The organism is Allobosea sp. ASV33 (assembly GCF_016428755.1).
Classification (GTDB): Bacteria; Pseudomonadota; Alphaproteobacteria; order Rhizobiales; family Beijerinckiaceae; genus Allobosea.
The window spans coordinates 1-57,029 of sequence record NZ_JAELTI010000002.1 but is presented as its reverse complement, the minus strand read 5'-3'; the positions used below and the strand labels follow the sequence as shown (position 1 = coordinate 57,029).

Annotated in this window: 48 protein-coding genes, 1 pseudogene and 1 riboswitch (1 of these 50 running past the window's edge); of the genes and pseudogenes, 19 read left to right on the top strand and 30 right to left on the bottom strand. The window is 65.6% G+C overall.

What is annotated here, in order from left to right:
• From JHD80_RS00955 to zigA, 6 genes are all read right to left on the bottom strand, one after another.
• On the bottom strand, positions 1-567 hold the 5' portion of the coding sequence (locus JHD80_RS00955) for an amino acid ABC transporter permease (RefSeq protein WP_199084493.1). It extends 93 nt beyond the left edge of the window; the window shows 567 of its 660 coding nt (coding positions 1-567); the start codon lies at positions 565-567; its stop codon lies off the left edge, out of view.
• A 17-nt stretch (positions 568-584) separates the two neighbouring features.
• On the bottom strand, positions 585-1,466 hold the full coding sequence (gene ehuB / locus JHD80_RS00950; RefSeq protein ID WP_199084492.1) for an ectoine/hydroxyectoine ABC transporter substrate-binding protein EhuB: 882 nt from the start codon (positions 1,464-1,466) through the stop codon (positions 585-587).
• A gap of 32 nt (positions 1,467-1,498) precedes the next feature.
• A complete protein-coding gene (locus tag JHD80_RS00945; RefSeq protein ID WP_199084576.1) occupies positions 1,499-2,215 on the bottom strand; it encodes an amino acid ABC transporter ATP-binding protein in 717 nt (238 codons plus the stop codon).
• A 207-nt stretch (positions 2,216-2,422) separates the two neighbouring features.
• Positions 2,423-3,301 carry a LysR substrate-binding domain-containing protein gene (locus JHD80_RS00940; protein ID WP_199084491.1) on the bottom strand — a complete coding sequence of 293 codons (879 nt, stop codon included), beginning with the start codon at positions 3,299-3,301 and terminating at the stop codon, positions 2,423-2,425.
• Positions 3,302-3,453: 152 nt separating this feature from the next.
• A complete protein-coding gene (locus JHD80_RS00935) occupies positions 3,454-4,134 on the bottom strand; it encodes a ZinT family metal-binding protein (RefSeq protein ID WP_199084490.1) in 681 nt (226 codons plus the stop codon).
• A 114-nt stretch (positions 4,135-4,248) separates the two neighbouring features.
• Positions 4,249-5,469, bottom strand: a complete 1,221-nt coding sequence (gene zigA, locus JHD80_RS00930) for a zinc metallochaperone GTPase ZigA (protein WP_199084489.1) — start codon at positions 5,467-5,469, stop codon at positions 4,249-4,251.
• 155 nt (positions 5,470-5,624) lie between these two features.
• Positions 5,625-5,821, top strand: a riboswitch (cobalamin riboswitch).
• A gap of 155 nt (positions 5,822-5,976) precedes the next feature.
• Here zigA and JHD80_RS00925 point away from each other — a divergent pair.
• From JHD80_RS00925 to JHD80_RS00910, 4 genes are all read left to right on the top strand, one after another.
• Entirely contained in the window at positions 5,977-6,975 is a 999-nt protein-coding gene (locus JHD80_RS00925; protein WP_199084488.1) for an ABC transporter substrate-binding protein, read from the top strand.
• Positions 6,976-6,998: 23 nt separating this feature from the next.
• Positions 6,999-7,970, top strand: a complete 972-nt coding sequence (locus JHD80_RS00920; protein WP_199084487.1) for an ABC transporter substrate-binding protein — start codon at positions 6,999-7,001, stop codon at positions 7,968-7,970.
• 17 nt (positions 7,971-7,987) lie between these two features.
• Entirely contained in the window at positions 7,988-9,001 is a 1,014-nt protein-coding gene (locus tag JHD80_RS00915; RefSeq protein WP_199084486.1) for an ABC transporter substrate-binding protein, read from the top strand.
• Between the two features lie 89 nt (positions 9,002-9,090).
• Entirely contained in the window at positions 9,091-9,600 is a 510-nt protein-coding gene (locus tag JHD80_RS00910) for a GNAT family N-acetyltransferase (RefSeq protein ID WP_199084485.1), read from the top strand.
• A gap of 124 nt (positions 9,601-9,724) precedes the next feature.
• On the opposite strand, the gene JHD80_RS00905 is transcribed toward JHD80_RS00910, so the two are convergent.
• On the bottom strand, positions 9,725-9,910 hold the full coding sequence (locus JHD80_RS00905; protein ID WP_199084484.1) for a PLP-dependent transferase: 186 nt from the start codon (positions 9,908-9,910) through the stop codon (positions 9,725-9,727).
• 69 nt (positions 9,911-9,979) lie between these two features.
• On the opposite strand from JHD80_RS00905, the gene JHD80_RS00900 reads away from it, so the two are divergent.
• From JHD80_RS00900 to JHD80_RS00880, 5 genes are all read left to right on the top strand, one after another.
• Positions 9,980-10,720, top strand: coding sequence for a hypothetical protein (locus JHD80_RS00900; protein ID WP_199084483.1), 741 nt, complete (start codon positions 9,980-9,982; stop codon positions 10,718-10,720).
• Positions 10,721-10,938: 218 nt separating this feature from the next.
• Positions 10,939-12,996: a TOPRIM nucleotidyl transferase/hydrolase domain-containing protein gene (locus tag JHD80_RS00895; RefSeq protein ID WP_199084482.1), complete on the top strand. Its 2,058-nt coding sequence runs from the start codon at positions 10,939-10,941 to the stop codon at positions 12,994-12,996.
• Entirely contained in the window at positions 12,993-14,921 is a 1,929-nt protein-coding gene (locus JHD80_RS00890) for a UvrD-helicase domain-containing protein (protein ID WP_199084481.1), read from the top strand. The genes JHD80_RS00895 and JHD80_RS00890 overlap by 4 nt, the downstream gene beginning before the upstream one ends.
• 349 nt (positions 14,922-15,270) lie before the next feature.
• Positions 15,271-16,344 carry a HamA C-terminal domain-containing protein gene (locus JHD80_RS00885; protein WP_199084480.1) on the top strand — a complete coding sequence of 358 codons (1,074 nt, stop codon included), beginning with the start codon at positions 15,271-15,273 and terminating at the stop codon, positions 16,342-16,344.
• Between the two features lie 2 nt (positions 16,345-16,346).
• Complete coding sequence (locus JHD80_RS00880) at positions 16,347-18,956, top strand: DEAD/DEAH box helicase (protein WP_199084479.1); 2,610 nt, start codon at positions 16,347-16,349, stop codon at positions 18,954-18,956.
• 88 nt (positions 18,957-19,044) lie between these two features.
• On the opposite strand, the pseudogene JHD80_RS28535 reads toward JHD80_RS00880, so the two are convergent.
• Both JHD80_RS28535 and JHD80_RS00875 read right to left on the bottom strand, forming a co-directional pair.
• Positions 19,045-19,119: pseudogene (locus JHD80_RS28535) on the bottom strand (cysteine hydrolase); the annotation flags it as partial.
• A gap of 205 nt (positions 19,120-19,324) precedes the next feature.
• Positions 19,325-23,059, bottom strand: coding sequence for a vitamin B12-dependent ribonucleotide reductase (locus JHD80_RS00875; RefSeq protein ID WP_199084478.1), 3,735 nt, complete (start codon positions 23,057-23,059; stop codon positions 19,325-19,327).
• Positions 23,060-23,952: 893 nt separating this feature from the next.
• On the opposite strand from JHD80_RS00875, the gene JHD80_RS00870 reads away from it, so the two are divergent.
• Positions 23,953-24,363, top strand: coding sequence for an NADH:ubiquinone oxidoreductase subunit NDUFA12 (locus JHD80_RS00870; RefSeq protein WP_199084477.1), 411 nt, complete (start codon positions 23,953-23,955; stop codon positions 24,361-24,363).
• A gap of 187 nt (positions 24,364-24,550) precedes the next feature.
• Positions 24,551-25,192, top strand: coding sequence for a DUF2155 domain-containing protein (locus JHD80_RS00865; RefSeq protein WP_199084476.1), 642 nt, complete (start codon positions 24,551-24,553; stop codon positions 25,190-25,192).
• 23 nt (positions 25,193-25,215) lie between these two features.
• Here the strand turns inward: JHD80_RS00865 and aat are convergent, their stop codons facing one another.
• On the bottom strand, positions 25,216-25,836 hold the full coding sequence (gene aat, locus JHD80_RS00860) for a leucyl/phenylalanyl-tRNA--protein transferase (RefSeq protein WP_248311324.1): 621 nt from the start codon (positions 25,834-25,836) through the stop codon (positions 25,216-25,218).
• 422 nt (positions 25,837-26,258) lie between these two features.
• Positions 26,259-29,066 (bottom strand): DNA gyrase subunit A, encoded by a 2,808-nt coding sequence (gyrA, locus tag JHD80_RS00855; protein ID WP_282568344.1) that lies wholly within the window; start codon positions 29,064-29,066, stop codon positions 26,259-26,261.
• 211 nt (positions 29,067-29,277) lie between these two features.
• Between gyrA and JHD80_RS00850 the strand changes: the two genes are divergently transcribed.
• The 6 genes from JHD80_RS00850 to JHD80_RS00825 all read left to right on the top strand — a co-directional run bounded on the left by JHD80_RS00850 (position 29,278) and on the right by JHD80_RS00825 (position 33,245).
• Complete coding sequence (locus JHD80_RS00850) at positions 29,278-29,910, top strand: MarC family protein (protein WP_199084474.1); 633 nt, start codon at positions 29,278-29,280, stop codon at positions 29,908-29,910.
• A gap of 377 nt (positions 29,911-30,287) precedes the next feature.
• A complete protein-coding gene (locus tag JHD80_RS00845) occupies positions 30,288-30,545 on the top strand; it encodes an acyl carrier protein (RefSeq protein WP_199084473.1) in 258 nt (85 codons plus the stop codon).
• A complete protein-coding gene (locus JHD80_RS00840; RefSeq protein ID WP_199084472.1) occupies positions 30,542-31,750 on the top strand; it encodes a beta-ketoacyl-ACP synthase II in 1,209 nt (402 codons plus the stop codon). The genes JHD80_RS00845 and JHD80_RS00840 overlap by 4 nt, the downstream gene beginning before the upstream one ends.
• A gap of 163 nt (positions 31,751-31,913) precedes the next feature.
• Entirely contained in the window at positions 31,914-32,228 is a 315-nt protein-coding gene (locus tag JHD80_RS00835) for an ArsR/SmtB family transcription factor (protein WP_199084471.1), read from the top strand.
• Positions 32,225-32,584 carry an SRPBCC family protein gene (locus JHD80_RS00830; protein ID WP_199084470.1) on the top strand — a complete coding sequence of 120 codons (360 nt, stop codon included), beginning with the start codon at positions 32,225-32,227 and terminating at the stop codon, positions 32,582-32,584. The genes JHD80_RS00835 and JHD80_RS00830 overlap by 4 nt, the downstream gene beginning before the upstream one ends.
• Positions 32,585-32,633: 49 nt before the next feature.
• Positions 32,634-33,245, top strand: coding sequence for an ATP-dependent Clp protease proteolytic subunit (locus JHD80_RS00825; RefSeq protein ID WP_199084469.1), 612 nt, complete (start codon positions 32,634-32,636; stop codon positions 33,243-33,245).
• A 107-nt stretch (positions 33,246-33,352) separates the two neighbouring features.
• On the opposite strand, the gene JHD80_RS00820 is transcribed toward JHD80_RS00825, so the two are convergent.
• The 8 genes from JHD80_RS00820 to JHD80_RS00785 form a co-directional block, all read right to left on the bottom strand.
• Positions 33,353-34,531: an E22 family MetX-like putative esterase gene (locus JHD80_RS00820; protein WP_199084468.1), complete on the bottom strand. Its 1,179-nt coding sequence runs from the start codon at positions 34,529-34,531 to the stop codon at positions 33,353-33,355.
• A 76-nt stretch (positions 34,532-34,607) separates the two neighbouring features.
• Positions 34,608-36,362: an AsmA family protein gene (locus JHD80_RS00815; protein ID WP_199084467.1), complete on the bottom strand. Its 1,755-nt coding sequence runs from the start codon at positions 36,360-36,362 to the stop codon at positions 34,608-34,610.
• A 96-nt stretch (positions 36,363-36,458) separates the two neighbouring features.
• Positions 36,459-38,144 (bottom strand): ABC transporter permease, encoded by a 1,686-nt coding sequence (locus JHD80_RS00810; RefSeq protein ID WP_199084466.1) that lies wholly within the window; start codon positions 38,142-38,144, stop codon positions 36,459-36,461.
• Positions 38,141-39,151: an extracellular solute-binding protein gene (locus tag JHD80_RS00805; protein WP_199084465.1), complete on the bottom strand. Its 1,011-nt coding sequence runs from the start codon at positions 39,149-39,151 to the stop codon at positions 38,141-38,143. Before JHD80_RS00805 ends, JHD80_RS00810 begins: the two co-directional genes overlap by 4 nt.
• 479 nt (positions 39,152-39,630) lie before the next feature.
• Positions 39,631-40,728 carry a DUF2865 domain-containing protein gene (locus JHD80_RS00800; protein WP_199084464.1) on the bottom strand — a complete coding sequence of 366 codons (1,098 nt, stop codon included), beginning with the start codon at positions 40,726-40,728 and terminating at the stop codon, positions 39,631-39,633.
• Between the two features lie 141 nt (positions 40,729-40,869).
• Positions 40,870-41,280, bottom strand: a complete 411-nt coding sequence (locus tag JHD80_RS00795) for an MAPEG family protein (protein ID WP_199084463.1) — start codon at positions 41,278-41,280, stop codon at positions 40,870-40,872.
• 69 nt (positions 41,281-41,349) lie between these two features.
• Positions 41,350-42,843 carry an IMP dehydrogenase gene (gene guaB / locus JHD80_RS00790; RefSeq protein WP_199084462.1) on the bottom strand — a complete coding sequence of 498 codons (1,494 nt, stop codon included), beginning with the start codon at positions 42,841-42,843 and terminating at the stop codon, positions 41,350-41,352.
• Between the two features lie 264 nt (positions 42,844-43,107).
• Complete coding sequence (locus JHD80_RS00785; protein ID WP_199084461.1) at positions 43,108-43,425, bottom strand: hypothetical protein; 318 nt, start codon at positions 43,423-43,425, stop codon at positions 43,108-43,110.
• A gap of 275 nt (positions 43,426-43,700) precedes the next feature.
• On the opposite strand from JHD80_RS00785, the gene JHD80_RS00780 reads away from it, so the two are divergent.
• The gene (locus JHD80_RS00780; RefSeq protein ID WP_199084460.1) at positions 43,701-45,140 is read left to right on the top strand and encodes a DHA2 family efflux MFS transporter permease subunit; all 1,440 of its coding nucleotides are present in this window, start codon (positions 43,701-43,703) and stop codon (positions 45,138-45,140) included.
• A 37-nt stretch (positions 45,141-45,177) separates the two neighbouring features.
• Here JHD80_RS00780 and JHD80_RS00775 read toward each other — a convergent pair whose 3' ends face one another.
• The 3 genes from JHD80_RS00775 to JHD80_RS00765 are packed head-to-tail and all read right to left on the bottom strand — an operon-like array spanning position 45,178 to position 48,003.
• A complete protein-coding gene (locus JHD80_RS00775) occupies positions 45,178-46,131 on the bottom strand; it encodes an aminoglycoside phosphotransferase family protein (RefSeq protein ID WP_199084459.1) in 954 nt (317 codons plus the stop codon).
• Positions 46,128-46,871, bottom strand: a complete 744-nt coding sequence (locus JHD80_RS00770; protein ID WP_199084458.1) for an RlmE family RNA methyltransferase — start codon at positions 46,869-46,871, stop codon at positions 46,128-46,130. Before JHD80_RS00770 ends, JHD80_RS00775 begins: the two co-directional genes overlap by 4 nt.
• A gap of 10 nt (positions 46,872-46,881) precedes the next feature.
• A complete protein-coding gene (locus JHD80_RS00765) occupies positions 46,882-48,003 on the bottom strand; it encodes a Ppx/GppA phosphatase family protein (RefSeq protein WP_199084457.1) in 1,122 nt (373 codons plus the stop codon).
• A 218-nt stretch (positions 48,004-48,221) separates the two neighbouring features.
• On the opposite strand from JHD80_RS00765, the gene glpK reads away from it, so the two are divergent.
• On the top strand, positions 48,222-49,724 hold the full coding sequence (gene glpK / locus JHD80_RS00760; RefSeq protein ID WP_199084456.1) for a glycerol kinase GlpK: 1,503 nt from the start codon (positions 48,222-48,224) through the stop codon (positions 49,722-49,724).
• Here the strand turns inward: glpK and JHD80_RS00755 are convergent.
• The 8 genes from JHD80_RS00755 to JHD80_RS00720 form a co-directional block, all read right to left on the bottom strand.
• A complete protein-coding gene (locus JHD80_RS00755) occupies positions 49,716-50,882 on the bottom strand; it encodes a Gfo/Idh/MocA family protein (protein WP_210339767.1) in 1,167 nt (388 codons plus the stop codon). The genes glpK and JHD80_RS00755 overlap by 9 nt on opposite strands.
• Positions 50,883-51,031: 149 nt before the next feature.
• Positions 51,032-51,994, bottom strand: coding sequence for a substrate-binding domain-containing protein (locus tag JHD80_RS00750; RefSeq protein ID WP_248311316.1), 963 nt, complete (start codon positions 51,992-51,994; stop codon positions 51,032-51,034).
• 25 nt (positions 51,995-52,019) lie between these two features.
• Positions 52,020-53,033 (bottom strand): ABC transporter permease, encoded by a 1,014-nt coding sequence (locus tag JHD80_RS00745; protein WP_199084455.1) that lies wholly within the window; start codon positions 53,031-53,033, stop codon positions 52,020-52,022.
• Positions 53,020-54,528: a sugar ABC transporter ATP-binding protein gene (locus JHD80_RS00740; protein WP_199084454.1), complete on the bottom strand. Its 1,509-nt coding sequence runs from the start codon at positions 54,526-54,528 to the stop codon at positions 53,020-53,022. The genes JHD80_RS00745 and JHD80_RS00740 overlap by 14 nt, the downstream gene beginning before the upstream one ends.
• On the bottom strand, positions 54,525-55,493 hold the full coding sequence (locus tag JHD80_RS00735; protein ID WP_199084453.1) for an ROK family protein: 969 nt from the start codon (positions 55,491-55,493) through the stop codon (positions 54,525-54,527). Before JHD80_RS00735 ends, JHD80_RS00740 begins: the two co-directional genes overlap by 4 nt.
• A gap of 603 nt (positions 55,494-56,096) precedes the next feature.
• A complete protein-coding gene (locus JHD80_RS00730; protein ID WP_199084452.1) occupies positions 56,097-56,381 on the bottom strand; it encodes a hypothetical protein in 285 nt (94 codons plus the stop codon).
• Positions 56,382-56,398: 17 nt separating this feature from the next.
• Positions 56,399-56,665 carry a hypothetical protein gene (locus JHD80_RS00725; protein WP_199084451.1) on the bottom strand — a complete coding sequence of 89 codons (267 nt, stop codon included), beginning with the start codon at positions 56,663-56,665 and terminating at the stop codon, positions 56,399-56,401.
• 60 nt (positions 56,666-56,725) lie between these two features.
• Positions 56,726-57,029, bottom strand: a 304-nt coding sequence (locus JHD80_RS00720) for an efflux RND transporter permease subunit (protein WP_199084450.1), incomplete at its 5' end; no start/stop codon positions are given.

Genomic DNA, 57,029 nt, shown 5'->3' with positions numbered 1-57,029 from the left:
GACGAGCAGCGCGAAATAGATCTTCGGCGGATCGTAGACGAGCTGGGAGATCTCCTTGGCCCGGAAGGTCATGTCCGTCAGCGTCACCAGCGAGACCAGCGCCGTGCCCTTCACGAGCTGGATGAACTGATTGATGAAGGTCGGGACCATCGCGAGCAGCGCCTGCGGCAATTCGATCAGCATCAGGATCTGCCAGCCGCGCAATCCGAGCGACCGCCCGGCCTCGCTCTGGCCCTTGTCAAGCGATTGCAAGGCGCCGCGCACCGCCTGGCTGCCATAGGCGCCGATATGCAGGCCGAGCACCATCGAGCCGACAGTGATGCCGGACAGTCGCAGGCCGAAGGACGGCAGGGTGTAATAGAAGCCGTAAAGCAGGATAACGACGGAGGTGCTCCGCCAGAACTCGATCAGCGTGGTGATCGCGCCATAGGCGAGGCCACGCCAGCAATGCTGGGCGATACCGGCGGCGAAGGCGAAGGGCACGGCATAGAGCATGCCGAGCGCCGTCACCGCCAGCGTGACGTTCAGCCCCTGGAAAATGCCTGAGAGGACGTCGAGAAAGCTCATGATGCTCGCCGCGCCGCTCAGCCGTTGCCGGCGCAGATCTGCGCAGTGGTGATGGCACCAGCATCCTCATCGGTCGTGAAGTTGTACTTCCCCATGATCGGCTTGAGGCCGCCGCTGGCCCGCAGCTTGGCTAGCTCGGCATTGTAGGCGTCGCGCAGCTTGGCACTGCTCTTGGGGAAGACCGTGCCAGTGTAGAGCTTGGCTGGCTGGCCATTCGCCTTGATCAGCCCCTTGAACGGCACGGCGCGCTCGATGCCTTCGACCTTCTGCTCGTCGATGACGCCAATGGCGCTGGGCACCGAGAGAGTCGTGACATCGGCCCGGTCGGCCAGGATGGCGCTGACGGCGGCCTCGTTGTTGGGGAAGAGCGCGATCTGCGATTCCGGCACGCCCGCAGCGATGGCGTTCTTGGTGTTCTCCGAGCCGCGGCCGCCGGCGAGGCGCACCTTCGGATTTTTCGCGATGTCCTCGTAGGAATGCAGGTTCAGCGGATTGCCGGTCTTGACGAGCAGGCTGTCGCCGACGGCCACGTCCGGCTCGCTGAACAGCACCTGCTCGCAGCGCGGCGGCGTGATCGCGACGCCGGACGCGATGATGTCGAAACGGCCGGCGAGCAGACCCGGGATCATCGCGCCGAAATCCGAGACGACAAACTCGAAATCCTTCACCCCGAGCGGAGCGAAGACGGCGCGGATCACGTCCGGATGGATGCCGACGACCTTGTTGTCCTTGTCGCGATAGGCCCAGGGCGTGCGGTTGTGGATGCCGACGACGAGCTTCTTTCCGGCCCATTCGGATTGAGCCTGGGCTTGGGACGAACCCGGGCCGCTGAAGGCCGCGAGCACCGTGACGGCGCCGGCGAGGAGGAGGGGAAGGCGGCGACGCGAGATGGCAGTCATGACGATCTCCGATCCGGAAAGGTTGGATCTGCTCAGTGCAGGATCTGGCTCAGGAAGAGCTTGGTGCGCTCGTGCTGCGGGTTCTTGAAGAACGCATCGGGGGTGTTCATCTCGACGATCTGGCCGGCATCCATGAAGATGACGCGGTCGGCGACCTGGCGGGCGAAGCCCATCTCGTGGGTGACGCAGAGCATGGTCATGCCCTCCTCGGCCAGCGAGACCATGGTGTCGAGCACCTCCTTGACCATTTCTGGATCGAGCGCCGAGGTCGGCTCGTCGAACAGCATGATTTTCGGGCTCATGCAGAGCGAGCGGGCGATCGCGACGCGCTGCTGCTGGCCGCCGGAGAGCTGGCCCGGATACTTCGCCGCCTGCTCCGGGATCTTGACGCGCTTGAGATAGTGCATCGCGATCTCCTCGGCGTCCTTCTTGGGCATCTTGCGCACCCAGATCGGCGCCAGCGTCAGGTTCTCGAGGATCGTCAGATGCGGGAACAGGTTGAAGTGCTGGAAGACCATGCCCACGTCGCGGCGGATCTCGTCGATCTTCTTGAGATCGTTGGTCAGCTCCGTCCCGTCGACGATGATCTGGCCCTTCTGGTGCTCCTCGAGCCGGTTGATGCAGCGGATCATCGTCGACTTGCCCGAGCCGGACGGGCCGCAGATGACCAGCTTCTCGCCGCGCTGAACCTTGAGGTTGATGTCCCGCAACACGTGGAACTCGCCGTACCACTTGTTCACGCCGATCATCTCGACCGCGGTGGCAGTGTTCAACGAGGTCTGCTTCAGCCCCGCAGGGCGTGCGTCATCGCTCGCGGGCCTTGCGGCCTGCTGCATGGTAGAACTCATCGATACCCCTCGAAATCGCGTCTCTGGCGCGTTTCCAGGGAGGATAACGGGGAAGAGGAGCCGTGCAATGCGAGCTAGGGCATAGCTCGATGCTCGGTTGTTATGATCTCAGCGCGCTTCCATGAGGCAGCCGATGAAGTCGCGCACGAGCTCGGATTTGGGCCTGTCCGGCGGCAGGATCAGAAAGCTGCGGCTCTGCACCGGCGGTTCGAACGGACGCAGCACGACCTGGCTCTGGTCATGACCGGCAATTGCATACGGACTGATCAACCCGGCGCCGACGCCTTGCGCGACCAGCGCACAGACGGTCGCGGCATAGATCGTTTCGACCACCACGCGGGGCGGCGCCGCCCCGGCTTCCGACATGATCATGTCGAAGCGCTGGCGGGCGCGATCCTCCGGTACGTAGGCGACGAAATCGACGCCCGACAGGTCATGCGGGCCGATCGTCTCGAGCTGGGCCAAGGGATGGCCGAGCGGGATGGCGCAGAGCGCGCGGGGCTGAACGAAGACCTGATGGACCACCCCGGTGACATCGATCTCGTCGGCGGCCAGGCCGACATCGTAGATGCCGGACGCGACACCGTCGCGCACGTCCCGGGAGGGCAGGACCATCAGAGTGACGGTCGCGTCGGGACGCAGATTCCGGAAGCGCAACACGGCGCTCGGGATGATCGAGGAGCTTAGTGCCGAGAGCGTCGCGACCCGGAGCTGACCGGCTCCGTAGTCGCGGATGCGGGCAGCGCTGGCGCGCAGCCGATCCATGCCGCGGAAATTGGCCTCGACCTCGGCGAAGAAGGTTCGTCCTTCGGGGGTTGGCACGATACGATTGCGCACCCGGTCGAACAGGGCGAAGCCCAGCGACCTTTCGAGCTCCGCAATCAGCCGGCTGACCCCGGGTTGGGTGACCCCGAGGATTTCGGCTGCCCGCGAAACGGTTCCCGCTTTCATGACGGCGGCAAAGACTTCGATCTGACGACTGTTCAAGTTCGGTCCGCTCGGTGAGTCCAATTCGTCTCAATGCTAATGCATGTTCCCACTGAGCGAACGCCCTCCGTTTCCTTCGATCGATCTCGGCGCACGGTTGCCGCACTCAGCATCAATAGGTTCGGACGAAGCGCGTATCGAGCCCTGGCTCGTCAATGAGTCAGCATTTCCTTGACGATCTGCTTTCCCGTCAGCTCCGATGGATAATAGGTCGGCCAGTTCGTGACCTCCTTCAACAGCGCCGCCCGGTCGTTCCCCCAGTAGAGATGATAATGGTCGGCGATTTCAGGCGCGATGTTGTGATCACTGAACTGGATGAATTTCGGAGCCGCTTCGTCGCCATCCGTCTTCCTGAAAATGAAGCGGACACCGCGGTTGCCCTTGGCGTAGGTGAGGATTTCGTGGCCGTCCGTGACGTAGTTGGCCTTCGCAGACTGCTTTCCGCGGAAGAACGTCACGCTGGGGCCCGCGATGACGATGCGGTCGACATCGGTTTTGTAGCCCACGTCGTAATAGGCACGATATTCGGCAGTGCTCTTGCCACCGTGCTTCGCCTTGTCGGCCATTACCGGATCCAGCGTGCCGTCAAGCAGATAGGGATAGACGGACTGCCACTCGCCGTCCCAATCGTCAAGCGTGCGCGGCTTGACCTGGTCGTCCTTGAAATAGCCGTTGTAGATCTCGCTGTTCGCGCCGTGGGAATGGCCGTGCGCATGGTCGTGTCCCTTGGTCGATTTCGACTGGGCAGGTCCCGTGGCGATGATGTTGCCTGCCAGAAAAAGAGCGCAGAACAAAGAGAGCGCCCGGGCGGATCTTGCGATTGTCGTGTGCATGCGTTGGTCCTTGCCGATGGCAGGTTGGGTGATGTGAAGGGTTGGCTCATCCGGGATGGCGACGACGTCCGTCAGTGGCTCGCCCGGTCTTTGGAATGCTGATATCGGCGGCCTTCAGGCCGCTTCGGCGCGATGCCAGGTGGGGAACGGATCGGGCAGGTCGCGGTAGCGTTCCGGCTTGAAGGCGATTGTTGGGGTCTCGCCAAGAAGGCAGGCATCGAGCCCGGCGCGGATCGTCGGTTCGTCCATTCCCGCGCCGATGAAGACGAGCTCCTGTCGCCGGTCGCCCCAGACCGAGTGCCAGTGGCGGTGTAGGAGCGCCTTCCATTCCGGATGCTCGGGCCAGCGGGCGCGCGGCACGGCCGCCCACCAGAAGCCCATCGCCTCGGTTCGGCAGATCGCTCCGGCGAGCGACATCTCGCCCACCCAGTCCGGCCGCGTCGCCAGCCAGAAATGGCCCTTGGCGCGGATCAGTCCCGGCCAGGTCTGCGTCAGGAAGTCGTTGAACTTCTGCGGATGGAAGGGGCGTCGTGCCCGGTAGACGAAGGAGGAGACGCCGTATTCCTCGGTCTCCGGGACATGGTCCTTGAAACCGTAGAGTTCCTTGTACCAGAGCGGGTGCTGCTTGGCCTTCTCATGGTCGAAGAGGCCGGTATCCAGCACGGCGTCGAGCGGAACCCGGCCGAAGTCTGCCTCGACAAGCTTCGCGTCGGGGTTCAGCGCGCGCACGATCTTGCGGACGGCGTCGTACTGCTCGGGCGTGGCGTCCGAGATCTTGTTGAGCACGACGACGTCGGCGAACTCGATCTGGCCAACGAGGAGATCGACTAGGGTGCGCTCGTCGCCTTCGCCCGCCGTCTCGCCGCGCTCGCGCAGGAAATCGCGCGAGCCATAATCTTTCAGCAGATGTACGGCGTCGACGACCGTGACCATGGTGTCGAGGCGCGCCACATCCGACAGCGAGAGCCCGTCCTCGTCTCGGAATTCGAAGGTCGCCGCAACTGGCAGCGGTTCGGCGATGCCGGTGCCCTCGATGAGCAGGTAATCGAAACGTCCGGCTTCGGCGAGGCGCCGAACTTCGGCCAGCAGATCGTCGCGCAGGGTGCAGCAGATGCAGCCATTGCTCATTTCGACGAGCTTCTCCTCGGTCCGTGAGAGATCGCTTCCGCCCTCGCGGATAAGGTCGGCGTCGATGTTTACCTCGCTCATGTCGTTGACGATGACGGCGACCTTCCGGCCCTCACGGTTGTTCAGGACATGATTCAGGAGGGTCGTCTTGCCGGCTCCAAGAAAGCCGGAGAGCACCGTGACAGGGAGACGGTCGGACTGGTTCATGCGCAAAGCCTTACTGGCTGACGGGTGGCTGACGCATGAAGTGCAATATTATAACATTACGAGTCAACTAGGTTTGGCGATGTTGCCGCGGGTGACTCAATCTAGCCGTCCAGGAGAATTCAGCCGTGAGCTTCCCAATCGTCACGCGCGCCGCTACAACGCTGCTCGGAACAGGTTCCGCCGCGAGGCGGATGAAAAGGGAACGCGGTTCGACACCGCGGCTGCCCCCGCAACTGTAACCGGCGAGCCGATCCCCGAAACGGCCACTGACGACGCGTTCAGCGAAGTCGGGAAGGTGGGGATTTAGCGATGACCCGGGAGCCAGGAGACCTGCCTGTTCCAGTCACCTGAGCTCGCGGCACGGGGTGTGCCAGGGCGCGGTCGTCTCCGTGACGGTGACATTCGATGAATGTTGCCGCGCGCCCGCGACCGACGGAGATCTCTCCCGAAGCTCACGGCACCGGCACCGGATGCGATGCATCCGGGTGTGAACCGTGGGAGCTTGCGATGTCGATTGGCATCAAGGGACAATATCATCCGTCGCGCCGGACCATCGCGGCGCTCCTGGCCGGGGCGGCGAGCCTCGCATCCGTGCGGCCGGCGTCGGCACAGACCCGCACCGTGACCGGCGAGGCGGGGCCAGTCCGGCTTCCGGCCGAACCGAAGCGGATCGTGGTGCTCGATGCGGGCCTCGCGGGATATCTCTTCGCGCTGGGCGCGCCGGTGGCGGTGGCGGATGTGCGCTTCCCCGACGGTCGGATCAACCGCCGCACCGGCTTCCCGCCTTTGTGGAATCGGCAGGCGACGGCGCAGAAGAGCACCGCACTGCCGCAGCGCCCCGATGCGGTCGATCTCGATGCGGTCAAGGCGGCTTCTCCCGACCTGATCATCGCCGGCGGGCGCAATCCCGGCGGCGTGCTGAGCCGGGCGGTGCTGAAGGAGCTTACGGCAATTGCGCCGGTGCTCGTCGTTCCCGCAACCTTGCCGGGCTGGCGCGAGGAGTTGGCGCTGATCGCTGAGGCGACCGGAAGGACCGACAAGGTGGGCGGACTGGTCGCGGCCTTCGAGACGCGCGCCAAGGAGGTCGCTGGCAAGGTCGCCTTGCCGGAAGGTGAGATCGCGCTTCTTCAGGCGAATGCTGCGGGCATTCATGAGGATCCCTTTGCCATCGCCGCCGATAGCGGGCTCGCCCGGACTCTGGCGGGCCTCGGCTTCAAAGTTTTCGACGCCGCAGCCAAGGTGCAGGGCGGCAAGCCAGATGCGGACGGACGGGTCATCGTGCCGATCGCCTCGGTGCTCGATGTTTTCACCGCGCCCAATCTCATCATGGTCTCGAACGGTCCGGTCAGCATGGGCCAGCTCTGCTGCGATCCGGGCTTCCGCCAGCTCGACGCCGTCATCAGCTACCGACGCTGGGAGCTCGACGAATCCGCCGTGCGGCCGGACTACCTCGCGGCGCTGCGCCTGCTCGACATGGTCGAGAGCAACTTTCCGAAGAAGGCCTGAGCGCCACGGACCGGAGGGGCATCATGATCCCGGCAACGATCTCGCGTAGGGCCGTTCTGATGGGAGTGGGCTGCGCGCTTCTCGGTGTCCGCACCGGTATCGCTCATGGCGATGACGGAGCGATCCGCGTCCGGCATAGCCATGGTGAACTCACCCTCCCGGGAGCGCCGAAACGCATCGTGGCGGCTGGCTATAGCGACCTCGCCATTGCGCGTGCCCTCGACGCACCTCTGGTTGGTGCGATGCGCTACGGCGCGGGCCTTGACGGCCACAACTTCCCCTGGGTCCAGCCGGCGCTTTCGCCCGAGATCGCGAGCGTTCCGGCGGGGCGTGTCGATCTCGATCTGCTGCGCGAGCTGGAGCCCGACCTGATCCTCGCCGCGACGGCCTATCACAGCTATGGCGATCACTATGATCGACTGGCCGAGATCGCACCGACGCTGGTCAGCGTTCGCCGGAACCTGCGCGATCCGTATGCCGACCTGACCCGGCTGATCGCCCGCCTCGTCGGTAGACCCGAGCCAGCGGATAGGCTTGTCGCGAACGCGGATGCGGCCATCGCCGCCTTCGCCGAGCGCCACGCCGCCCGGCGCGGCCGGACCATCGCCTATGCCCAGGTGACGGCGAACTCCTTCCATCCGATCGTCGACGAGACGGCGCTCGCGCTCGACCTCTTCCGCCGCATCGGCTTGAAGCCGCTCGTTGACAGGGCCGATGGCTTTGACTGCAACGGCTCCTTCATGCGCCCGCTCGCCGATCTGCGTTCCATCGGCAGCGCCGACATCGCCCTGCTGGCGCCGATCGGCAAGGCGGCTTCGGTGCGCGAATTGCTGGCACCTTTGCCGGGCGCCGGGACGCTTCCGGTCGTGGCGCGCGGCCGCGCCCATATCGTCGACACGCATCTCTACGACGCGCTGGTCGCGCCTAACCCGGTCAACATCCCCTTCATCCTCGCGCGGCTCGACACGATCCTCGCCGCGACGCCGCGCTCCTGAACGGAAAGGAATTCCCGATGAAATTCTCCTTCGCTTTCGCCATAAGCGTGCTTGCACTCGGCACTTCGGGGGCGGTCGCTGCTGGCAAGACGCAGTACCCGCTGACGCTGGAGAACTGCGGTCGCAAGATCACCTTCGACAAGGCGCCCGAGCGGGCGGTCTCGATCGGCCAGAACTCGACAGAGATCCTCCTGTCGCTGGGCGTCGCCGACAAGATGGTCGGGACTGCGGTCTGGGTCGGCCCGGTGCTGGAGAACCTCAAGGCGGCCAACGAGAAGGTGCCGCGTATTTCCAACAACCAGCCGAGCTTCGAGGGCGTCGTGAAGAACGATCCCGACCTCGTTGCCGCGCAGTTCGTCTTCGATGTCGGCCCCAACGGCGTGGTCGGCAAGCGCGAGCAGTTCGAGGAGCTCGGCGTCGCGACCTATGTCTCCCCGGGAGATTGCGCCGCCAAGGACAACTCGATGCGAGACGGCTCGCGCTCTAAGCTGTTCTCGATGGATTCGATCTATCAGGAGATCGGCGAGCTGGCCCGGATCTTCGATGTGCAGGATCGCGGAGAGGCCTTCGTCGCGGAACTGAAGCAGCGCGAAGCCAAGGCGATCGCGTCGGTTGCCGGTGGCAAAGCCGCGACTGTCTCGCTGGTGTTCTGGTTCTCATCGTCCAACGTCAATGGGGACGCCTGGATGGCCGGGAAGAACGGCGCGCCCGGCTACATCACGCAGGTGCTTGGTGCGAAGAACCCGATCCAGACCGAGGAAGAATGGCCGGCCGTGAGCTGGGAATCGATCGCTTCACATAATCCCACCGCCATCATCGTCGGCACCATGGACCGCCGCAAATTCCCCGCCGACGACCCCAAGGTGAAGATCGACTTCATGGAGAAGGATGCGGTCGTGGGTAAGCTCGATGCCGTCAAGAACAAGCGCTTCATCGAGCTCAGCGCCCAGGCGATGAACCCGACGATCCGTACCATCGATGGCATCGAGACGGTGGCAGCCGGTCTCAAGCGGCTGAAGCTGGTCGACTGAAAAGAGCTGCCGCAGACCGCTTCACCATGAGCACTCCACCGACGAACGTTGGCAGCCCTTCCGGGCTGTCTCTCCGCCCCCTGCCGGACATGGACCGTGGTGAGCGTGAAGCCGCTCGCCGCTTCTGCCTCGGAGTGATCGAGGAATTCTACGGCATCGCCTATCGCGCCGATTGGCATGCCGATCTCGACTCTCTGCTGAAAGATAACCCGCGATGCTGGTTCGCCGCACCGCATAGGGGCGCGTACTGGACCGTAGTCAACGGCGCTGGAGAGATAGTCGCAACCGCGGGGATCTATCGCCTCGATTGGAAGCCGAACCTCTCGGCGGCTTTCGCCGATCGTTATCCGCAACCGCAGGATATCGCGCAATTGGTTCGCGTGTATGTGCGCCAGGACCAACGCGGCCGCGGAATTGGTCGGTGGCTTAACGCCGTGGCAGAGGTTGAAGCAAGGAGGCTCGCCTATGCTACGCTGTATCTTCACGCGAACACCGATACCGCCCGGACCATTGCCTTCTGGCGCAGCCGAGGGTTTGAGTCGTTTGCGAGCGCCGAGGGCACTACGCATTTCGACAAGACGCTGACCCCAGAGGGATAGTAGCCTTGATCGGTGTCCTGTCTTGCGCGGGATTGTGAGTGCTCCTGGTCGCCGTACTCGTCGCGCAGCTTCGCGTTTTCGGGCGGAAATGGCGGGAGATGTCGGCGCCCAGGAGAGGGGCGAATTACTCGGCCGAGATCCCCATTCTCGGCTGCATCTCGTTGGCAAACCGTCGAGTCGGGCCGTAAACGGAATCGGTGATGAGGACGTGATCTCCTGCCGACAGGAACGTCCGCAGCGGTACCGAAATCGCGGCCAGCCCCGACTGGACAGCTCCCTTCGAAAGAACAAAAAAGGAACAATTGCCCACGCCAAGTCAAGATGCGAGTTGGCAACAGCCGGGGTGCGCGGCTAGCGTGTTGCGGCTGGGGAGGGGGAAATGCTCAATGAAAGCATCGCCGTCGAGATCAAGGACGGCAGGATCTTTATCGATGATCAGGACCAGGGCTTGGAGCGCGACGACCAGGAGCACATGCGACTGACGGCGCGCGACCTCCGGAAGGGTCACACTGTCCACATACTGGACGAGAAAAGGCTGGAAGATCGTCGTCTCTTCGGGACCGGCGCGATCGAGGGCAGTCTCGGCCTGGTCGGACAGACGCACACGGTCGAGCGCATCGAGGTCATCATCCAAGCGGCTCCCGGAGACCGGACGGACCTCGATTGGCACAGCCACATCGGCGCCTCTCTCGCGGACGGCGAACTCGATGACGAAGACAGGTGGGCCGTCCATGTCCGCGTGCCGGGCGACGTCTGGAAGCGCCTCGAATTCGATTACGACGCGGGACAGGCGCGCGAGATCGATCTGACCGTCGTCGCCCCTCTCTGGTGCAAGCGCACGCCATTCTTTCACCAGCGCAGGCCTGCGCTGAAGCTCACTCCCGATCGGAACGGAGGTGGGGGGGCCACGCAAGGAAAGACCACGTCGATCACCTGGAGGGACCGCCCGGCCATCGTCACCGGTCACGCCGCGACGTCGCCCCCCGCGGGGGGCGACGTCGCGGCAGTGACGGCCGGGTCAAGTCCTTCGATGGTCATCCTGGCCCGCCTCGTCTCGATCGTTTCGTGGTGCCTGCCGGCGATCGTAGTCTTGCTCGCTTTCATTGCCTCAAGGAGCTGACAGGCGCTGTCGATACCGATTCAATTGCCGCAGATTTTCGTCTTGAGGCGATTTCACGGAAGCCGTGAGCGCTTGGCTGGCTCCGATGAGCGCGGTGATTGACGATACGTCTTTTCGCTGCTGCCCGGCGGAATTGCAGACAATCGTAGAGCTATCGCTGCTACCACGATCGCAGGAACGATGTCCGTTGCAAAAATTATCTGAGTTGAGGACCTAACGTGCACATCGAATCCTTGAAGCTCTGGAATTTCCGCAGCTTCGCCTCGGGCAATCTACTGGTTGAGGACGAACTGGGGCCAGTTCCTGTCGAAGTGCCCTTGGAGGCCGAGACCAGCGTCTTCATCGGGCGGAACGGTGCGGGCAAGAGTTCACTTATCCAGGCGTTGCTCCGGCTTTTCGGGGAGACACGCGACGAGAGGAGCGTCCAGCCGAGCGACTTCTTCGTGCCGCCGACTGAGCGGCTGGATAGCCGCCCGGAACGCCGCCTCTTCATCGAAGCCATCTTCAGGTTTCCTGAACTCGACGTCGAGGGCGGCGAGGCCGAGAAGACCATACCTCCGGCCTTTCGCCACATGATCGTCGATAGCGAAGGGGGGCATCCCTTCGCGCGCGTCCGACTGGAAGCGACTTGGCAATTGGCCGGCACGTTGGACGGCGTCGTTGAGGAGACGCTGTATTGGATACATGCCAGCGGCGACGTGCCTTTCGGCGACGCCGATCCGCTGTTGAAGAAGCGCATGACGTCTCCGGAGCGCGGACACGTGATCGTGCGGTACATCCCCGCTTCCCGCGACGTCACCGCCTTGACCCATCTCACGGTCCGTAGCCTGGGACGAAGTCTCATGAAGGCCATCCAATGGGAGAAGAAGGAGGAGATCGGCGCGCTTATTGACAAGGCATCCCGAGAGTTGGACGGGGAAGGCGCCCTGACCCGAGTTAACGCTGCGATCAACGCTTGCTGGTCAGAGCTCAACACCGGCGAGACTGGAACTACTGCGCGGCTTTCGGTCCTTGCTCCCGATCTCCAGCAGATCGTACGAAGTGCCGCGATCCTATTGGATCCTTCCGCCACAGGCCGAACGATGTCGGTCGAGGATCTCAGTGACGGGCAGAGGTCGCTATTCCATTTCGCACTCGTGAAGGCGCTGCTCGATCTCAAGCTCGCCCTAGAAAACGACGTGCGGAAGGGGCTAACGCCACCCTTCCAGCCGGACTTCGCGCGCGCCCCAGCTTTGACGATCTTCGCCTTCGAGGAGCCCGAAAATCACCTTTCCCCTTACTTCCTTTCTCGGTTGCTCACTCAGCTCGAAGGATTGGTGAAGACCGCTCGCGTCCAGGGCGTGCTGACGAGTCATGCCCCAGCGATCGTCGGCCGGATTGAACCGACCGCGATCCGCCACGTCCGCCGGACAAGTCGGACCGGGACCTCTGTCGTCTCCAAGCTGGCGCTTCCAACAGATGATGTGGACGCGGCCAAGTTCGTGCGCGAGGCCGTGCGGGCTCATCCGGAGATCTACTTCGCTCGGCACGCCATTTTCGGGGAGGGCCCCTCCGAAGAGATCGTGATCCCTCGGATCGCGGAGGCATTGGACGTCCCGATCGACCGGTCATTCGTCGCGATCGTTCCGATCGGCGGTCGTCACGTCCATCACTTTTGGCGTCTGGTGGAGCAGTTGGGCATCCCTCAGACCACGCTCATGGACTTGGATATGGGCCGCAGCTCGGGCGACTATCGGCAATTCAAGGTTGCCGCCGAGGCGCTTCAACAATCGGGGCGCCGGCTGACGAGAAGCGAACGGGCAGACGCCGCCAAAGCCATCGCGCGCGCAGAACAAGTGCTTTCGTCCTCCTCCGAGGAGCCGGCGGATATCGAAGATATCAATTTCTGGAGCGAGGCCTTCGAAAGCCAAGGCATCTTTATGTCCGGACCACTGGACCTCGACATGCTGATGCTGTCCGCATTCCCCGAGGCATACAAGACCTTGCCGGAGGGGGCGACGGGGCCTCAGAAGCCGAGCGATCCTCGGCGGCAGCAATCTGCCGCTGAACGGTGCCTCGGAGATGACGGTTATGGGGTGTCCGCCTACACCGGCCTGCCCGAGTTAGAGCTCTTTCCTTGGTACGCCTATCTCTTTCTCGGATCCCGAGGGAAGCCGGCGACCCATCTGGCCGCGCTGTCGAGGTTGGAACCTAGAACGTTGCGTCGGGATTGCCCCGAAGTTCTGGAGCGCTTGATCGAGCACGTCGCTAGATCACTTGAGATGCCCGCAGCATGATCGAGGCCGACAAATGGAGGCCTATCGGCGTGCCGGCCATGGAGCCGGCAGCCGAGGCTGCGATCCGTGCCCGGGGCAGCGCGCTGGTCGTCGCCGGCCCCGGCACAGGCAAGACCGAGCTTCTCGGGCAGCGGGCGGCCTTCCTGCTCCAAACCGGAGGCTGCCTTCATCCGCGACGCATACTCGCTATCAGCTTCAAGCGGGACGCGGCCTCGAACTTGCGCGATCGGGTGGAACGGCGATGCGGCAGGCTTCTCGCCGGTGCATTGGATTCCATGACGTTCGACGCATTCGCCAAGCAGCTTCTAGATCGCTTCTCCGCGGCGCTTCCGTCACATTTGGCGCTCGGCGGCAGCTACGGAATCGCGGGTTTCGCGAGCCGGGCCTCGTTGAACGAACTCCAGCGTTTCGTGGTCAACGGATTGGATGAGCCGGGACATCCCGCGCATTGGGCCAAGACAATCATCGGCAAGAAACCGGTCGCCGCCAAGATCCACAGCGTCGGCCTGGACGACTTCACTCGTTCGGTACAGGCGTTATGCCTGCATCCACTTTCGATCGAGAGCCACGCGGCGTTCCTGCAACTGGTTCAGCTCCGAGCGACCTTGACAAGCGGAAATCCCTTATTGGGGTTTCCGATGATCGGCCGCATGGCCCAGGCCATCATCAACGCCAATCCTCGCATCAGGGCCGCGATCCGCGCTACCTACGGCCACGTATTCCTCGACGAGTTCCAGGACACGACGTCGACCCAATACGGGTTGATCGAATCCATTTTTGCGGGCGGGTCCGCCAGCCTCACGGCGGTCGGCGACGACAAGCAGCGGATCATGGGATGGGCAGGTGCGCGCAAGGACGTCTTCGACGCTTTCCAAGCTGACTTCCTCGCCGATCGAGGAGCGTCCGGGCGAATGAGTCTGACCCGGAACTACAGGAGCAACGAGCGTATCGTCGCCATCCTGAACACACTGAAGGCGAACCTAGCGCCCGACGAGCCCGACTTCATCGTGGCCCGACCGGCCCCGGACATGTCGCCTGACCGGATTTGCTCGATTCTCGTCGCCGACGACGCCGATAAGGAGGCGCAGGCCGTTGCGGATCGCGTGGCGCAGGCGATCGCTGCCGGCACCGATCCGCGCTCGATCGGGCTGCTCGTTCGGCAGAAGGCTGTCGATTGGGAACAGCGCGTGCGGCCCAAGTTCGAAGCGATGGGGCTCGCGTTGAGGAACGAGGACCGCGACGTCGGCGGCGCCTCGATCCAAGATCTGATGGCCGAGCCTTATTCACGGATCGTCGCGGACATGTTGGAGCTACTGATGCACCGGCACGGCGGCGCTCGGTGGACGATCGCCATGGATCATATCGCTGCCCTTGAGAACCTGTCCTTCGAGGAGACTGATGCCATCGCCAACGAGCTGGCAGAGCGTCTGGATCGCTTCCATCGAGATCATAGACTTGCCGCGAACGCAGCGCCTTCGCCTGACAACGTTCGCGGTGCGTTGGCGAACGTCGAATCGTTCCTCGGTTTGGAACGGCTTCGTGGCGTCGCCCCGCAATATGGAACGGCGGATTTCTTCCGGCGCGTGCGGGATGCCACCCGGGACTTCCTTGTCGAATGCTCCGCGGCCGGGTCTTGGGCCGGGACGATCCGGACCTTCCGCGGGGAGGGCCAGACACCGTTGATGACGATCACGAAGAGCAAGGGGCTGGAATACGATCAGGTGTTTCTGCTCGGGCTGAACGACACCGAGTGGTGGAGTTTCGACAAGGATCCCGGCGAGGGGCACTCAGTGTTCTTCGTGGCAGCCTCGCGCGCGAGGGAGAGCTTGGTGATGACGCGATGCGGCTCGGATCGGAACACAAAGATCAGTGAAATATTCGCGCTGCTCGATAAGGCCGGCGTACGGGAAGTCAGGGCAGGCTGATCGGTCCAACCCTCCTTAGCCCGATAAAGGCAGTCGTGGTGATCGTGTCCGAGCGGACGCGGTGTGGAATATCCCTCCTGTCCTGGAACATCGCGTCGGCGCATCTGGAGCGGCTTGCGTTCATCAAGCACGCGCGCGATCTCGGCTTCCGCATCGCTCTCGTCTCAAACCAAACAAGTTCAGAGCGCCCACGAGCGGCGACTCGCTCCCAGGTTGCGAATCCAGTGACTGTAAGCTCTATTCGAATTCGTCCACGCAGCTTGGTCCATGCTCTCACCCCAACCTCTCAGATGGCTTCGCCCTGATACGCGCGCGTTCCGCCGTCCGAGCTCCTTTTTGTGAGCCAAGGATGTCGGACGGAAGCGCTGATGGTCACGACGGCGAAATAATGGACGGTGAGGCGTTCGCCCGCGCCCTTGCGACGCTTCTAAACCCATCCAAGATCGACAGTGTCGTGAATTGCTGTGTTCGCGCTGTCTACGATGAGGAGTGGGAAGGGCCGCGCACTGGCTTGATGCACGTCCGATTCGCCGAGGACAAGCCGATGGTCGTCGACCTCGCTGAATTCCTGTGGCGAGAATGCATGTTCTACGCCCTCCCGAGGCGAAAGCAGGAGAAGTTCCGCCACGAAATCGAGGCGGGCGATATGACTGCGGTCGCGAACTATCACGCGGCGGTGAAAAGCCTTTTCATAGACTTCAATGCCCGGCATCCGAGCCGCGCCAGCGAGCTTGGCGAGGTGTTGGCCTACAGCCTGGTGCAGGAGCATCTGAAAGCTGCGCAGGTGGCGAGCAAGATGTCACTCAAGACGGCCGCCAACATGCCCATCCACGGTCTGGATGGCATCCACGCTCTCTACGAGAACGGCTCGCTGACCGTTTATTTCCTAGAATCGAAGCTTTCCGGAGACGGGCGTCGCGGTGTCGCTTCCTATGCGGAATCCGCTGCCGAGTTTCTGTCAGACCGCCGTCAATATCTTCGGGAGTATGAGATCGTTGCCGATCTCGGTAACCTAGACGCGCTTGAAGGAGAGGCAAGGCAACTTGCCCTCGATCACTTCGACATCATCGGCCACCCCAAACTCTCTCGGCGGGAAAGATTCGTTGGGGTCATCTGCTATTCGGAGCCGGGCCACTTCGGCCAGCGCCTGCCTATACGAGATGACCAATCCGCGGATATTCACGAGCGCGATTTCGCCGAACGGTACTCCGCCGACCACGGCGCCCTCCGTATGGTCGCGAGAAAGCAGCTATTGAAGCATAGCGCGGATCCGGCGAAGGCCATTGTCCTCTTCGTGGCGGTTCCCGACGTGCGGGCTCTCCGCAAGGCATTTTACGGGGCAATGGGTGTGACGGAGCGGGATCTGCCACTGGACGGTGATGACATCGATATCGGTGACGACGAGACCGGGAGCGAGGACTGAGCATGAGCTTCGCATTGGACCTCTCGATCCGCATGGCAGGCCACCAAGAGTTCTCAGACATCCTTGGGCGCTTGGAGCGCTCCGGAGCCGTGCAGTCGATTGCCGCCGGGCTCGAGCGGGCGTCGGAGCCCCCCTCTGACGAGGAGCTGCACAAGCTCCTCTACTGTGCCGGGGTGTTCGTGCAGACGGAACATCTCGGCTATCGACGAATGGCCCAGTCCATAGCCTTGAATGCTCTAATCGTCGCCGCCGATAACGATGGCGCCTACGAACGTGGGCGCCGAATCCTCACAGATCTCGGCAACTTCCCGGCGCTGGATCGCGTCGCCCGGCCCGGGCCCGAAACCGGATCGTCGTTCCTTGACGCACTTCGACGAACGCTTTCCCGTGAGATGAACAGCGTCCGGGTCGGATCCGATTGGTTGCCGCTGACGGACTTCCAGAAGGACACGTGGGACGAACTGCCCGGGGCCCAAGCGATTGCCGTGTCGGCGCCAACCTCCGCTGGCAAGTCGTTTCTGGTCATCGAGCATCTGTGCCGACGGATCGAGAAGGCCGATTCGTTTTGTGCCGTCTATGTCGCTCCGACCCGTGCGTTGCTATCCGAGGTCAGCGCCAAGATTCAGAAACGCCTAGGCGAAGGGCAAGCAGTCAGGGTCTCTACGGTGCCGACGGTCGACGCCTCCGCGCCAGCCAGACAGGTCTTCGTACTCACGCAAGAGCGCCTGCAAGTCCTCCTCGCGGTGTCCTCCATCACGTTCGACCTCATCGTCGTGGATGAGGCGCAGAATCTGTCCGACGGGTCTCGTGGTATGATTCTTCAGGACGCTATCGAGCAGGCGGTTCGCAGGCATGCCGCCACTCGCCTTATCTTGCTGGCACCCGGCGCAAGGGGCTTCGAGGCAATTGGGCCTACGATCGGTGTATCCGATATGAACGTGGCGCGCTCTGAGCTTCCGTCCGTCATCCAAAACAGGATCCAGGTCAGGAAGGCCGAAGCTTCGAATTTGCTCATTCTAGATTTGCTAACTCCGGAAGGACCGCGTCCTCTGGGCAATCTGAAGAGCGAGCGTGGGTTCGACGTACCAGAGAGCCGTCTTGCGGCCGCAGCGTTGGAGCTCGGATTGGAGGGCGGCTCGCTCGTCTACGCTACTGGCCCGACCGACGCGGAGAAGGTCGCCAGGCAACTAACGCACGGAAGGGTGGACGACCCGAACCCGGCCTTGGTCGACATCGCAGATTTCGTGAAACAGCATATCCATGCCGACTATACCCTCGCGGGAATGATCCGGAAGGGTGTGGCGTTCCACTATGGAAAGATGCCGACGCTCCTGCGCGAGACCGTGGAGGGGGCGTTCAGGGACGGCCACGTCAAGTTCCTTGCCTGCACCACCACGCTCTTTGAGGGCATAAATCTTCCTGCCAAGAACGTCTTCATCGACACGCCTACTAGGGGAACTGGGAAGCCTCTTGATCCCGCCGCACTGTGGAACTTCGCCGGACGAGCGGGACGAATGTCCAAGGATATCGTGGGCAACGTGTTCCTCGTTGACTATGCGGATTGGCCGGAGAAGCCCCTCGACGCCTTTGTCGGCTACGAGGTGGAATCTGCCTTCTTTCGAACGGCATCCGATGTGCCTGACCGCCTCGTTGCGGCGCTCGGGGGGGCAATGCCGCGCGAGGTGCCCAATGACGACGATGCCACGCGTGTGAGGGCGGCTGCCGGCCTTCTGATCGCAAGAGCCGCTAAGGACAATGTTCGAGAATATATCGACCGCACTCTTGGCAGTCTCGGTGCAGGCCTACGGGACACCCTAAGTGGACTGAGCATCGCAGCCAGCAAGCGTGTTGCGTTACCCGCGAGCCTACTCGCAACGAACTGGACCGTGGACCCCTTCGGGCTCCGCCGACTCTATGACGATATGCTGGAGAAGGCCACGACTGGCGACGCGCTTTCGCTAATGCCTGTCAATCCGCTGGAAGGGACGGCTTCGACGTCGTACTCGTCTATCTTCGCGAGGATTGACAGGGAGGTAAATCAAGGCAGCGAGAACTTCGCTCGTCTGGTTTCGGGCGTGGCACTCGATTGGATGCGGGGGCTGCCATATCCGGTGTTGTTGGCGAAAGCGGTCAGGCGTCAGGAAAGGCGCAATGACAAGAGGCGCGAGGCCAACAGGATCAAGCGGGAGCAGAACCCCCGCAGCAGAGTGAGGGATCCGGGCAAGATTGTCGTCGACGATGTCATTCGACGAGAGTTCGATCTAATCGAGGATCAGGTTCGGTTTCGCTTTGTCCAGCTCGGTAAGGCTTATGTCGATATTCTCGCGATGGTCCTGCGCGAAGCCGATCAAGATCAGATGGTCGGCAACATCTACGACTTCCCGTTGGCGCTGGAGTTGGGCATCTCGACCAAGTCCGGCTGGTCGTTCATGGAATTGGGCTTGTCTCGGATTGCGGCTGCCGCGCTCCAGTCGGAGTTTCCGGACAGTCGCCTGACCCCGGACGCAGCGCGGAACTGGCTTGCGGGCATACCGGACATAGGCGCGTTGCATCTTGGCCCGATAATTGTGGAAGAATTGGAACGCTTACGGCTGATACGGCCGCAGAGTTGATGTCTGCTGGTTTCGCCTTGCGATACTCGCGGCGTCAGTTCACATACAGCTCCATCAGCGCGTCGTGCGTTGCGTCAGATGAGCTTTACAAGGCGTCCGTCACCAGCACGACCCGCAGGCCTCGATCAACGGCTCCAAGCACCGTCGCGAGAACACCTGCATCGTCGCAAGCCTCGCCGAACCCTCACCACCGACGGCCAGAAAAAAGCCTGCCGCGAGGTGCGGCAGGCTGATGTGTCAATTGCGGTGCTCTGGTGCGTCAATAAGGCAAACTTTGGTTCCACTCACACAACCAAAGCGTGCGCTGGAACAAAACTTTGGCTGCTCAAAACAGAACTTTGGGTCTGCCTTCAGGTCGTAGATGCCCCTTACGAGCACCCAGTCGTGCTCCCGCACGTGTTGCACTTCAGGCAGGTGCCGTTGCGGACCAGCGTGAAGTTTCCGCATTCGCCGCACGAGTCGCCGACATAGCCCTTCATGATCGCCTCGGCCCGGCGCTCCGATTGGGTCGGCTGGGCGGCGGGCGCCGCGAAGCCGAGCTTGGCCATTTCCGCTTCGCCATAAGCCTCGGGCTCTTCCTTCAGCGCGGTGGCGCCGGCGGTGGCGAGGCCGGTCGCGGAAGCGACCGAGCGGGCGACCGCGTCGTTCGCAGCGTGGCTTCCCTGGCCGCCGCCCTGGATGGCGAGCAGGTTGATCGGCTTGCCGCGGCGGAAGCCGGTGGAGGCGAGGGGGGTCGAGGTGACCGGGGTCGCATCCGGCGCCTTGTCCTGGCCGACGCCGCTGCCCATCACGTCATGGCCGATCTCGCTGGGGTCGACATGGGCGAGGTCGTTGCGGCCGAGATAGGAGATCGCGAGCTCGCGGAAGACGTAGTCGAGGATCGAGGTCGCGTTCTTGATCGACTGGTTGCCGGCGACGAAGCCCGAGGGCTCGAACCGGGTGAAGGTGAAGGCCTCGACATACTCCTCCAGCGGCACGCCGTATTGCAGGCCGAGCGAGACCGCGATGGCGAAGTTGTTCATCATCGCCCGGAAGGCCGCACCCTCCTTGTGCATGTCGATGAAGATCTCGCCGAGGCGCCCGTCCGAATACTCGCCGGTATGGACATAGACCTTGTGGCCGCCGACCGTGGCCTTCTGGATGTAGCCGGTGCGGCGATCCGGCATCTTCTCGCGCTCGCGCTTGCGCTCGATGCGCTCGACGATGCGTTCGACGATCTTCTCCGAGATCTGGGTGGCGCGCGCCGCCATCGGCGCCGCGACCAGCGTCTCGACGGCGTCGTCGGCGTCCTCGTCCTCATCCGAGATCAGCGCCGAGTTCAGCGGCTGCGAGAGCTTGGAGCCGTCGCGGTAGAGGGCGTTCGCCTTCAGCGCCAGCTTCCAGGAGAGCATATAGGCGCTCTTGCAGTCCTCGACCGTGGCGTCGTTCGGCATGTTGATGGTCTTGGAGATGGCGCCCGAGATGAAGGGCTGCGCCGCCGCCATCATGCGGATATGGCTCTCGACCGAGAGATAGCGCTTGCCGATGCGGCCGCAGGGATTGGCGCAATCGAAGACGTTGTAATGCTCGGTCTTCAGGTGCGGGGCGCCTTCCAGGGTCATCGCGCCGCAGACATGGACGTTGGCGGCCTCGATCTCGGCCTTGCTGAAGCCGAGGAAGGGCAGGAGCTCGAACGACATGTCGTTCAGCTTCTCGGCCGGGACCTTGAGCGTACCGGTGAGGAAATCCTCGCCCAGCGTCCACTTGTTGAAGACGAACTTGATGTCGAAGGCGCTCTTCAGCCCCTTCTCGATCGCCTCGATCTTCTCGTCGGTGAAGCCCTTGCTGCGCAGCGTCGAGGGGTTGACGCCCGGCGCCTGCTTCATCGAGCCGTGGCCGACGGCATAGGCCTCGATCTCGGCGATATCGGCCTCGCGGTAGCCGAGCGCCCGCAGCGCGTCCGGCACGGCGCGGTTGATGATCTTGAAATAGCCGCCGCCGGCGAGCTTCTTGAACTTCACCAGCGCGAAATCGGGCTCGATGCCGGTGGTGTCGCAATCCATGACGAGGCCGATCGTGCCGGTCGGCGCGATCACGGTGGCCTGGGCGTTGCGATAGCCGTAGCGCTTGCCTTGCTCGAGCGCCTCGTCCCAGACGATGCGGGAGCGCTCCGCCATGGTGACGGCCGAGCCGCCGAGGCGGGCGAGGGTGGCGTGGTCGAGCGGGACCGGGGTGACGCTCAGGCCTTCATAACCGTCTGCGAGGCCATGGGCCGCCGTGCGGTGGTTGCGGATGACGCGCAGCATGTGGCTGGCGTTCTTCTTGTAGCCGGGGAAGGGGCCGAGCTCGCCGGCCATCTCGGCCGAGGTCGCATAGGCGACGCCGGTCATGATCGCGGTGAGCGCACCGGCCAGCGCACGACCCTCGTCGGAGTCGTAGCCGAGGCCCATGGTCATCAGCAGGCCGCCGATATTGGCGTAGCCGAGGCCGAGCGTGCGGTATTCGTAGGAGAGCTCGGCGATCTCGCGGCTCGGGAACTGCGCCATCGTCACCGAGATCTCGAGCACGACGGTCCAGAGCCGGCAGAGATGCTCATAGGCCGCGACGTCGAAGGCCTTGGTTTCCGTGTCGTAGAACTGCAGCAGGTTGGCCGAGGCCAGATTGCAGGCGGTGTCGTCGAGGAACATGTACTCGGAGCACGGGTTGGACGCCCGGATCCGGCCGGAAGCCGGGCAGGTGTGCCAGTCGTTCATCGTCGAGTTGAAGTGCAGGCCGGGATCGGCCGAGGCCCAGGCGGCGTAGCCGATCTTCTCCCAGAGGTCGCGGGCCTTCAGCGTCTTGTGGACCTTGCCGGTGGTCCGGGCGGTCAGATTCCAGTCATTGTCGTTCTCGACGGCGCGGAGGAAGTCGTCGGTCAGCGAGACCGAGTTGTTCGAGTTCTGGCCGGAGACGGTGAGATAGGCGTCGGAATCCCAGTCGGTGTCATAGGTGTCGAAGGAGATATCCTTGTAGCCCTGCTTGGCGAACTGGATGACGCGCTTGATGTAGTTGTCCGGCACCAGCGCCTTGCGGGCGAGCTTGATCTCGCGCTTCAGCGCCGGGTTCTGCTCGGGATCGAAGCAGCTGTCGCCATCACCCTCGCAGTTCACGCAGGCCTTGAGCACGGCCTTCATATGCTTCTTGACGGTCTTGGAGCCGGTGACGAGGGCGGCGACCTTCTGCTCCTCCTTCACCTTCCAGTCGATATAGGCCTCGATATCGGGATGGTCGGCATCGACCACGACCATCTTCGCGGCGCGGCGGGTGGTGCCGCCCGATTTGATGGCGCCGGCGGCGCGGTCGCCGATTTTGAGGAAGGACATCAGGCCCGAGGACTTGCCGCCGCCGGCGAGCTTCTCGCCTTCGCCGCGCAGCATCGAGAAGTTCGAGCCGGTGCCTGAGCCATACTTGAACAGGCGGGCCTCACGGACCCAGAGGTCCATGATGCCGCCCTCGTTGACGAGATCGTCCTGCACGCCCTGGATGAAGCAGGCATGCGGCTGCGGATGCTCGTAGCTCGACTTCGACTTCACCAGCTTGCCGGTCTTGAAGTCGACGTAGAAATGGCCTTGGCTGGGGCCGTCGATGCCATAGGCCCAGTGCAGGCCGGTGTTGAACCATTGCGGCGAGTTCGGCGCGACGCGCTGGGTCGCGAGCATGAAGCGCAGCTCGTCATGGAAGGCCGCGGCATCCTCCTCGGAGGAGAAATAGCCGCCCTTCCAGCCCCAATAGGTCCAGCAGCCCGCGAGGCGGTCGAAGACCTGCTTGGAGGAGATTTCGGAGCCGTAGCGCTCGCCCTCGGGCAATTCGGCGAGAGCCGCCTCGTCGGCGACCGAGCGCCAGAGGAAGGAGGGAACGTCGTTCTCCTCGAACTTCTTCAGGCGCGCTGGCACGCCGGCCTTGCGGAAATATTTCTGCGCGAGCACGTCGCTCGCCACTTGCGACCAGGTCTCGGGGACCTCGATGCCTTCCAGCCGGAAGACGACGGAGCCGTCCGGGTTCTTGATCTCGCTGACGGCCGATCGGAACGGAATCGCGGAATAGGGCGACTGTCCGGCGGTGGTGTAGCGGCGCTCGATGCGCATGATCTTCGTCCCTTGATCTGCCGCGGGCCTGCTTCGCAAGCCACGCGCGGCCGGTTGATCACCGGCTCCTGATGTCAGCCCAAACTCGGTTCGATGCCCTGTGGGTCCCGGCGGTGTAGCCCCGCCGATGGTCCCGGACGCGCCCAAAATGCCCGCGCAAATCCGTTCGCTTCCGCTGGTGATGGCGGATGCGGCGGCAGGCCCGGAACACACTGGAAAACTAGGGTTTCGCAGTCATCCAGAGGGGGTGCCGCCGGCCGTCATGCGATGGTCAAAATCTAGTGCAGATCCCAGTCGGTCGTCAAGGAATAGTGCCCCGCGATCCCTGTGGACACGACATCTGGTAGGGATATGTGGGTTATGGGGATAAGTTGCAAGGCCGTCGCTAAGCCCCGGAAATCGCCGGGGAATCGGATGCGCGTCGGCAAGATTGCCACAGTGTGGGAGGAAGCGCAGTCCCTAAAATCCCCGCTATTCATGGTTGACGAGTGGTGAAGCCGATGCGCCGAAGGCCAGCCGCGTGCAGCGCTTTCAAAGCCGCCCGGAAGTGGCTGATCTCGGGCCGTTTCCGTGAGAATGCAGGCTTCGACGCCGGTCCCGAATCGCGGCCGAATCGTGGCGAGCGACTCGCTGCGCGCCGAGATTGAGCGATCGGCTTAAAGCGACGTTGGGTTGCCTGGGCCATGCCGGCTGCAGCGTGATCCAGTCCTGGAGACCCGCCGGCTCCGAGCCGCTGATCGCGATGTCCCGGCCATCATGAGCCTGATGCGCTGCGATCCGGGTGAGAAACCGCGCGGTTTCGGCGCGGTCGGCTTATCGCGGACTGGACAGTAGGCGGTGCGGGAGCCATAAGTCGCGCGATTGTTTTGCACTGCGCGCACGGACTGAGGACAATGAAGGACTGGCTGCTGCAGATCTTCACCTGGTGGAATGGCCAGACGATCGGCACCCGCTTCCATACCTGGCGCTTCGGCGAGCGGGTGGGCGAGGACGAGTTCGGCAATGTCTATTACCGCACCGCGGGTGGGGTGAAGGACAAGGCGCTCGGCTTCCAGCGCCGCTGGGTGATCTACAAGGGCGACGCCGAGGCCTCCAAGGTGCCGCCGGGCTGGAACGGCTGGCTGCACCACACGGTCGACGTCGCGCCCTCCGAGGAAAGCTACCAGCCGCGCGAGTGGCAGCAGCCGCACCAGCAGAACTGGACCGGCACCGCGCTGGCCTATCGTCCGCAGGGCTCGACCCTCGCCGAGGGCGAGCGCCCGGCCGCGACCGGCGACTACGAGGCTTGGACGCCGGGCCGCTGAGACAAGGTTCGCCGAGGCACGCCGCGACATACCGGGCCGCTCCTTTTGGGGCGGCTTTTTGCTTTCGGAGGGTGGCGCCGCCGGCCTACCCCAAGGTTTTGGGGGCGGTGCCCTTTTTCCGCTGCCTTTGCCGTGTTACTGCGCGCCATCGCGGTCCTTCCGCGCCGTCGAAGAGATTCGCGCACGCATGCCGTCGTTCTTTCGTTTCCCGATCCTGGCAGGCCTCGCCGCGAGCGCGATGGCGACGCTGACGGCTACAGGGCCGGCCCAGGCCGATCGCATCCGCAATCCGACCGCGGTCTTCGCCGGGCTCGACAAGATCACCGGCCGCATCATCTCCTTCGAGGTCGCGATCGACGAGACCGTGCAGTTCGGCGCGCTGCAGCTCACGCCGCGCGTCTGCTGGACGCGTCCGCCGACCGAGGCGCCGCAGACCGACGCCTTCGTCGAGGTCGACGAGGTCACGGTCAAGAATGAGTACCGGCGCATCTTCACCGGCTGGATGTATGCGGCGAGCCCCGGCCTGCACGGCGTCGAGCATGCGATCTACGATGCCTGGCTGACCGATTGCAAAGGCGGAACCGAGCTCGTCGTCGATCCCAAGGAGCCGGAGGCTCCGCCGCCGCCCGAAGAACAGCGCAAGCCGCGGACGCCGCCTCGTGACCCCAACCTGCCTCCGCCCGGGCAGCAGCCTCCGCCGCCGCCTGGCGGGCGCATCGATGTCGAGCCGCCGCGTGGCGTGCCGGTGCAGCCGCAGCGGCCGAGCCAGCGCTTCTTCCCGACCAATCCTGCGCCCGGCCGTGATCCGGCGGCCAGCGGCGGCGCCTGATTCCGCCGGCCGGCGGCCGCGCTTCAGAGCTGAGCCAGAGCCTCCCGGCCGCTGACCGGCGCCGATGCCGGCCAGGCGTTCCAGTCGCCCCGGTGGCGCAGCGCCTCGTCGAGCAGGTGGCGATAATCGTCGCGCGGGATTTCGATCGTGCCGAACTGCGCGAGATGGCCGGTCTGGAACTGCGTGTCGAGCAGGCGATAGCCGCCCCGTTTCAGCCGGGCGACAAGATGGACCAGCGCCACCTTCGAGGCGTCGGTCTCGCGGTGGAACATGCTCTCGCCGAAGAAGGCGCCGCCCAGCGAAAGCCCGTAGAGCCCGCCGACGAGGCGGCCTTCGCGCCAGCACTCCACCGTGTGGACATGGCCGAGCGCGAAGAGCGCCCCGAAGATCTCGCGAATGCGCGCGTTGATCCAGGTCTCGGCGCGATCCGGCTTGGCCTCGGCGCAAGCCGCGATGACGGCATCGAAGGCGCTGTCGACCCGGATCTCGAAACGGTCCGCGCGGACTGTCCGGGCAAGCCGCGCCGAGAGATGGAAGCGGTCGAGCGGGATGATGCCGCGGATTTCCGGCTCGACCCAGAACAGCCCGGGATCGTCGGCGCTCTCCGCCATCGGGAAGATGCCGGCGGCATAGGCGCGCAGCATGATCTCCGGCGTGATCGCGGGGGTGCGGACTGGCACGGAACGAGCCTTCATGGGCGGATGGGAGCGCGGGGCGGGGCTTCTGTCAAACGAGGGTTGCCAGGCCGGTCGTCATTGCGCGGAGCATCAGCGACGAAACAATCCAGGGGCTGAGTACGACGTTTCACCCGGTCCCCAATAATGGCTTCGCTGCGCTGACAACGACGGCGGGGTGAGGTTGCGCGACGGAAACCCAGCGTCATTCCGGACAAGCCGCGAAGCGGCGCCGATCCGGAATCCATCGCAGGGCTCGGCGCTTCACGCTGGATTCCAGGCCAAGCCCGGAATGACGACAAGGTCCCGTCGCGAACCTGACGCTCCCGCTACACCGCAAGCGCCACGGCCTCAGAGATAGCCTGAAGCCATGGCCGCAAGAGGCTGAGGGATCAGCCCTCCGTGCTCTCGGCGCCCTGAGCTTCGTCGCCAGCCTCGCCGTTCTCGCCGCCTTCGCCATCATCGTTGATGCACTCGACCGAGACGACCTTCTCGTCCTTGTCGGTGTTGAACACCGTGACGCCCTGGGTCGAGCGCCCGGCGATGCGGATACGGTTGTTCGGGCCGGCATCGACCGGCACGCGGATGAGCTGGCCGCCATCGGTCACCAGCATGAGCTGGTCCGAGTCCACTGCCGGGAAGGAGGCGACGAGCTTGCCGTTGCGGTCGTTGACGACCATGGCGACGATGCCCTTGCCGCCGCGCCCGGTGACCCGGTACTCGAAGGAGGAGGTGCGCTTGCCGTAGCCCTTCTCCGAGATCGTCAGGATGAACTGCTCGGCCGCGCCCATGGCGGCGTATTTCTCCTGCCCCAGCTCGATATCGCCCGAGGCGCTCTCCTCGGCATCGGCCTCGACCGCCGGAACGGCCTCCGTCGCCTCGTCGGCCTCGCCGTTGAGCGCACGGCGGTTGGCTGCGGCGCGCTTGAGATAGGCGGCGCGCTCGTCCGGTGTGGCGTCGAGATGGCGCAGGATCGCGAGCGAGATGACCTTGTCGCCCTTGGCCAGGTTGATGCCGCGCACGCCGGTCGAGTCGCGGCCCTTGAAGACGCGCACCTCCGGCACCGCGAAGCGGATGCACTGGCCGTCGGCCGTCGTCAGCAGCACGTCGTCGTTCTCGGTGCAGATCTGCACGTCGACGATGTGGTCGCCCTCGTCGAGCTTCATCGCGATCTTGCCGGCGCGGTTGACGTTGACGAAGTCGGAGAGCTTGTTGCGGCGCACCCCGCCCGAGGCGGTAGCGAACATCACGTCGAGCGTTTCCCAGCTCGCCTCGTCCTCCGGCAGCGGCATGATCGTGGTGATGCGCTCGCCGGCCTCGATCGGCAGCATGTTGACCAGTGCCTTGCCGCGCGCGTTCGGCGCCGAGAGCGGCAGGCGCCAGACCTTCTCCTTGTAGACCTGGCCTTCCGAGGAGAAGAACAGCACCGGGGTATGGGTCGAGGCGACGAAGAGGCGGGCGACGAAATCCTCGTCCTTGGTCGCCATGCCGGAGCGGCCCTTGCCGCCGCGGCGCTGCGCCCGATAGGTCGAGAGCGGCACGCGCTTGATGTAGCCGCCATGGCTGACGGTGACGACCATGTCCTCGCGGGCGATCAGGTCCTCGTCGTCGAGGTCGGAGCCCCAGTCCTGGATCTCGGTGCGGCGCGGCGTGGCGAAGGCAGTCTTCACCTCGGCGAGCTCGGCCTTGACGATCGACTGGATGCGGGCGCGCGAGCGCAGGATGTCGAGATAATCCGCGATCTCCTTGGCGAGCTTCTCCAGCTCGTCGCCGATCTCGTCGCGACCCAGAGCGGTGAGGCGCGACAGGCGCAGCTCGAGGATCGCCTTCGCCTGCGCGTCCGAGAGCCGATAGGTACCGTCCGGATTGATCGGGTGGCGCGGATCGTCGACCAGCGCGATCAGCGGCGCGATATCCTCAGCCGGCCAGTCGCGCGCCATCAGCGATTCATGCGCGGCGGCAGGCGTCGGCGCCGTGCGGATCAGGCGGATGACCTCGTCGATATTGGCAACCGCCGTGGCGAGGCCGCAGAGCACATGGGCGCGCTCGCGGGCCTTGTTCAGGAGGTAGCGCGTGCGCCGCGAGACGACCTGCTCGCGGAACTCGACGAAGGCGGTGATGAAGTCCTTGAGGTTCAGGACTTCCGGGCGGCCGCCGTTCAGCGCCACCATGTTGGCGCCGAAGGACGTCTGCAGCGGGGTGAAGCGGTAGAGCTGATTCAGCACGACATCGGCGACGGCGTCGCGCTTGATCTCGATGACGACGCGAACGCCCTCGCGGCTGGATTCGTCGCGCAGGTCCGAGATGCCCTCGATGCGCTTCTCGCGCACGAGATCGGCGATCTTCTCGACCATCGTCGCCTTGTTCACCTGATAGGGAATCTCGGTGACGACGATCGCCTCGCGCTCCTTGCGCATCTCCTCGATATGCGTCTTCGAGCGCATCACGATCGAGCCACGGCCGGTGTGATAGGCCGAGTGGATGCCGCTGCGGCCCATGATCGAGGCGCCGGTCGGGAAATCCGGGCCGGGGACGATCTCGATCAGGTCGTCGATCGAGATCTCGGGATCGTCGATAAAGGCGACGCAGGCGTCGATGACCTCGCCGAGATTATGCGGCGGGATGTTGGTGGCCATGCCGACGGCGATGCCGCCGGCGCCGTTGACGAGGAGGTTCGGATAGCGCGCCGGCAGGACCGTCGGCTCATGCTCCTTGCCGTCGTAGTTCGGCTGGAAATCGACCGTGTCGAGGTCGAGGTCTTCCAGCAGCGGCATCGCCGCCTTGTCGAGGCGGGCCTCGGTGTAACGATCGGCGGCGGCGCTGTCGCCGTCCATCGAGCCGAAATTGCCCTGGCCGTCGATCAGCGGCAGGCGGAGCGAGAAGTCCTGCGCCATGCGCACCAGCGCGTCATAGACTGCGAGATTGCCGTGCGGATGGTATTTACCCATCGTGTCGCCGACGATGCGGGCGCATTTGGTATAGGGCCGCTCGGGCACGTTCTTGTTCTCGTGCATCGAGAACAGGATGCGGCGGTGGACCGGCTTCAGGCCGTCGCGGACATCGGGCAGAGCGCGGCTCACGATCACGCTCATGGCGTAATCGAGATAGCTCTTCTTCATCTCGTCGGTGATCGCGATCGGCTTGATGTCGCCGCCGAAGTCCGGGGCTCCGTCGCGCTTGTCGTCGGTATCGTCGCTCAAGGGGAAATGTCCCGATTCCTGCTGGTTTTTCAGCCTTCTGGCTATCCGATTCCGGCCGCAGACGCCAGCGAAAGCGGACTCTGTCCAAGCAAAAATTCCGCCAGCGAATTCAGTGACTTACTGAAGTTTTCGAGGCGCGTTGCGATACGCCGCCATATTCCGGCCTTTCTTGGTGCGTGACGGCGGGCTTGCGGCATGCTGATGTGGCGCCATGTTCGTCGAATTCGCCACTGCCGCGCTCGTCACCATGCTGGTGACGCTCGACCCGCCGGGGCTTGCGCCGATCTTCCTGTCGCTGACGCGTGGGATGTCGGAGAGCGAGCGGAAGCAGGTTGCGATCCGGGCCTCGATCATCGCCTTCTGCATCATGGCCTTCTTCGCCGTTGCGGGCGATGTCGTGCTGAAGGCGCTCGGCGTCTCGCTGCCGGCCTTCCGCATCGCGGGCGGGCTGCTGCTGTTCTGGATCGCCTTCGAGATGGTGTTCGAGCGCCGGACCGAGCGCAAGCAGCAGACGGCGGAGACCGCGATCACGCAGGATCATATCCGCAATGTCGCGGCCTTTCCGCTGGCGATTCCGCTGATGGCGGGGCCAGGGGCGTTGACCGCTATGATCCTGCTCGCCGGCCGCGCCCATGGCGATCCGCTGCTGCTGGCCACGCTCGCGGTGATCTGCGGGCTGGTGGTGTTCTCCTGCCTCCTGGTGTTCCTGACGGCGACGCCGATCGCGAAGCTGCTGGGCGTCACCGGCAATATCGTGCTGACGCGCCTGCTTGGGGTGATCCTGGCTGCGCTGGCCGTGCAGTTCGTGATCGACGGGATCAAGGCCGCCGCGCAGGGCGGCTAGATCTCGCCGCTTGCGCTCGGCGCAGCGCAACGATCCGATGGTTTCGACATTCGGGCGAGCTTCCATCAAATTGTGATGCTCGCGACATGGAATGTCGGGGCTCGCTTTGCTGCAGGTCGATCACCGGCGATGATGCCAGAACGTTGAATGCTCCTTTCTCTCTGATATCGCTGACGTTTTCCGCCGCCGCGTACATTTCCACCCGGCCGCCGGACGTAAAAACTGATTGGCACGAAACCTGCCCCTGCCTCCGAACACGGAACAGGTCGTGCGGGAAGCGACAGGGCGTTGGTCAGCAGCGCGCGCCTTGCCTTGTAAGCACATGACTCGTTCCATCGAGGAAATGGCCGCCCGCGGCATCGTCATGCAGGTTCATAATGCAAAGTCTTGATATCGTAAGGGAAATCGTGGCGGGGCAGATCAACCGCGACCCCTCCGAGGTCACCGAACAGACCAATCTGGAAGAGGCGGGCTACGATTCCCTCGATGTCCTGGAGACGATCTTCGCCATCGAGGAGCGTTTCAAGGTCCGCGTCCCCTTCGATGCCAATGATCCTAAGCTCCGGGCGATGAAGACGGTCGGCGATATCGCGCGCATCGTCGAGGAGGCAATCGGTCAGCAGGCGCCGGCGTGAGGCGCATTGCCGTTACGGGCCTTGGCGCCGTATCCCCGGCGGGATTGACCATGGCGGCGACCTGGCAGCGCGTCCTTGCCGGGGAGAGCGCGATCGGGCCGCTGGTGCTGCCGCGCACGGATAGTCCTCCCTGTCCGATCGCCGCGCAGGTCCAGGACTTCGATGCCAATGCCCATTTCACGCCCAAGCAGTTGGGAGCGCTCGATCGCATCGCGCAGTTCGCGGTCGTCGCCGCCCGGGAAGCGGTCGCGGATGCGGGCTTCGAACGCGGTGATCCGGCGCTCGCGCAGGCGGATGTGATCATCGGCGTCGGCGTCGGCGGCATGAACACGGTCGATGACAGCTTCCACCGGATCTATGCCGAGCAGGCGCGCGGGGTCCACCCGCTCACGGTCCCCAAGCTGATGGCCAATGCTTCGGCGAGCCAGATCTCGATGGATCTCGGCCTCCACGGCAATACCTTCGCGGTCGCCAGCGCCTGCGCGTCGGGGACCCATGCGCTGGGCCTGGCCTTCCGGTCCATCCTGCACGGCGATTGCGACGTCGCCCTTGCCGGGGGCGCCGAAGCCTGCATCACGCATGGCACGCTGGTCGCCTGGAATGCCCTGCGGATCCTGTCGCGCGACACCTGCCGGCCGTTCTCGCGCAACCGCAGCGGCCTGGTCCTCGGCGAGGGCAGCGCCATCCTGGTCCTCGAGGAGTGGGAACGGGCCGTGGCGCGGGGCGCGCGCATCTATGCCGAGCTCGTCGGCTTCGCCGCCAATGCCGATGCGGGGGACCTGACCTCTCCCGACCAGCACGGCGCCGAGATGGCGATGCAGCGCGCGATGGCCAGTGCCGGCATCGCGCCCGAGGATGTCGACTACGTCAATGCCCACGGCACCGGGACGCTGATGAACGACGCCATCGAGAGCAGGGCCATTCGCGCGGTTTTCCCAGCGGCAAGCCTGCCCCTGGTCTCGTCGACCAAGGGCGTGCTCGGCCATAGCCTGGGCGCCGCCGGGGCGTTCGAGGCGCTCGTCACGACGCTTTCGCTGCATCACCAGATCGTGCCGCCGACGGCGAACTGCACCGAACCCGACGAGGAATGCGGGCTCGATGTCGTGCCCGGAGGGCCGCGGCCCGTCTCGGTGAGGCATGCGCTGTCGAACTCCTTCGCGTTCGGCGGCCTGAACGCCGTGCTGGCCTTCCGGCACCACGCGTAAATGCGATCAAGGTCTCCGGGCGGGGATGGTTCCGGCCCGGAGGTTGATCGAGATCCCAATGCCATCGGGACAGGCCCGCAGGTCGCACGCCGCGATCACGCCCACTTCCCGGTCGTGAGAATGGGCTATTGCGTATCACATAAGCAGATGCTTATGTGATGCCATGATCGAGAACGAGATCTTCAAGGCGCTGGCTGACCCGACCCGCCGCGCCATCCTCGACAAGCTGGCGGCGAGCAGCATGAACGCGAGCGCGCTGCGCGAAGGCATGGCGCTCAGCCAGCCGGCGATGTCGCAGCATCTCGCGGTCCTGCGCGGCGCGGGGCTGGTCAGCGAGGAGCGGCAGGGGCGCTTTGTGAATTACCGGGTCGATCCGGAGGGGCTCGCGCTCGTCGCGCGATGGCTGACGAAATACCGCGCCCTCTGGCCGGCGCGGATCGACGATCTCAGGACCTTGCTCAAGGAGATGGACCAATGAGCGGCGACGGCAAGGAAGCGGCGGCTGCCCGTCTCGTCTTCGCGTTCCGGTTCGACGAGCCGCCTGAAAAACTCTGGCGCGCGCTCAGCACTCCGGGCCTGCGCGAACACTGGCTGCCCGATGCGGAGCTGGCCGATCCTGAGCCGAGCGTCGTCACACCGGGAGAGGCGCTGCGCTACCGGATGCGCGACAGCGAACCGCCTTTTCTCGAAAGCGTGGTCACGTTCCGTATCGACGCCAGCGAGGCCGGCGGAAGCAGCCTGCAAGTGATCCATGAATTGACCGATCGCCGCGTCGGGCTGGATCCGATCCCGGCGAACAGCAACGCGCCGCCGGTCATGCGCGCCGCCGCCTGAGGCGGCGCGAAAACCACCATCCATTTCCCTGAGACTTTGGAGTTCGCCGATGCGCGAAGCGATGCAACTCGTCCCTATGGTCGTCGAACAGTCGAGCCGCGGCGAGCGCTCGTTCGACATCTACTCGCGGCTGCTGCGCGAGCGGATCATCTTCCTCAATGGCGAGGTCAACGACGCGATGAGCGCGTTGGTCTGCGCGCAGCTCCTGTTCCTGGAGGCGGAGAACCCGAAGAAGCCGATCCATCTCTACATCAACTCGCCGGGCGGCGTGGTAACCAGCGGCTTCGCCATGTACGACACGATGCGCTACATCCGCTCGCCGGTGCATACGCTGTGCATGGGCACGGCGCGCTCGATGGGCTCGTTCCTGCTGATGGCAGGGGAGCGGGGCGAGCGCGGGGCGCTCCCCAATGCGAGCCTGCATGTGCATCAGCCGCTCGGCGGCTTCCAGGGGCAGGCTTCCGACATCTTCATCCATGCCGAGGAGATGCGGCAGACCAAGCATCGGCTGACCCGGCTCTATGCCGAGCATTGCGGGCGCAGCTACGAGGAGGTCGAGCGCACGCTCGACCGCGACCGCTTCATGACAGCGGAAGAGGCCTTGGAATGGGGCCTGATCGACCGGATCGTTCACCGGATGGAGGAGCCGGCCGCGGCTTAAGTGACCGTTGGTCGTCATTCTCTGGCGGAGCGCAGTGGAGACCCGAGAATCTCATTCCGAAGGAGGCTCCCGCGCTCCTCCTTCATGAGATGCCCGGGCCACGCCCGTCACTTCTCGAGAAACGCCCGGATCGCGCCTTCGGCCTGCTTCATCGACATCACGCCGTCGAGATGGCCGCGGCTGCCGTCGATGGTGGCGTGGGTGATGTCGCGCCCGGCATCCTTCGCCGCCTTAACCGTGGTGGCGACCATGTCGGGCGTGAAGACGAGGTCCTTCGGCTGCGTGATCAGCAGCATCGGCGCCTTGATCTTCGCCATGCCGTCCGCGAGCGAGGTGCCGCCCGCGGCGAAGAGCTGGTTCGCCTTGACCAGGTAGAGGAAGTGGTTGGCGTCGGAGATTTTCGCGCGGGCCATGCCGGCATTGTCGAGCACGCTCTGGACTTGGAACTTGTTGGCGAGCGCCTTGCCGGGCTCCTCTCCCTCCTTGGCCGGGCGGCGGCCGAAGGTGGCATTGGCCCAGTCCTGGTGATTGGCCTGCAGGGTCACCGCCGTCAGTGCCTTGGCGAGGCCGGCCAGCGGCGGGGTCTTGCCGTAATAGTCGCCGTTGTTCCAGTTGGGATCGACGAGGATGGGCGCGGCCCAGACGTCGAGCCAGGCGATCAGCATGGCATCGGCCTCGCCGGCGCCGATCACCGGCATGGCCTTGGCAACCATCTCGGGATGGCTCGCCGCCCATTCGAAGGTCTGCAGCGAGCCCATCGAGGGGCCGGCGACCAGCGCGAGCTTCTTGATGCCGAGGCTTTCGACCAGCGCCTTCTGGACTTCGACGAAGTCGCGGACCGTGACGACGGGGAAGTCGAGCCCATACGGCTTGCCGGTATCGGGGTTGGTCGAGGCCGGGCCGGTCGTGATGGTCTTGGGATCACCGGTGCTGAGATTGACCAGCGTGTCCGAGGACAGGACGAAATATTTGTTGGTGTCGATCGCCTTGCCCGGGCCGATGATCGCGTCCCAATAGCCCGGCGCCGCGTCGCTGGCGGCATATTTGCCGGCCGCATGCGAGTTGCCGGAGAAGAAGTGGCAGATCAGCACGGCGTTGGACTTGTCGGCGTTGAGCGTGCCGTAGCTCTCCCAGCCGACGCGGACATTCTTCAGCGTGCGCCCGCTCTGGGTGGTGAAGCTCGCGAGCTCGAAGACGTTCTTCTCGACCGTCGGTTCCTGCGCTTCGGCCATGCCTGCTGTCATCCATCCTGCGAGCGCCAGCGCGCCCATGATCCACATCTTCATCGCCAGATCCTTCCCGCTGCCGCAACATGTCGCGGCCGCATGAGAGCGGATTTCGGAGAAACGCGAAAGGGCTGGATCAGCGCGTGAACTGCGTCGGCACGAGGGAGGCGCCGGTCGGGCTGAGGACGGCGTCGGGCTCGATCTCGAAGGCCGGCGCATCGACCGAGCCCTTGAGCACGAAGGGCAGCTTCAGGGCGCCGTTCACGGAGGCGAGCAGCGCGGTCATGTCGAGGAGGCGCGTGCGCAACGCGGCGCTGCCGGCGAGGTTGAAGCGGTAGTTGGCGCCGCTCATCTGCGCCTCGGTCAGGGCCAGCAGGCCGCCGGCGATGCCGGCATTGGCGGTTATGCTCTCGTAGGGCGTCTTGCCCTGCCGCCAGTCGCGCAGGGTCTGGACCGGACTGCGCTCGGCGCGGCGGAGCAACTCGGCGAGCGCGATGCCGCCGATCTCGCCCTGCCGCGCGGCGAGATTGACGCGTCCGGTGAAGGAGCCGATCAATTCGTCGAAGGTCCGGCCGACGCCGTCGAGCGCGAGCTGGGCGCCGCCGGTGCCGCTGAGGCGCGCAAGTTGCGGCAGGTCGGACGCGGCCTGCCCGATATTCACCTTGTCGAGCCCGGCCTGGATCTTGACGTCGACGCCGGCGGGAACGCCGATCGCGAGCAGGCGGCTCTTGACGCTGCCGCCATAGGCGCCGGCCCGAAGCAGGCCTGTCTCGAAACGCCCCTTCTTGACGAGCAGGTAGGTCGCGACATCGCTCAAGCGCGCCCCCTTCAGGCGAGCGGCATCGACCGAGACCCGCAGGTCGATGTCGCGCGCGGTCCAGGCGTCGAGATCGAAGGGGGCGGTATCCGCTGCATCGACGGCCGGGATCGGCAGCCGGTCGACGAGCCGGCCGAGATCGAGCGTCGCGCCGGCCAGCGTACCCGAGAGCGCGAAGCGTCCGCCGGTTTCCGCGAGCTTCATGACGCCGTCGAGCCGCTCTCCGTCGAGATTGACGACGGCGTTGTTGAACGAAACCTCATGCGGCTTCACCTGGATATCGGCCGAAACGGCGACGGCACCGAGCGCCGATGCCAGCCGCGATTCCTCGCCAAACCAGCCGAGCAGCCGAGGAAGCGATGGGGTTGAGAGCGCGAGCAGCCCGCTGATCACCGGCTCGCCCGGGCCGGAGCGGGCGCCATCGAAGCGCAGCTTCAGCAGCGGGGAGGTCGCCGAGAGGGATGCCTTCGCGTTGCCGCCGGCCATGGGCCAGAGCAGGTTGACCTCGGTCGGCACGCCACGCCAGTTCAGCGAGCCGGACAGGGCCAGCGGCTCGTTCAAGTCGCGCGCGTCGATGACGAGGTCGAGATCGCGCACGACGCTTTGGATCGCGTCGTTCGCCCGCAGGAAGAGCGAACCGGAACGGATGACGATCTTGCTCTGGCTTTGCAGGCGCTCGAACTCGGCGAGCGGCGGGCTCAGCCATTCGGCGACGCCGTCGCTGCCGGCGGGAACGGCGACGTCGATCCGGGGCGCGACGAGGTCGACCCGGTCGAAGCTGATATGCCCGCCCAGCAGCGGCAGAAGGCGCAGTTGCGCCTTGACCCGCACGGCCTCGCCCGCGAGCGTGCCGTCGCGCTGGGTGAAGGCGACCTGGGACAGGCTGATGCGGGGCAGCGGCAGGAAGGCGATTTCGGCGCGATCGAGCGCCTTGACGACGAAGCCGGTCCGTTCCTCGATCGCTCTGACGGCGGCGCGCTGGACGCGGCCGACCGCGACATCCCACGACTGCAAACCGAGCAGGCCGATGGCGACGACGAGGCTGAAGGCGATGATCGCAGCACGTCTGGTCATGGACTTCCGAATCGGCACCGGGCCGAAAGTCAGCCAGCCCCCTGGCGGGACAGGGTTTAGGCCGATGCGAAGGGCTTGTCGAGGCCGGGAAGCCGGCTATCCCGCCCGGTCTGTGCCGGTTTTGGCGAGGATGAAGGCCGGATAGAGGCCCGCGAGGATGATCAGCAGTGCCGCCAGCGCACCGTCCTCGAAGACGCCGCGCGCAGCATGGCCGTAGACCACCGTCGCCAATGTGTCGAGGTTGAGAGGGCGCAGAAGCAGGGTTGCCGGCAGTTCCTTCAGGCAATCGACGAAGACCAGCAGCGCCGCTGCGGCTATGGCCGGGCGGGCCAACGGCCAATGGATACGGCACAACACTTCCGGCCCTGCCGCGCCGAGCGCACGCGCAGCATCGTCGATCCGCGGAGAGACGCGAGCCAGCCCGCTCTCGACGCCGGAGACCCCGATGGCGAGGAAGCGCACGGTATAGGCGATGATCAGGGCGGCGCCGGAACCGATCAGGATCAGGCCCGGCTTGACGCCGAACAGGGCAGCCACCGCGTCGGCCAGCAGGTTGTCGAAGGCGGCGAGCGGGATCAGCAGGCCGAGTGCCAGAACCGTGCCCGGCACGGCGTAGCCGAGGCTCGCAATGCGGGCGAGGGGCCTCAGCCAGGTTTCGCGGCCGGAGCGGGCCGCCGTGGCGATGCCGAGGCCGAGGGCGACCACGAGGATCGACGCCAGTCCCGAAAGCAGCAGCGCATTGCCGAGCAGCCTCACCAGCGATGCGTCGAACTGCGCCAGCAGGCCGCGCTGCAGGATCTCGGTGACGAGATAGCCGATCGGCAGCGCGGCGCCGAAGAGAACGGGCAGGGCGCAGGCGAGGGCGGCCAGTGCTGCGGAGCGCCCCCGCAGCGGCCGTCGTGCGACCGGGCGGGGCTGGCGGACGGGCAGGGCGAAGCGGCGCTGCCCGCGCAGCTTCATCTCGACGAGGATCAGGGCAAAGACGATCAGCAGCATGACGCAGGCGATCTGGGCGGCTCCGGCCAGCGAGCCGCGATTGACCCAGGTCGTGTAGATCGACAGCGTCAGCGACCTCACGCCGAGATATTCGGTGGCGCCGATATCGTTCAACGTCTCCAGCAGGACGAGCGTCAGGCCGGCGGCGAGCGCCGGGCGCGCCAGCGGCAGGCCGATGCGCGAGAACAGGCGGCCTGGAGCGGCGCCGAGATTGCGGGCGGCTTCGACGATGCTGGCGCCCTGCACGCTGAAGAGCGCGCGCGTGCTGAGATAGACATAAGGGTAGAGGACAACGGCCATGATCGCGATCGCGCCCGGCAGGTTGCGCGGATCGGGAAACCAGTAGTCGCGCAGCGAGCGCCAGCCGGTGGCCGCACGCAAGCCGCTCTGGAGAGGGCCCTGGAAGCCCAGGAATTCGACGTAGATATAGGCGGTGAGATAGGTCGGCAGTGCCAATGGCAGCACCAGCAGCCATTCGAGCGAGCGCCGACCGGGGAAGTCATGCTGCGTCACCAGCCATGCGGTGCCGACGCCGATGACGGCGCAGGCGGTGCCGACACCGGCGAGGAGCAGGGCGGTCTGGACGAGGGCTGCGGGCAGGACATTGGCGGCAAGATGGGGCCAGATCTCCGCGGCCTGCCGTGACGAAAAGGCTGTGGCTACGAGGGCGAGCAGCGGCAGCGCCACGAGCGCCGCCCCGCCGATCGCGGCATAGGCAAAACGGGTCGACGGCCGCCACCGGAATGGCGACCGTCGCTTGGCGTCGAGCGGGTGGCTCAGGCTCAATTGTCGAAGCCGACCTTGTCGACGAGGTTGGCCGCGGCCTTGCGCTGCTTGGCGACCTCGGAGAGCGGCAACTGGTCGGGCGTGACGGCGCCGAGCAGCTTGACGGCGGCGGAGTCGGTCACGGCCGCATTGACCGGGAACTCGAAATTGCCGTTCGCATAGAGCGCCTGCGCCTTGTCGCCGAGCATGTACTCGACCAGCTTGACCGCGTTCTCCTTGTTCGGCGCGTTCTTGGCCAGAGCGGCGGCCGAGACGTTCACGTGGGTGCCGCCACCGGCGAAGGTGGTCTTGAGCGGCTTGATCGCGTCGAACCAGCCCTTCTGCTCGTTCTTCGCCTCGCTCATCAGGCCGATATAGTAGGTGTTGATGATGGCGATGTCGCAGAGGCCGGACTGGATGTCGCGGGCGACGTCGCGGTCGCCGCCGCCGGGCTTGCGGGCGGCATTGGCGCGCAGGGCCTTGAGCCAGGTCTCGGTCTTCTCGGCGCCGTGATGGGCGAGATAGGCCGCGAAGAGTGCGTTGTTATAGGGGTGCTGGCCGGCGCGGATGCAGAACTTGCCCTTCCACTTGGGATCGGCGAGGTCCTCGTAGGTGATCGCGTCCTGCTTGATGCGCTCCTTCGAGACCACGACGACGCGGGCGCGCTTGGTCAGGGTGACCCAGTTGTTGTCGGGGCGAAGCTGCGCCGGAACGGTCTTGTCGACGAGGTCGGACTTGATCGGCTGGGTGATGCCGGCATCGACCGCGGCGTTGATCTCGCCGACATCGACCATGAGCATGACGTCGGCCGGGCTGTTGGCGCCCTCGGCCCGGACGCGCTCCTGCAGGCCGTCCTTCAGGAACACCGCATTGACCTTGATGCCGGTATCCTTGGTGAAGGCTTCCAGCACCGGATTGAGCAGGGCGGGCTCGCGGGTCGTGTAGAGGTTCACGCCCTGTGCGAAGGCGGGAGCGGCCAGCAGGCAGGAGGACAGCGCAAGGGCATGGAGATAGGTCTTTGCGATCATTCTTCTGCTCCGTCGGTGGGCGCGATCAGCGCGACGGGCGAGCGATAAAATGCGGCCCGCGGAGCGTCAATAAAGTAATCTTTTGATATCAATGACTTACAGCGGTTTCAAGTCAGTTTATATTTTGATGAATTCTAATAAATCAGGTATTGCCTTGGAAAGACGGACAGATTTCCGGCGACGCTTGGTCGTACGTCTTTCGGATGAGGCGACTTGCCGCGGCTGAGACGAACCGGCGCTGGTATCGAAGACCGCCAGGGATTGGCGTCCGGATCGTTACCGGCCGGTTCTACCGTTGCTGTGGCGGAGCTTCGGACGGCGAAGAGGCCGGAAACCGTGAATGCCGCGCTCTCGTCATGGCCGGGCTTGCCCCGACCATCCCCGTCTTCCTTCATGCGACGGGGCGTTCAAGACGCGAATGCTCGCCAGGACGGCGAGCATGATGGTTCCGGCCGACCCAACCGGACGCCTGGAATGGCCTATCGCACCGGCAGCGGGATCAGGCGCACCGGCTCGCGCATCGTCGGCTCGACCGTGCCGCGCAGGATCGCGTCGCTGGCGAAGGCGTCATCCTGCAACTGCGCCTCGCGGACGCGCAATTGGCGGCGGACGCTGCGGGCCTGCGCCTCCATCCGGGAAATGCCGACCTGTTCGTCGATCTGCTTGCGCTGGCTCTTGCTCAGCTCCGAGGCGGTGCGGAAATCGCGGAAGTCGCGCCGGCTATAGGGCCAGCTCGAACCGCCGGTGAACGTCGAGACCTTGCCGTCGAGCACGACGCTGTCGCCCGGCCGCAAGGTGATGTCGCGCAGCAAGGAGACGCGGCGTTCGCCGGCCTGGACGATCGCGGGGCGGCAGGCGGGATCGGCCGATTTCTCATGGCTGAAGGCCATCGGCAGGGCGCTGTAGCGCTTGCCGTCGGCGGCGACGGCATCGGCGATGCCGGTCATGCCGGCCGCCGCCCGGAAGACCTTGACCGGAACGCCCGGATTCATCGCCTTGCAGATCGCCTCGTGGGCCTTCAGGTCACCGGACGAGCGGACATAGCCGATGGGCGCGTGGAAGCCGTCGCAGAGGCGCACGCAGAAGGTCTGGGCGCGGTCCGCCGCTCCCGTCACCGCATCGAGCGATGCGCTGGTGGTACCGGCAATCCTGCGCTGCCGGTCGGCGGATTTCCCGGACGATTTGCGGAAGGGGTTGAGATCGATCTGCGGCTGCGCCAGGCGGCCGTCCGGCAGCGTCTGCATCAGCGGCAGGCGCCAGCCGTTGCCGGCGGGCGCATAGGCGGTCGGCTGCGGGGCAGGGCGCGTCGAGGCGTAAGATGCGTTGCGCAGGCGCGTCTGCTCGTTCTGGCGCGCCACTTCGCGGATGTTGGCCTCGCGCGCCTCGTCGTTCTCGGCGAGGACCATCGAGGCCGTCAGCACCATACCGCCGGAGCCGAGCGCGACCCCGAGCGCGGCGAGCGCCAGCAGGCGGCCCGCGGGGTTGCGCCTTGCGATCTTCGCCTTGCCGGAAGCGGCAGCCAGAACCTCACCGTCGCGGGCGAAAACCCGCGCCGGGACTTCACGGACACGCAACATCGCGTCACTCCAAACTACGCTTGTCCACCGTCCGCCGCCATTCGGGGTGTAGTTTACTTTTCGTTAAGCTTCAACGCTTCCGGGCGCTCGGCCTGGGGAAATGGGCGGAATGCTTAACGGGAGCGGGGACGCAAGCGCCGCTCAGAGCACGGCGAGGAGGACGCCGAGCCACATGCCGACGAGCGCGATCACGCCGATGCCGTAGACCGCGCCGCGCAAGGGCAATTTGTTGGGCCCGAGATGGATCAGGGTGTGGATGACGCGGGTCGCCACATAGAGCCAGGCGAGGATCGCCATCGCATAGCTCGTGGCGCCGGTCGCCATCGCGATCATGATGAGCGCGAAGAAGATGACCGGCGTTTCGAACTGGTTGGAGAAATTCGCCGATGCGAGCCGCGCTGGGACGGGGTAGCGCTCGGTCGAGACCGAGACCTCGTCGGGGCGGACGGCGCCGCTGGTGAAGGCGGTCTTGCGACGCAGGCTCAGAACGATGCCGACGACGAAGATCCAGAAGATCATCGCCAGAGTCGGATAGATCAGCTTGAGAGTCATGGTCGCCCGTCGCCTCGTGCAGCCTTGCCTGAATCGATCAGGCCAGTGCTGCACGAAGCTATCACGGACTCAAGAGCGGGTCGGGTAGTTCGGGCTCTCGCGCACGATCGTCACGTCATGGACATGGCTTTCGCGCAGGCCGGCGCTGGTGATGCGGATGAAGCGCGCCTTGTTCTGGTAATCGGCGAGGTCCTTGCCGCCGACATAGCCCATCGCGGCGCGCAATCCACCGGCGAGCTGGTGCAACACGTTGGAGACCGGGCCCTTGTAGGCGACCTGGCCCTCGATGCCCTCCGGCACGAGCTTCAGCGAATCCTTGATGTCCTGCTGGAAATAGCGATCGGCCGAGCCGCGCGCCATCGCGCCGACAGAGCCCATGCCGCGATAGGCCTTGTAGGAGCGGCCCTGGTACAGAAAGGTCTCGCCGGGGGTCTCGTCGGTGCCGGCGAGCAGCGAGCCGACCATGGCGCAGGAGGCACCGCCGGCCAGCGCCTTGGCGAGGTCGCCCGAGTACTTGATGCCGCCGTCGGCGATGACCGGGACGCCGGCCTTCGAAGCGGCCGAGGCCGCATCCATGATGGCGGTGAGCTGCGGCACGCCGACGCCGGCGACGATGCGGGTCGTGCAGATCGAGCCCGGGCCGATGCCGACCTTGATGGCGTCGGCGCCGGCATCGATCAGGGCCTGGGCGCCGCCGGCGGTCGCGATGTTGCCGGCGATGACCTGGACCGAATTGGAGAGCTTCTTCACCCGGCTGACGGCCTCCAGCACCTTGGCGGAATGGCCATGGGCGGTGTCGACGACGATCAGGTCGACGCCGGCATCGATCAGCATCTCCGAGCGCTCGAAGCCCTGGTCGCCGGTCGTGGTGGCGGCGGCGGCGAGGAGCCGGCCGTGGACGTCCTTGGCCGCGTTCGGATGGGCGACCTGCTTCTCCATGTCCTTCACGGTGATCAGGCCGATGCAGCGATAGTGATCGTCGACGACGAGCAGCTTCTCGATGCGGAACTGGTGCAGCAGGCGGCGGGCCTCGTCGGGGCTGACACCCTCGCGCACCGTGATCAGGCGCTCCTTGGTCATCAGCTCGGAAACCGGCTGAGCCGGGTTCTGGGCGAAGCGCACGTCGCGGTTGGTCAGGATGCCGACGAGCTTGCCCTTGTGGCCCTGCGGGCCGCGCTCGACGACCGGGATGCCGGAGATGCCGTTGTTCTTCATCAAGGCCAGCGCATCGGCCAGCGTCTCGTCGGGGTGGATGGTGATCGGGTTGGCGATCATCCCTGATTCGAACTTCTTGACGAGGCGGACCTGGGCAGCCTGCTGGTCGGCATCGAGATTGCGATGGATGACGCCAAGGCCGCCGGCCTGCGCCATGGCGATCGCCATGCGCGCCTCGGTGACCGTATCCATCGCGGAGGCGATGATCGGCAGGTTCAGCGAGATCGTGCGGGTGAGCTTGGTGCGGATATCGACATCCGCCGGCATGACCTCGGACGGGCCGGGCTCGAGCAGCACGTCGTCGAAGGTGAGGCCGTCGCGAATCAGACCGTCGAGGGAAAGCGTCATCGTCAACTCCGACCGCCGGGCAAGGCCGGCTTTTCAAGGGGGCAGGGCAAGAGGCCCGGTGCCGAGTTGACGAGGCCCGTTAGCATGGGCGCAGCGGCACCGCTAGTGCACGGTCAGGATTCTTTTGCAGTGCAAAACGGCCGGGCGTGCATGGCAGGGCGTTCGGAGCGCGAAACCGAAGGGTCCGCGCCCCGAGCAGGCCTGCCAAGGCGACCGGCCGCGGCGGCGAACCGCCCTGGCCGCACCAGCCTCTGGCACCGGCGATCAGCGCCCGGATCCGGGCTGCATGACGCTCTCCGGCTTCACCCCGAAGCAGCCCCAATCAAAGAATTCGCGACCGGCGGCGTTGGCCAGGTTTTGGCAGCTCTGCAGGTGGACGCAGGCGTCGTACTGGATGCTGGCCGCCGCTCCGCCCGGAACGGTCTTGAACGGACAGGCCGCGCGCCAGTCGGCTGGAGCGGCCGCTGCAGGGGCCGTCGCCGCCGCCCCGTAGGAGAGCCCGGCGAATACCGCCAGGGCTGCGATCCGTGTGCCGAGCGAAAGCCGGCGAGGACCGGCAAAAACATCTGAAATATGCGTCATCGTACTTCTCCGCAGTTGGCGACGCGCGCCCCTCGCGACGGCCCGGCACAACCAGGCAGGGTAGAAATGGGGCGGCTGCCGAGACCGAAGGAGTGAGGCGAACGCATGGCGGCCTTGTGTCTGTCGCCGAGCCATAATCCCGACGCATGGCGGAAACGCATGGATCGGGCGGCCAAACCTCGATTTCGCTCTCGTCACCCGCCGCACATGCGATTAATAGCCGAGCTTATGATTTCAAACGCGCCTGATGTCATCGGGCGTGGAAGGTCCTGACCGTGCAGCGCGCCAAACTCCTGCCTCTGATCGTCGCCTGTGCCCTGTTCATGGAGAACACCGATTCGACGGTGATCGCGACCTCGCTGCCGGTGATCGCGAAATCGCTCGGCGAGGATCCGATCGCGCTGAAGCTGGCGCTGACCTCCTATCTCGTCAGCCTCGCGGTCTTCATCCCGATCTCCGGCTGGATGGCGGATCGCTTCGGCGCCCGCACGATCTTCCGCTCCGCGCTCGTCGTCTTCATGGTCGGCTCGATCCTCTGCGCGGTGTCGAGCTCGCTCGGGGCCTTCGTCGGCGCGCGCTTCATCCAGGGCATGGGCGGGGCGATGATGGTGCCGGTCGGGCGCCTCGTCATCCTGCGCAGCGTCAGCAAGTCCGAGATCGTCGGCGCGCTCGCCTATCTGACGGTTCCCGCGCTGGTCGGCCCCGTGGTCGGACCGCCGCTCGGCGGCTTCATCACGACCTATTTCGATTGGCGCTGGATCTTCTTCATCAACATCCCGATCGGCCTCGTCGGCATCGTGCTGGCGAGCCTGTTCTTCGAGGATATCCGCGAGGAGGATGTGCCGCCGCTCGACATCCGCGGCTTCCTGCTGTCCTCGTTCGGCTTTGCCGCGCTGATGCTCGGGCTCAACACCGGCGGGCGCCATCTGGTGCCGGAAGCGGTGTCCTATGCCTGCGTGATCGGCGGCGCGGCGGCGCTGCTGGCCTATTGGTTCCACGCGCAGCGCGTGCCCTATCCGGTGCTCAACCTCTCGCTGTTCCGCATTCCGACCTTCCGGATCGGCGTGATCGGCGGCTCGGTCTTCCGGACGGGCATCGGCGCAATTCCCTTCCTGCTACCGCTGATGCTGCAGCTCGGCTTCGGGCTGGACGCATTGCAGTCCGGACTGATCACCTTCGCCTCGGCCGCCGGCGCGCTGATCATGAAGACGCTGGCGAAGACGATCCTGGCGCGGTTCGGCTTCCGCGGAGTGCTGACCGTCAACGCCGTGATCGGCGCCGCCTTCCTCGCGGCCTCCGGACTGTTCACGCCGACGACTCCGCACGCGATCATGCTCTCCGTGCTGCTGGTCGGCGGCTGCTTCCGCTCGCTGCAATTCACCGGCATCAACGCGCTGAGCTATGCCGACGTCTCAAACCGCGAGATGTCGAGCGCGACCTCGATGTCGAGCGTCGCCCAGCAGCTCTCGCTAAGCATCGGCGTCACGATCGGCGCCTTCGCCCTGGAGAGCACGCATATGCTTCATGGCGGCAAGACGCTCGCGGCGGGCGATTTCTGGCCGGCCTTCCTGATCGTCGGCCTCGTATCCGCTTCGTCGGCGCTGTGGATGATGCAGCTCGACCCGAATGCCGGTGCCGAAGTCTCGGGCCATGTGCCGGTCAGCGCGCGCAAGGTCACCGCCGAGGCGATCGCGGAGCAGAAGCCGCTGGACTGAGTGACGACGCGCCTCGGCCCAGCGATCGCGTTTCGAGCTATCTTGGCCACATCATTCGGCCGAGCTCTTCCAGCGTCCTCGCCTTCGATGGCCAATCGGGGATCGCGATCTTGCCCATCGGATCGCTGGCCCTGTGCAGGAAGGTGAGGATCAGCAGTCGCTGCGCCAGCGCATCATCGATGCGATCTGGCCCGTAGCCATATCCGGCGAAAAGGGCCCGCACACGACCCGCCCGGCCTTCGGTCATGAAGGCGCTGGGGCCGAGCAGGTCATATTCGCCGAAGCCGGCGAAGACGTCGCCGAAGTCGAACAGGCCGGCGAGATGCCAGCCATCGCTATGCTCCCGAAGCAGGAAATTTTCGGGGATATACTCGCCCGTGAGCAGGACCGGGTTGATGTCGAGGGGGATGGCCGTCGGCGCTACCATCAGCAGCGCGTCGAGCTCGTCATGATAGCGTTCCGGCAAGCCAAGTCTGATCTGGCGGGCACGACAGGATTCGACCTGTCTCTTGATGAAGTCGGGCCAGTCGGGACCAAGCGCGACAATGGGGCCTGCCGGAACTGCCTGAACCGCTGCGATCGTCGAGCCGATCTCGGCCAGAACGCGCTCTTTCGCGATCTCGGAAAGGCTCGGCCAGATCTCAAAGCCGAGCGTTCCATGGAGCCTTGTCATCGCAAGCCAGGGCCAGCCGTCGCGCTCGCCTTCGGCGATCAACTCTGGAACCGGCAATGGCAGTCTGCCCGCGAGCAGCTCCAAGGAGGCGCGCTCCGCGATGAATTGCCTACGCAGCAGCGGCGGGAAAATCTTCAGGATCAGCGTCGGGCCGAGGCCGATGACGAGGTTGGTTCCCGTCGTGAAGGTGGTAATATCGGCGGTAGGCAGTCCTGCCGCTCTGGCGATATCGAGTGCCGCAGGCAGCCAATCCGCAGGTCGGCTGCGCCAGTCGTCGAACGCAGCGATCCCAGCAAAATGAGGCAGGCCAGCCGTCATTCGGCTTCGTCGTGCCCGCCATCTTTGATGTTTTTCCGGCGATACCCCGTCGCCAGCACGTAGAGCTCCGACGAATCCGCCCGGCTCGCCGCCGGCTTGACGTTGCGCACGGTTGTGAAGTCGCGCTTCAACGTAGCCAGAAGCTCGGCGCTGTCGCCGCCCTGGAAAAGCTTGGCGAGGAAGAAGCCGCCCGGCGCCAGCACATCATGCGTGAATTCGATCGCCGCCTCTGCCAGCGCGATGATCTTGAGATGGTCGGTCTTCTTGTGGCCGGTGGTGTTGGCGGCCATGTCGGACATCACGCCGTCGGCCCGGCCGCCGAGGCGCTGCGTCAGCAGCGCGGGCGCTTCCTCGGCCATGAAATCCATCTGGATCAGGTCGACGCCGGGGATCGGATCGACGGCCAGGAGGTCGATGCCGACGATATAGCCTTTGCCCTGCTCCAGTCCGATGCGCTTGGCCGCGATCTGGCACCAGCCGCCGGGCGCGCAACCGAGATCGACCAGGCGTTGGCCGGTCTTCAGGAACTTGTAGCGGTCGTCCATCTCCTCAAGCTTGAACGCCGCGCGCGAGCGATAGCCCATCTCCCGGGCCCGCTTCACATAGGGGTCGTTGAGCTGGCGCTCGAGCCAGAGCTGCGAGGAATGCTTGAGCTTGCCGGCTTTCTTGACCTTGACGCGCATGTCGCGCGCGCCGGCAGGCTTGCCGCCGGTGTTGCCGCCCGATTTTCCGGTGCTCATTGTCTCGAACCTATTTCCGCCGCCACCAGGCGCGGTCCTCATGCATCATGCGCAGCAGGATGCCCTCGCGCAGGCCGCGATCGGCGATGCGCACGCGCTCGCTGGGGAACGCGCGGCGGATCGCCTCGAAGATCGCGCAGCCGGCCAGCACCAGATCGGCACGCTCGCGGCCGATGCAGGCATTCGCCGCACGGGCGGCATAGTCCATCTCGATCAGGCGGTCGATCACCGTGAGGATGTCGCGCTGGTGCATCCACAGCCCGTCGACCTCGCGCCGGTCATAGCGCGGCAGGTCGAGATGGATGCCGGCGACGGTCGTGACCGTGCCGGAGGTGCCGAGCAGGTGAAAGCTGCGGCCGTCCTTGGCACCGGCTGCCTTCTTGGCGAAGGGCGCGAGCGCCTGCGTGCAGTCCTCGACCATGCGCTCGAACAGCTCGCGGCTGACCTCGATGCCGCCATAGCGTTCGGCGACGGTGACGACGCCGATCGGCAGCGACGCCCATTCGCGGATGCGGGCGGCAGGATCGCGTGCCTCGCTGCGGCCGCCGAGCCAGATGATCTCGGTCGAGCCGCCGCCGATATCGAAGACGATGACGCTTTCCGCCGCCGGATCCGCCAGCGCGGCGCAGCCGGAGACGGCGAGCGCGGCTTCGGTGCGCTGGTCGATGACCTCCAGCGCCAGCTCCGCCTCGGCCGCGACGCGCCGGATGAAGTCGAGCCCATTGGTGGCGGCGCGGCAGGCCTCGGTCGTGACGAGGCGCGCGCGCGTGACGCCGCGATTCGCCATCTTGCCGCGGCAGATTTTCAGGGCCTCGACGGCGCGATCCATGGCGGCATCGGCGAGGCGGCTGCTGGCGGCCAGGCCTTCGCCGAGGCGCACGATCCGCGAGAAGGCATCGACGACGCGGAAGCCGTGCTGGGCCGGGCGGGCAATCAGGAGGCGGCAGTTATTGGTGCCGAGATCGAGCGCGGCATAAGTCGCGCCCGGCGGGCGCGGGGCGGGCTGAACGAAGCTCTTGAAGGGCGCGGGCGCGCCAACCGGAACGGCGCCGGCCCGTTGCGGATCGGCGTCATATCGCTGTGGTCGCGCCGCAGGCGCGACTCCCCGTTGTTGCCGGTCCTCGACCGCCACCGATCCAATCCCTCAACCTGCCCGATGCCAACGGCGCGGGCAGGGGTCGCGGCCCCGCACGACCCTGCTTCTTCATGAGCTAACTACAGGGCAAGCGACATGCCAAGCAGAACCTTGTCCCGCAGGAAACTTGCCGGTTGGCCCCGCAGTTGCCCGCTTGCGCGGGAACCGGCTGATCGGCCAGTCTCCGCCAGCACAAAGACGGGCAGGGAACCGACATGGCCGCCAGACACATCCTCGCCATCGACCAGGGCACGACCTCCTCGCGGGCGATCCTGTTCGATGCGTCGCTCGGCGTCGTTGCCAGCGCCCAGCGGGAGTTTCCGCAGCATTTTCCGGCTTCGGGCTGGGTCGAGCACGAGCCGGAGGATATCTGGGAGAGCGTGCTGGCGACCGCAAGGGAGGCCATCGCCAAGGGCGGCCTGAGCGCATCGGGCATCGCCGGCATCGGCATCACCAACCAGCGCGAGACGACGCTGATCTGGGACCGCCGGACGGGCCGCGCGATCCACCGCGCCATCGTCTGGCAGGACCGGCGCACGGCGAAGGCCTGTGCGAATCTCGTTGCGGCCGGCCATGAGGACCTCGTCGCGGAGCGGACCGGCCTGCGCATCGATCCCTATTTCTCCGCGACCAAGATCGCCTGGCTGCTCGACAACGTGCCGGGCGCCCGGCGCCGGGCGGAGGCTGGCGAACTCGCCTTCGGCACGATCGACTGTTTCCTGCTGTGGCGCCTGACCGGCGGGGTCGTGCATGCGACCGACGCGACCAATGCGGCGCGGACCATGCTGTTCGATATCGGCCGCGGCGTCTGGGATTCGCAATTGCTCGACCTGTTCGGCATTCCGGCTGCGCTGTTGCCACAGGTGCGCGACTGTGCCGCGCATTTCGGCGATACAGTGCCAGAGCTGTTCGGAGCGCCGATCGCGGTGCGCGGCATCGCCGGCGATCAGCAGGCCGCGACGATCGGGCAAGCCTGCTTCTCGCCCGGCATGGTGAAATCGACCTATGGCACCGGCTGTTTCGCCCTGCTGAATACCGGCGACACGCCGGTGCGCTCGAAGCATCGCCTGCTCAGCACCGTCGCCTATCAGCTCGGCGGCAAGCGGACCTATGCGCTGGAAGGCTCGATCTTCATCGCGGGCGCAGCGGTGCAATGGCTGCGCGACGGGCTCGGCATCATCGAGAAGGCGAGCGAGACCGGGCCGCTGGCCGAGGCCGCCGATCCCGAGCAGGATGTCTATTTGGTGCCGGCCTTCGTCGGGCTGGGCGCGCCGCATTGGGACGCGCATGCGCGCGGCGCGATGTTCGGCCTGACCCGCAATTCAGGCCCACGCGAATTCGCGCGCGCTGCGTTGGAAAGCGTCTGCTACCAGACGCTCGATCTCGTCGAGGCGATGCGGGCCGACTGGCCGGAGGCCGGCGCCGGCAAACAATCGGTGCTGCGGGTCGATGGCGGCATGGTCGCCTCCGACTGGACGATGCAGCGCCTCGCCGACATCCTCGACCTGCCGGTCGACCGGCCGAATGTGCTGGAGACGACGGCGCTCGGCGCCGCCTATCTCGCAGGGCTCGATGCCGGCCTGCTGCCCGAACCGGATCGTTTCGCCGACCTATGGCGCTTGGAGCGACGCTTCTCGCCGGCCATGGCCGCCAGCGAGCGCAAGCGCAAGGTCGACGGCTGGCGCGACAGCGTCAGGCGGACCCTGAGCTCAACCTGAGAAGGGCAGCCAGCGCCGCTCCGCCGAGGACGCCACCGCGCATTCGATGAAGCGCACACCGCGCGCGCCGTCGCTGACCGTCGGATAGTCGGCATCGAGCGGATCGGCTGTCGTGCCGGCCTTGTGGGCGCGGATATCGGCGAAGACGCCGCGATAGATATTGGCGAAGGCCTCGATGAAGCCTTCCGGATGCCCCGCCGGAATCCGCCCGGCGCGGCGGGCCGATTCGCAGAGCCAGGGCGAGGCTCGCGTGAAGATCTCGGTCGGCCCCTCGCGACGATGATGGACGAGCCGGTTCGGCTCCTCCTGCCGCCATTCCAGCGTGCCGTCTTCGCCGGAGACGCGCAGGCGCAGATCATTCTCCAGCCCGGCATTGATCTGCGAGGCGACGAGGACGCCGCGCGCGCCGCCCTTGAAGCGCAGCAGCATGCTGGCATCGTCGTCGAGCACGCGGCCGGGAACGAGCGCGCCGAGATCGGCCACGAGTTCCTCGATCTGAAGCCCCGTCACGGTTGCAACGAGGTTCTCGGCATGGGAGCCGATATCGCCGAGCGCGCCGGCGATGCCGCTGCGCGCCGGATCGGTGCGCCAGCTCGCCTGCTTGTTGCCGGTCGCCTCCAGCGCGGTCGCCAGCCAGCCCTGATTGTACTCGACCACGACCTTGCGGATGCGGCCGAGCGCGCCCGACCGCACCATCTCGCGCGCCTGCCGGACCATCGGGTAGCCGGTGTAGTTGTAGGTGACGCCGAAGACGGTGCCGCGCTTAGCGACCGTCTCGACCAGCGTCGTCGCCTGCTGGCCGGTATGGGCCAGCGGCTTGTCGCAGACGACATGGAAGCCGGCTTCAGCGAAGGCCTGTGCGATCGGGAAATGCGTGTCGGTCGGCGTGACGATGACGACGAGCTCGACGCGCTCCGTCGCCGGGCGGGCGACCTCGGCTTCGAGCAGGGCCTGCCAGCTTGCGTGGTTATGCGCCTCAGAGAGGCCGAGCGCGCGGCCGGATTCGCGGGCGCGTTCCGGTGTCGAGGACAGGGCGCCTGCGATCAGCTCCGCCTGCCCATCGAGTGCAATGGCATGACGGTGCACGGCGCCGATGAAGGCATCGCGGCCGCCGCCGATCATGGCATAGCGCAGCTTGCGCGGAGGATCCTGGTTCATGCCGGCAGCACTCGCGGAACATATGTCAAAAGGCTCCGTCATCCCGGACAAGCCGCCTCGGGCGATGCCGATCCGGGATCCATCCCAGAGCGCTGGCGCCCTTCGATGGATCCCGGTTCAAGCTTGGGATGACGACGTGTTCAGCTCGCTCAGAACGGCGAGTCGGGGTGGTAGAACTCCTTGGCGTTGCTCTTGTCGATCAGCACCGAGGGAATGATTGTGGTGGCCGGCAACTTCTCGCCCTTCAGGCGAGCTTCCGCCGTCAACTTGATCGATTCATAGATGAATTTTGGAGAGTAGCTGACATTGGCCTGGATGCGCGGGTCCTTCCCCTCGAGGATGATCTTGACCATGTCCTTGGCCCCGGCGCCGCCGAAGATCACCTTGATGTCCTTGCGGCCGGCCTGGTCGATGGCGCGAATGGCGCCGAAGGCCATGTCATCGTCGGCGGCCCAGAAGGCGTCGATATCCTTGAAGCGGGTCAGGAAGTCCTGCGTGACCTTGTAAGCGTCGTCGCGGTTCCAGTTGGCATATTTGGCGTCGAGCAGCTTGATGTCGGGATGGCCCTTCAGCACGGCGTTGAAGGCATCCATGCGCTCGTTGTCGAGCGTGGTCGGAATGCCGCGGAGCGCCACGACATTGCCTTTACCGCCGAGCGTCTTGGCGATGTATTCGGCCGGGATCTTGCCGAAAGCGGTGTTGTCGCCGGCGACATAGGCATCCTGCGCCGAGGTGTCGGTCAGGCCGCGGTCGACCACGGTCACATAGGCACCCTTGGCCTTTACATTGGCGACCGGCCGGGTCAGCGCCGCCGATTCGAAGGGGAAGACGACGAGCGCGTTGATCTTGGTGACCGTGCTCAGGTCCTGGAGCTGGTTGGCCTGCTCGACGGCGTTGGCGGCGGTGCGGATGGTGATCTTGAGGTCCTTGTGCTTGGCCTCGAGATCCTTCTTCGCTTGGTTCGCCCAATAGTTGATGCCGCCCATGAAGCTATGCGTCGCGGCGGGGATGGACACGCCGAGATTGACGGGCTCCGCCGCCGCACCCGTGGCGGCGAAGGCGAGGCCCGCGGCGGTGGCAAGCATGAGGCTGCGTCTGGTCTGCATGGACATCGCTTCTCTCCCTGGTTGACCGCCTTCAGCGGCGGCCTTTCTGCAAAAACGCGACGGTAATGATGACGAAGCCCTGCACGGCGGCGTTCAGATAGACGCTGATCAGGCTCGTCAGGTTGAGGATGTTGCTGATCACCGAGAGCAGGATCGCGCCGATGACCGTGCCGGTGATGCTGCCATGGCCACCTTTCAGCGCCGCGCCGCCAACGATGACCGCGGCGATGGCCTCCAGCTCCCAGAGCAGGCCGGTGGTCGGCGAGGCCGAGCCCAGGCGCGGCACATAGAGCAGCGTGGCGATGCCGACGCAGAGGCCTAGGAGCATGTAGGTCAGGATCTTGACGCGCTCGACATCGACTGCGGCATAGCGCGCGACGGTCTCGTTCGAGCCGATCGCCTGGACATGCCGGCCGAAGATCGTGCGGTTCAGGATCAGCGCTCCGGTGAGCGCGACCAGCAGGAAGACCCAGACCGGGATCGGCACGCCGAGGAAGCTGGCGTAATAGACCGGCGCGTAGAGATCGGCCAAGGCGTTGTCGAGCGTGAGAGCGCCACCATCGGCGAAATAGGTGAGGTATGCTCGGTAGATGCCGAGCGTTCCTAAAGTGACGATGAAGGGCTCGATCCGACCCTTCGCGATCAGCAGGCCGTGCAGCAGGCCGAAGACGCCGCCGAGCACGACCGCGAGTGCGGCCCCGCCGATCACCGCCAGCAGCGGCGAGCCGAAGGCGTCGGCCGCCCAGTTGATGAAGAGGATGACGCACCCCGCGATCAGCGCCGCCATCGAGCCGACCGAGAGGTCGATGCCGCCGAGGATGATGACGAAGCACATGCCGACGGCGATGATGCCGATGAAGGCCGTGCGGGTGAGCACGTTCAGCGCGTTGTCGAGCGTGGCGAAATCGCTGTTGAGCATCGCGCCGGCCGCGCAGAGCAGTACGAGGCCAATGACGGGCCCGAAGGCGGCGATACGATCGCCGAGCGGGACGGCTGCCTCGCGGGTGCGGGCCTCGGCGCGCTCTGCGGCTTCAGGCTGCGACATGGCGGGTCCCCGTGGCATGGGCGATCATCGTCGCTTCGGTCATCTCGCTGCCTTCCACCGTCGCGACGAGCCGGCCCTCGCGCATCACCGCGACGCGATGGGCGAGGCCGATCAGCTCGATCAGCTCCGAGGAGATGACGATCAGGGCGAGCCCCTGGGCCGCGAGTTTCTGGATCAGGAAGTAGATCTCGCGCTTGGCGCCGACATCGACGCCGCGCGTCGGCTCGTCGAGCACCAGTACGCGCGGCGCGGGATGCAGCACCTTGGCGAGCGCGAGCTTCTGCTGGTTGCCGCCCGAGAGCGAGGCGGCCTTCATGTCGAGCGAGCCGGCGCGGATGCCGAATTCGCCGACGGCGGTTTCGAGCGCGCGCTGCTCCGCTTCATGGTCGAGCAGCGGTTTCGCATAGCGCTCCAGCGCCATCAGGGTGAGGTTGGGCCGTAGCGGGAAGTCGACATGCAGGCCCTTGCCCTTGCGATCCTCGCTCAGATAGGCGAGCCCATGGCGGGTGGCGTCGCGCGGCGAATTGAGCTGGATCGGCTTGCCGTCGCGTCGGATCATGCCGCTGCCCGACCTGAGGCCCAGAATGCCCTCGAAAAGCTCGGTCCGCCCGGCGCCGACCAGCCCGGCAAAGCCGAGGATTTCGCCCGGTCGCACCGCAAACGAGATGTCGCTGGCCCAGCCCGGCACCGAGAAGCTCTCGACCGATAGCGCCGGTGGGACAGTGGGATCGGCAGCGATCTTCTCGGGAAAGAGATCGGCGATCTCGCGCCCGACCATCATCGTCGCCATGGCGTGGCGAGTGAGCGATACAGTCGCCGCCCGGCCGACGAAACGGCCGTCGCGCATGACGATGACCTCGTCGGTGATGCGTTCGACCTCGTCGAGCTTGTGCGAGATGTAGACGACGGTGATGCCTTCCGCCCGCATCCGCTCGATCAGGGCGAAGAGGCGCCCCGCCTCGGACGGGGTCAGCGTCGCGGTGGGCTCGTCCATGATCAGCAGGCGGGTCTTTCGCGAGAGCGCCTTGGCGATCTCGACGAGCTGCTTTTCGGCGACGATCAAACGGCGCACCGGCGTATCCGGCGTCCGTGCCAGCCCGACCTGGGCGAGCGCAGCCTCGGCCTCGCGGCGCATCGCCTCCTCGTCGAGCAGCCAGCCCTTGCGGCGCTCATGACCGAGGAAGATGTTGCCAGCGATGGTCAGGTCATCGGCGAGGTTGAACTCCTGATGGATCAGGACGATGCCTGCGGCTTCAGCCTCGCGCGATCCGGTGAAGGCGACGGGCGCGCCGTCGATCAGAATCCGGCCTTCGCTCGGCTGCTCGTAGCCGGAGAGTATCTTCATCAGGGTCGACTTGCCGGCGCCGTTCTCGCCGAGCAGGCCGTAGACCTTGCCGGGTTCGAGGTCGAAGGAGACGCCGTGCAGCACCTCGACCGGGCCGAAGCGCTTGACGATGCCGTCGAAGGCGACGGCGAGGCCTGCGGTCGCGTTCATGCCGGGCCTCCGCTGCGCAGCGCCTCGCGCATGGCGAGCACGCCGGCGCCGATCAGCCCGGTCTCGGGGCCGAGCGGGGCCGAGGTGATCTCGAGATGGCGGGTCGAGAGGGCAAGCGAACGCTGGCTCACGCTCTGGCGGATCGCGGCGAGGAACATCGGGCCGATCGCCGAGACGCCGCCGCCGATGAAGATATGCGAGGGGTTGTAGAAATTGACCAGCGCGGCGAGCACCTGGCCGATCAAGCGGCCGGACCGGCGTACGATCGCGTCGGCCTCGGCATCGCCGGCCCGGCTGGCCGCGCCGATATCGGCGGCATCCAGCAGGCCCTTCGCGGCGAGGCGTTCGGCTAAGGCGGGGCTGCGACCGGACTGCGCCGCCTCCAGCCCCATCGCGACGATGGCGGGCGCCGCGGCCATTGCCTCCACGCAGCCGCGATTGCCGCAGCGGCAGAGCGGGCCGGCGACATCGGCGCAGATATGGCCGATGTCGCCGGCCGAACCGGTCGAGCCGCGATAAAGCTCGCCATGGCAGACGATGCCGCAGCCGATGCCGGTGCCGACCTTGATGACGAGGAAATTCTCGATCTGCTTGCGCTGGCGCCAGAGCACGCCGAGCGCCATCAGGTTCACGTCGTTGTCGACGAAGATCGGCGCATCGGTGATCTCGCGCAGGTCCTCGCGGATGGCATAGCTGTCCCAGCCCGGCATCAGCGGCGGATTGACGAGCTGGCCGGCGGCGAAATTGACCGGGCCGGGCACGCCGATGCCGACCGCGAGCACGCGGTCCGGCGCGATGCCGTTCTGCGCCAGCATCGCTGGCAGGAGAGACCGCAGCCGCGCCATGATCGGGCCGGGGCCGGCCTCGACATCGGCCTCCTGCGCATGGCGAGCGATGATGCCGAGATCGGGGCGGAGAAGCGCGATATCGAGGCTGGTCGCGCCGATATCGATGCCGACGAGCACGCCGATGCGGCGGTGGACGCAGAGGGTCTCGGGCCGCCGCCCGCCAGTGGAATGCTGGACGCCGGCCTCGTCGAGCAGGCCTTCCTCGATCAGGCCCGCCGCGATCGCATTGGTCTTGCTTCGGGAAAACTGCAGGCTATCGGCCAGCGCATGGCGGGCGGCGCCTCCTGACCAGAAAGTGGCCTCGAGCAGCGCTAGCTCATCCGGGCTTAGCCTGTGCCAGGGCAGGGCGATCGCAGCCTCCTGTCGTTTCCCGCTCGGCCTTGTGGCAGCCGTTGCGATGCAGGCTAGGTGAGGGTCTCGAAAGTGCTCAAGACCGAACTTCAGCCTAATTCAGGCGGAAGTCGATTTGAAGGCGGTTTGGCCGAGCATCGGATGTCCCGTCATTCGATCGCGATCGCGCAGGACGGCCGCCTGCACGAAATCTGCACGATATTCCTGAGTTTCTGCCAATTGCGGCGATCACCGCTGCAAATTGCGGGTGCGTCGTCATCCCGGCTTGACCCGGGATCCATCGTAGAGTGTCGAGCTCTACAGTGGATCCCGGATCTCCGCTTCGCTGCGTCCGGATCACGGCGCAATTCTTTGGAAAACCCGCGAGTTCTAGGACAGGCGCCGGTCCAGCGCATCGGCGATCCGCTCGACGAGCGCGGCATGGTCCGCCAGCAGGTCCTGCAACGGCCCAATCGGCCGGAAGGCGCGGGGATCCTGCGCTTCCTCGCCCTCGTTCTCCCAAGCCTCGATCGCCTCGTCCGCGGCAGTCAGCCAGGCTTCCAGGGATGGCCCGTCGCAGGGGGCGCCGGCTTCGAGCGCCAGCCGCTCGGCGATCCGGCGGCGAAGGTCGTCGCGAGCCGCACGGAGCGCATCGAGTTCGTCGGTATAGCGCATGGCGAAGCCGCGCCCGCTCAGTGCACGGTGGCGAGGTCGTCGTCGTCCGGGTCGATCAGGCGGTCGAGGCCGAGCTGCTCGACGCCGTCGGTGAACTCGGCGAAGGCATCGGCGTCGGTTGCGAAGGCGTCCTGCCAGACGGTCGAGCCGCCTTCCTCGTCGATGAGTTCGAGGGTCCAGCCGTCGGTGCCGCCGATCTTGTAGATCTCCACGCGCACGGTAATGCCGTCATGGGTGAAGGTCTGCGACAGGGGCGAGCGGATGATGTCGGGGAAGTCGGTCATCGCGGCAATCTAGCACCATCGAAAGCGGGGCGCAGCCATCGCCGGCCGCGCCCCCGTCATTCACTCGGCGGCGGTCGCCGGGGCCGGTTCGTCGCCGCGCCAGCGCCGGACGAGGCTGACGACACCGACATAGAGCAGCGGCACGAAGAACACGCCGATCACCGTCGCGGCGATCATGCCGCCCATCACGCCGATGCCGATCGAGTTCTGGCTCCCCGATCCAGCGCCCGTGGCAACGGCCAAAGGCGTGACGCCGAGCACGAAGGCGAGCGAGGTCATCAGGATCGGCCGCAGGCGCTGGCGCGCCGCCTCCAATGTCGCCTCGACGAGGCCCTTGCCCTTGGCTTCCTGCTCGATCGCGAAC

What these genes read in the sequence shown, in the direction of transcription:
- ehuB (WP_199084492.1), bottom strand. Translation starts at nt 1,466, where the DNA reads ATGACTGCCATCTCGCGTCGCCGCCTTCCCCTCCTCCTCGCCGGCGCC.
- JHD80_RS00945 (WP_199084576.1), bottom strand. Translation starts at nt 2,215, where the DNA reads ATGATCGGCGTGAACAAGTGGTACGGCGAGTTCCACGTGTTGCGGGAC.
- JHD80_RS00935 (WP_199084490.1), bottom strand. Translation starts at nt 4,134, where the DNA reads ATGCACACGACAATCGCAAGATCCGCCCGGGCGCTCTCTTTGTTCTGC.
- zigA (WP_199084489.1), bottom strand. Translation starts at nt 5,469, where the DNA reads ATGAACCAGTCCGACCGTCTCCCTGTCACGGTGCTCTCCGGCTTTCTT.
- JHD80_RS00925 (WP_199084488.1), top strand. Translation starts at nt 5,977, where the DNA reads ATGTCGATTGGCATCAAGGGACAATATCATCCGTCGCGCCGGACCATC.
- JHD80_RS00920 (WP_199084487.1), top strand. Translation starts at nt 6,999, where the DNA reads ATGATCCCGGCAACGATCTCGCGTAGGGCCGTTCTGATGGGAGTGGGC.
- JHD80_RS00915 (WP_199084486.1), top strand. Translation starts at nt 7,988, where the DNA reads ATGAAATTCTCCTTCGCTTTCGCCATAAGCGTGCTTGCACTCGGCACT.
- JHD80_RS00910 (WP_199084485.1), top strand. Translation starts at nt 9,091, where the DNA reads ATGGACCGTGGTGAGCGTGAAGCCGCTCGCCGCTTCTGCCTCGGAGTG.
- JHD80_RS00900 (WP_199084483.1), top strand. Translation starts at nt 9,980, where the DNA reads ATGCTCAATGAAAGCATCGCCGTCGAGATCAAGGACGGCAGGATCTTT.
- JHD80_RS00890 (WP_199084481.1), top strand. Translation starts at nt 12,993, where the DNA reads ATGATCGAGGCCGACAAATGGAGGCCTATCGGCGTGCCGGCCATGGAG.
- JHD80_RS00885 (WP_199084480.1), top strand. Translation starts at nt 15,271, where the DNA reads ATGTCGGACGGAAGCGCTGATGGTCACGACGGCGAAATAATGGACGGT.
- JHD80_RS00880 (WP_199084479.1), top strand. Translation starts at nt 16,347, where the DNA reads ATGAGCTTCGCATTGGACCTCTCGATCCGCATGGCAGGCCACCAAGAG.
- JHD80_RS00875 (WP_199084478.1), bottom strand. Translation starts at nt 23,059, where the DNA reads ATGCGCATCGAGCGCCGCTACACCACCGCCGGACAGTCGCCCTATTCC.
- JHD80_RS00870 (WP_199084477.1), top strand. Translation starts at nt 23,953, where the DNA reads ATGAAGGACTGGCTGCTGCAGATCTTCACCTGGTGGAATGGCCAGACG.
- JHD80_RS00865 (WP_199084476.1), top strand. Translation starts at nt 24,551, where the DNA reads ATGCCGTCGTTCTTTCGTTTCCCGATCCTGGCAGGCCTCGCCGCGAGC.
- aat (WP_248311324.1), bottom strand. Translation starts at nt 25,836, where the DNA reads ATGCTGCGCGCCTATGCCGCCGGCATCTTCCCGATGGCGGAGAGCGCC.
- JHD80_RS00850 (WP_199084474.1), top strand. Translation starts at nt 29,278, where the DNA reads ATGTTCGTCGAATTCGCCACTGCCGCGCTCGTCACCATGCTGGTGACG.
- JHD80_RS00845 (WP_199084473.1), top strand. Translation starts at nt 30,288, where the DNA reads ATGCAAAGTCTTGATATCGTAAGGGAAATCGTGGCGGGGCAGATCAAC.
- JHD80_RS00835 (WP_199084471.1), top strand. Translation starts at nt 31,914, where the DNA reads ATGATCGAGAACGAGATCTTCAAGGCGCTGGCTGACCCGACCCGCCGC.
- JHD80_RS00830 (WP_199084470.1), top strand. Translation starts at nt 32,225, where the DNA reads ATGAGCGGCGACGGCAAGGAAGCGGCGGCTGCCCGTCTCGTCTTCGCG.
- JHD80_RS00825 (WP_199084469.1), top strand. Translation starts at nt 32,634, where the DNA reads ATGCGCGAAGCGATGCAACTCGTCCCTATGGTCGTCGAACAGTCGAGC.
- JHD80_RS00820 (WP_199084468.1), bottom strand. Translation starts at nt 34,531, where the DNA reads ATGAAGATGTGGATCATGGGCGCGCTGGCGCTCGCAGGATGGATGACA.
- JHD80_RS00815 (WP_199084467.1), bottom strand. Translation starts at nt 36,362, where the DNA reads ATGACCAGACGTGCTGCGATCATCGCCTTCAGCCTCGTCGTCGCCATC.
- JHD80_RS00805 (WP_199084465.1), bottom strand. Translation starts at nt 39,151, where the DNA reads ATGATCGCAAAGACCTATCTCCATGCCCTTGCGCTGTCCTCCTGCCTG.
- JHD80_RS00800 (WP_199084464.1), bottom strand. Translation starts at nt 40,728, where the DNA reads ATGTTGCGTGTCCGTGAAGTCCCGGCGCGGGTTTTCGCCCGCGACGGT.
- JHD80_RS00795 (WP_199084463.1), bottom strand. Translation starts at nt 41,280, where the DNA reads ATGACTCTCAAGCTGATCTATCCGACTCTGGCGATGATCTTCTGGATC.
- guaB (WP_199084462.1), bottom strand. Translation starts at nt 42,843, where the DNA reads ATGACGCTTTCCCTCGACGGTCTGATTCGCGACGGCCTCACCTTCGAC.
- JHD80_RS00785 (WP_199084461.1), bottom strand. Translation starts at nt 43,425, where the DNA reads ATGACGCATATTTCAGATGTTTTTGCCGGTCCTCGCCGGCTTTCGCTC.
- JHD80_RS00775 (WP_199084459.1), bottom strand. Translation starts at nt 46,131, where the DNA reads ATGACGGCTGGCCTGCCTCATTTTGCTGGGATCGCTGCGTTCGACGAC.
- JHD80_RS00770 (WP_199084458.1), bottom strand. Translation starts at nt 46,871, where the DNA reads ATGAGCACCGGAAAATCGGGCGGCAACACCGGCGGCAAGCCTGCCGGC.
- glpK (WP_199084456.1), top strand. Translation starts at nt 48,222, where the DNA reads ATGGCCGCCAGACACATCCTCGCCATCGACCAGGGCACGACCTCCTCG.
- JHD80_RS00755 (WP_210339767.1), bottom strand. Translation starts at nt 50,882, where the DNA reads ATGAACCAGGATCCTCCGCGCAAGCTGCGCTATGCCATGATCGGCGGC.
- JHD80_RS00750 (WP_248311316.1), bottom strand. Translation starts at nt 51,994, where the DNA reads ATGTCCATGCAGACCAGACGCAGCCTCATGCTTGCCACCGCCGCGGGC.
- JHD80_RS00745 (WP_199084455.1), bottom strand. Translation starts at nt 53,033, where the DNA reads ATGTCGCAGCCTGAAGCCGCAGAGCGCGCCGAGGCCCGCACCCGCGAG.
- JHD80_RS00740 (WP_199084454.1), bottom strand. Translation starts at nt 54,528, where the DNA reads ATGAACGCGACCGCAGGCCTCGCCGTCGCCTTCGACGGCATCGTCAAG.
- JHD80_RS00730 (WP_199084452.1), bottom strand. Translation starts at nt 56,381, where the DNA reads ATGCGCTATACCGACGAACTCGATGCGCTCCGTGCGGCTCGCGACGAC.
- JHD80_RS00725 (WP_199084451.1), bottom strand. Translation starts at nt 56,665, where the DNA reads ATGACCGACTTCCCCGACATCATCCGCTCGCCCCTGTCGCAGACCTTC.